The organism is Ruegeria sp. AF1, from assembly GCF_056542125.1.
Genome location: NZ_JBQFZG010000011.1, coordinates 1 through 57671, shown reverse-complemented (window position 1 = coordinate 57671; position 57671 = coordinate 1). Strand labels below are relative to the sequence as shown.

Sequence of the window (57671 nt, the reverse complement as noted above, 5' to 3'; positions counted from 1 at the left end):
TGGCGATCTGTTCACCGGTAACACCAGCCAGTCCAAAATACGCCGGCAGGGGCCGAAAGGTGTCGGGCTGAACACTGAGCTTGGTCGCAAGCATTTTCAAGCCGTCTTTCAGACGTGCAATCGCACCGTCATAATCGCTGGCAACGTTGGCTGGGCCAACCTCGACCACCAGCCGCTGCTCCCCATCGTCATAGGCGATCCGACAGGTCGTTCCGCCGCCATCTGCTGCGATGATTGGATTGTTTTTCGACCTAAGCATGATGATACCTATATAATGCCTATGCTGTAATGTAAATGCCAAAGTAAATCCAATAAGGGCAGAAAGATCAAAAATACATTGATTAATAAGGCCAATAGCGGCTGAAAAAAAATTAGTGGACAAATGGTATTGTATAGGTATGCTTTCTGGCAACGAGGAGAAACACGTGCTGCCACACATTACCGAACAACTCCACCCGGACGCATATGATTTGGGCAACCGACCGCTGGAAGAAGCGGCGCTGGCCTTGTGCAGGGGTCAACAGGAAGCGGCCGGTGCCCCGCAGGGCGCCCTGCGTGCGATTTGCGACGGTGCCGACGCCATGGCCCGCAGTCTGGCATCAGGTGGTTCATTGTATTACGCGGCGGCGGGGTCTTCGGGGCTGATGGCTGCGGCTGATGCAATGGAACTGGGCGGCACTTTCGGTATCGACGAAAACTGTATCCGTATCCTGATGGCCGGAGGGCTGCCGCAATCCGCGCATATGCCCGGTGGAACCGAGGATGACACCGATGGGCTGGTTGAAGGGCTGGCCGGACTTACGTGCAACGACACGGTCATTGCTGTCTCTGCCAGCGGCAGCACTCCTTATACGCTTGAGGCGGCGCGACTTGCGCGTGCTGCGGGTGCCTGCACGATCGGGATAGCCAACAACCCGGGCAGCCCACTTTTGGCGCAATGCGATCACGCGATTCTGCTTGCCACCCCGCCTGAACTGATTTCAGGCTCAACCCGAATGGGCGCCGGTACAGCCCAGAAAATCGCGCTGAACATGCTTTCCAGCCTTATGGCAATCAAGTTGGGTCATGTTCATGACGGGATGATGGTCAACTTGCGAGCAGACAATGCAAAGCTGCGGGCGCGTGCGACCGGCATCGTCGCCCGGATCGCCGGAGTTGATGCAAGCACCGCCCAAAACGCCCTGGCACAAGCGCAAGGAGACGCCAAATCCGCCATCCTTATCGCTGCTCGCGGCGTTTCACTGGCGGCAGCCGATGCGCGCCTGAAAGAAACGGGCGGAGTTCTGAGCGCGGCACTGACACCTGATAAATAAATGCAAACCAAATGGGAGAGTACAATGAAACGTAATAGCCTGAAACTGGCCTTGCTTGGTGGGACGCTGTTAGCCTCTGCCGCCTATGCCGAAGACGTCACGCTGACCATCGAAAGCTGGCGTAACGATGACCTGACCCTGTGGCAGGACCAGATCATCCCGGCCTTTGAAGCAAAGCATCCTGGCATCAAAGTCCAGTTCACGCCGTCTGCTCCGGCAGAATACAACGCGGTTTTGAACTCGAAACTTGATGCGGGGTCTGCCGGTGACCTGATTACCTGCCGCCCCTTCGATGCTTCGTTGGCGCTTTATGAGGCTGGTCACCTGACCGATCTGTCCTCGGTCGAGGCGATGAACAACTTCTCGGACGTTGCAAAGTCTGCCTGGCAGACGGATGACGGTTCGGCCAGCTTCTGCGTGCCGATGGCGTCGGTAATTCACGGCTTCATCTACAACAAGGACGCTTTTGCCGAGTTGGGGCTCGAAGTGCCGACCACGGAAGACGAGTTCTTTGCCGCCTTGGACAAAATCAAGGAAGACGGCACTTACATCCCAATGGCGATGGGTACCAACGACCAATGGGAAGCTGCCACGATGGGTTACAATAACATCGGGCCGAACTACTGGAAGGGTGAAGAAGGTCGTCAGGCGTTGATCGCAGGCGAACAGAAGCTGACCGACGAAGCCTGGACAGCCCCGTACGCAACGCTGGCCCGCTGGGGTGCGTATCTGGGTGATGGCTACGAAGCACAGACCTATCCCGACAGCCAGAACATCTTCACTTTGGGCCGCGCAGCCATCTATCCTGCGGGATCATGGGAGATTTCCGGCTTCAACGCACAAGCCGATTTCGAGATGGGAGCTTTCAAGCCTCCGGTTCAGAACGCGGGCGACACCTGCTATATCTCGGACCATACGGATATCGGCATCGGCATGAACGCGGCTACGAAGAATCCTGAAGCCGCTGAAACATTCCTGACCTGGGTCGCAAGCCCTGAGTTTGCTGAGATCTTCGGCAACGCTTTGCCCGGGTTCTTCCCGCTGTCGAGCACTCCGGTCGAGTTGCAGGACCCGCTGGCCAAGGAGATCGTCGGCTGGCGTGAAGAATGTGAATCGACCATCCGCTCGACCTACCAAATCCTGTCGCGCGGAACACCAAACCTCGAGAATGAGACCTGGGGTGCATCCGTTGCCGCGATCAAAGGTGCCAAGTCGCCCGAAGAGCTGGGTGCAGAACTGCAGACAGGCCTCGCCTCGTGGTACGCACCACATCAGTAAGCTGAACCATACCCGGGCAGCATGAGTTGCCCGGGTACGCCCAGCATTCCATTGAAAGCGCTCCCCATGACCCGCCCCCGCATCCGCTGGCATATCGTCGTGTTTCTGGCACCAGCCGTACTTGTCTACACAGCGGTGATGATCTTTCCCCTGTTCAATACGCTCCGTCTGGCCCTTTACTCTGAGGTCGACCAGAGCCGCGTATTTGTTGGACTGCAGAACTTTCAAACGCTGTTTTTCGATCCGATCTGGTCGGAACAGTTCTGGAATGCGCTGGGCAACAATTTCTGGTTCTTTCTGGTTCACATGCTGGTGCAGAACCCTATCGGCGTCGCGCTGGCCGCACTGCTCAGCCATCCGCGCCTGCGATTTGCGGTGCTCTATCGGTCGGCGATCTTCATTCCGACAATCCTCAGCTTTGTGATTGTCGGGTTTGCATGGAAATTGATCTTGTCGCCCATCTGGGGCATCGCGCCTTCGATGCTGGACGCGGTTGGGCTGAAATCCCTCTTTGCGCCGTGGTTGGGGAAGGAGGAATACGCTCTGACCACTCTGGCGCTGATTTCGGTCTGGCAGTTTGTCGGTATCCCGATGATGCTGATCTACGCGGCCTTGCTGTCGATCCCCGAGGAAATCCTGGAAGCCGGGGAAGTGGATGGCATCACCGGTACAAGCGCCTTCTGGAAGATCAAGCTGCCGCTGATCCTGCCCTCGATCGGGATCATCTCAATCCTGACATTTGTCGGCAATTTCAACGCTTTCGATCTTATCTATGCTGCACAGGGTGCTCTGGCGGGGCCTGATTTCTCGACCGATATTCTTGGCACCTTCATGTATCGCACATTCTTTGGCTTCCAGCTGCAATTAGGTGATCCGCATATGGGTTCGGCCATTGCTGGTGCGATGTTTGCAATTATCCTGCTGGGTGTCTGTGTCTACCTATTCGGCATCCAGACCCGGATGCGCCGGTACCAGCTGTAAGGAGCAGATGACATGAACAAGGCCCGCTCCAACCCGCTAAACACCTTCGCGATGCATGGTGCACTGATCTTTTATACGCTGATCGCACTGTTTCCGGTTTTCGTGATCCTGATCAACAGCTTCAAGACCCGCAAGGCGATCTTTCGCGAACCGCTGGCGCTGCCCGATGCCGACAGTTTTTCGATGATCGGATATCAGACAGTGATGAAGCAGGGGGATTTCTTCCTTTATTTCCAGAACTCTCTGATTGTGACTGTTGCATCCCTGACATTGGTCCTGCTGTTTGGCGCAATGGCGGCTTATGCGCTGAGTGAGTACCGGTTCAAGGGCAACATGCTTATGGGTCTCTACCTGGCGCTTGGAATCATGATCCCGATCCGCATCGGCACCGTGGCCATCTTGGAAATGATGGTGGCGACCGGGCTGGTGAACACGCTGTGGGCACTTATCCTTGTCTATACGGCGCAGGGCCTGCCCTTGGCGGTGTTCATCCTAAGCGAGTTCATGAAACAGGTGAGTGACGACCTCAAGAATGCGGGCCGTATCGACGGGCTAAGCGAATACACAATCTTCTTTCGGCTTGTGTTGCCGCTGGTGCGTCCGGCAATGGCAACGGTTGCCGTGTTCAACATGATCCCGATCTGGAACGATCTATGGTTCCCGCTGATCCTGGCTCCTGCGGAAGAGACCAAGACACTGACACTGGGCAGCCAGGTCTTCATCGGTCAGTTTGTGACAGACTGGAACGCGGTCCTGTCAGCCCTTTCAATGGCGATCCTGCCGGTGCTGATCCTCTATGTGATCTTCTCGCGACAGCTTATCCGCGGCATCACGTCAGGAGCGGTGAAATGACTCGCGTCCTGATCGCAGGCCTTGGGAACATGGGGCTGAGCCATGCGCTGGCACATCACCATCACCCGGACGCGCAGATTGTCGGGCTGGTGAACCGATCCGGCCGCGTGGATCACTCTGATCTGACGCGCTATCCGGTGTATTCAAGTTTTGAAGCCGCTCTGACCGAAACCAAACCGGATCTGGTTGTTATCGCGACTTATTCGGACAGTCACGCGGATTACGCCTGCGCTGCGATGGAGGCGGGTGCCCATGTGTTTGTCGAAAAACCACTCGCCACCAACGTTGTCGATGCGCGGCGTGTGGTCGAAACAGCGGCGCGGCTGAACCGAAAGCTGGTGGTGGGCTATATCCTGCGCCACCACCCATCCTGGATGCGCCTGATCGCCGAGGCTCGCACTCTGGGTGGCCCCTATGTGTTCCGTCTGAACCTGAATCAACAATCCTCAGGGCCTGAGTGGGAGACGCACAAGGCCCTGATGCAGACCACGTCACCCATCGTGGATTGTGGTGTGCATTATGTCGATGTGATGTGCCAGATCACCGATGCAAAGCCTGTTCGCGTCCATGGCATGGGACTGCGCCTGTCGGATGAGATCGCGCCTGACATGTACAATTACGGCCAGTTTCAGGTGGTGTTCGATGACGGTTCGATCGGGTGGTACGAGGCTGGCTGGGGTCCGATGATGTCCGAAACTGCGTTTTTCGTGAAGGACATCGTTTCGCCCAACGGGTCTGTTTCGATCACCGACGGAAACAAGGGCGCGTCAGCAGACATCGATGGTCATACCAAGGTTGGTGGCCTTCTGGTTCACACGCCGCAGGGCGACCGGACTATCGACATGCCTGATGAGCCCGGTCATCAGGAACTCTGCGATGCTGAACAAGCCTATATGCTGCGCGCCATCGCCGAGGATATCGACCTGACCCGCCACATGTCCGACGCCGTACAATCCCTTGCAATCTGCCTGGCCGCTGACCAAAGCATCCGCACCGGCCAACCCGTTTCTCTTGAGGAGACCAGCCAATGACCGCCCTGTCACTGAAAAACATTCACAAATCTTTTGGCAATGTAGAGGTCCTGAAGGACATCAGTCTTGAGGTTGAGGACGGCGAGTTTGTGGTTTTTGTCGGCCCTTCCGGATGCGGAAAGTCCACTCTTCTGCGCGTTATTGCAGGGCTTGAAGACGCCACATCGGGTGAGATCAGAATTGCTGGCGAGCAGGTCAATCTGACCCCGCCCTCGAAACGCGGCATCGCCATGGTGTTCCAGAGTTACGCGCTTTATCCGCACCTGAATGTACGCGGCAACCTGACCCTTGCCCTGAAACAGGAACGCCAGCCGAAAGCCGTGATCGACGAGCGCGTCGCCGAGGCGAGCCGGATGCTGGGGTTGGAGCCCTACCTTGACCGCTACCCATCCGAACTGTCGGGGGGGCAGCGCCAGCGTGTTGCCATCGGTCGCGCCATCGTGCGCCAACCCAAGCTGTTTCTGTTCGACGAGCCGCTGTCCAATCTTGATGCCGCTTTGCGCATGAACACCCGGATTGAGATTGCAAATCTACACAGGCAACTCTCGGCTTCGATGATCTACGTCACGCACGATCAGACAGAAGCGATGACACTGGCCGACAAGATTGTGGTGCTGCGCGACGGACGGGTGGAACAGGTCGGCACCCCGATGGAGCTGTACAACAACCCGGCAAACCGCTTTGTCGCCGGATTTCTTGGTTCACCTTCCATGAATTTTCTGCCCGCAGACAGCCTGACCCCGGGCGATGCGCGTGAACTTGGGCTGCGCCCGGAGGACATCCGCTTGGAAAGCGGCGGACCGATTGCCGGCACCGTTTCACATGTTGAACAGTTGGGTGGTGATACCAATGTCATTCTGCAAACCAGCAACGTGCCAATCACAGTCCGGTTGTTTGGCCAGTACGCGATTGCCCCGGGTGACGATGTACAATTCGGGTTTGATCCTAGCCGCGCATATTACTTCGGGAATGACGGACAGAGATTACAGTAACGGCAGTTTTCGACCCGTTCTGCACCAGTTTGTTCTGGTGTGAGCGTGACCCAAAGAGTGCAACCGCTGGAAAACATGACTGGTTATCCAAGATTGTGGCGTGTGAACATGAATTGCCCGGATGGCAGGTTCGACCGGAAGTCAGCGGCACGACCGGACAGCGCCCTGTAGAACTGACGCAAGCCGGGCTCGATGTCTTCAGCCAGATTTTCGCACTGTTGGCACAAGGTATTGACCAGGCTGTTAGGGTGTCGATTTGTGATCGCCAAAATCAGCTCTGCATGTGCAACCCTGAGTTCCTGGAACGCCGCTGTTTGCAACAGGGCCTGATCGCCCACCAAAACAAAGACGGATTCCGGGTTGGCTTTGCCTTTCAGATCAACATGCCCGGCCTCTAACATGGCCAGATTCCCATGCGTGATTTCATGGACGCCGTTTGAAACGACGATGTCGTAGTCGACCGTTCGACAGCATTGTTCGATCCGCGCTGAGACATTCACGACGTCACCGATGACCGTATAGTTGAACCGTTTCTGCGAGCCGATATTGCCGACGCAGGCCTGTCCGGTCGCAAGCCCCGTTGCCAGCGCGATAGGGGGGCGGTTTCGCATGATGTCGGATGCATTGAACTCTGCCAAAGCGCGCCGCATCTTCAGCGCGGCTAATGCAGCCCGGCACGGGTGGTCAGCGACAGGTAAAGGCGCGTTCCAGAACGCCATAACAGCGTCGCCGATAAACTTGTCGATGGTTCCTCGTTCAGCCAGTATCTGGTCGCCGATACTGGAAAAAAGCGCATTCAGCAGCGAGACCAGCTCGGTGGCAGATGCGGACTCAGACAAAGGTGTAAAACCCCGGATGTCGGAAAACATCACTGTGATATCCTGCGTCTCACCTCCCAATTGCAGCTGATGTCCCGAGGCTTCCATCTCATCAAGGATCTCCGGGGCGACGTAATGAGAAAAGACTTTTCGGATTTTGCGCTTTTCCCGTTCGGTAGACAGGAAAAGATATCCTGCCAGCAGCCCGAAATTAGCCATGCCACCGATAAGCGGAAACGTGGCGTCGAACAAAACCGACTGGTTTTGAAAGACCAGCCAACTCAATATCAGAACGGCGGCAGCGGCGACACCGCCTGCAATGAAAGATGCAACCGCACCAAAACTGGACATGACGGCAATCACGACAAGCCCGAGAAAGGCGAAGGCAAGCATTTCCTGCGCAGCGGTCACATCCGAGCGGCTTAGCATTTCGTTGGTCAGGACCTGTTCCAGCACCTGGGCGTGAATTGAAACGCCGGGAACGCTCTCGCCAAGCGCCGTCTGGTGCATATCGAATAAACCGGCGGCCGACGTTCCGATCAGTATGATCCGCCCCTCAACTTCCGCCCGAACGTCCGCATCATCCGAGCCTTTGAGGATATCGTTGGCCGAAATATACAGCTCGGGCGCATCGCGCCTGTATCTCAGCCAAATCTCGCCGTTTTCTGTTGTTGGTATCCGGTATCCCCCGACCTCAACCGCCAACATGATGCCTGTTTCATCCTGTGCACCTTCGGCCACAATATTGGTCTCGCCCAAGGCAACTCTCAGGGCTTCAATTGACAGACCCGGCAACAACCCATCCGGCCCGCGCCAAAGAACCGGCACGCGGCGCATGATACCTGTTCCCCCGATGGGCGAGACGTTGACCCCACCAATACCTGCCGCGGTCCGGTCCAACGGAGGCGCAATTGGCGTCCAATGAGGAACTGAAATTAGACCCGCGGCGGGATTTTCACCGAATTCAATGATACCTGCTTTTGCAGTGATGGGGTTTCCCTCCGCCGACATTCGTGCGGCAGTCCCAAGAACGACCGGCCAATAGGCGATTTCCATCCCAAGCAAGACATCGTTATCGAGCTTTTGAGCGTGCCGTTCAACTGTAAGAACCCCTTCCAGAGACGGATCGTTCAGAAGCCGTGAGGGGGAAAACCGGTCAGGCTCAGCGAACAACATATCAAATGCGATAGCCGCAGCACCGTATTCACCCAGATTCTGAACCATTTGCGCCACCAGAGTCCGGGGCCAGGGCCATTGCCCCCAATTGGCCAGAGAGGCTTCGTCAATATCTACAACCCGTATGGGAAGGTCGGGATTGAACTCTCGCGGAGATGACCTTTGCAGAACGTCGAAATAGATCAGACGGGCCATTCGCACCGGATAGGGATCCATGACCCGGATGAAACAGCCCACCAGGATCAGACACAATCCGACAAGGCGGAACGCCCATTTCCCTGTCTTGGTTTTGCGCTTCTCGTTGCTCACGTCGTTCTCCGAAAAGGTGAGGCAAAGCCCAATTGGTCAAAAGCGCTATTGGACCAGTTCGTTTCCCGGCTCCTGTTGTTCCGGTTCTTCCGGTTCAGGCTCTTCTGGTTCCGGTTCAGGCTCTTCCGGTTCAGGCTCTTCCGGTTCCGGTTCGGGTTCTACTTCCGGCTCTGGTTGTGACGGGGGCGATGGCGGTGCTGCGACGCTGATTGCGCGCGGCTGCGGCGCAGTTCTGCGAATGTCGGCCCTGTCGACTTTGGCCTGCTGCACGGGTGCACCTTCGCCAGAACACCCCTCAACCCTCACCTGCAATGGAGGCAGCAGGCCTTCCTGCGACTGAACAAATGGGAAACCAGATTTCAGCGCCTGATCATACTGCGCCTGATCAGCAGGCCGCCCGACTTTCCCGCCTCCACTGGTGGCATACATGCTGCATACGCGGCCTGTGGACCTGCAAGGCCCCTGTGCACTGCACATTTGAACCGTTCCGTGCAGGACAAGCATTGCACTCTGGGTTTGTGATACGACCCACATGTCGAAAGTTGTGCCACGAACTGCCATAGTCGCAGTCGGTGTCTTGATCGAATATGCACCTTTTCGGCTTTTGCCGGAAATGAATCGAAAGCTGCCACCCAAGGCCTGCACGGCAAAGCTTTTGGCCTTTCGATTGCCGCGCAGCATAGTCACGTCCAACACCATATGCGCATTGGGGCCAACGGCAATTTTTGTTTCATCCACAAATACGATCTGTACCAAACCGCTGTGATCTGTAGATATCGTATCGCCTGATTCAACGTCCATTCCTGAAATGACAGGCTGAGTGTTTCCGGCGCGAATGATCTGAGCGCCTTGCTTGGCGCTGATAACTGTTCCGATGTTGGCAAGGGCCTGCGCCGGCATGAGCGCGACAACAAATACAACCAACACAATCTTTAACCAAGTCAAACCAGAGCCCCTTCCCCCGACGGGTCTAAGTAAGCGCGAAGCGCGCCAAGCTCGATTTTTGCCCCCAGAAACGTGTTATTCTTATTCAAATGCTCTAAAATGCTAGCAATATTTATGCATTATGGTGTGTATTTGTAGCAAGTTGTTTTTTGATCCGCGTTTACCAGCTTAAACACTTACGGATATGTGGGCGATGGTCTCCGCCATGGTCAGTAGGTATGAACAACATGCTAACACCAATGGAAAAGAGAGCCGTAAGTGGGGCTAACTGGCAGGTGTTTAGCAAAGCAACTGAACAGGCCAAAGCGCAGTATCCGTCAAACTCGCGCATAGGGCACTTGGCTCATCGCTTTTCTCGCGATGAGCCTTGATGCTTTTGCAGCGTGTTGTTGAAGGATCAGAGGAATTGTTCGGGTAACAAAGCGTCTGGCATGTTTTGGTAACACACTGGTCTCAGGAACCGCCGGATTGACAATGTGCCAACCGAGGTAGCACCGAAATTGGTCGAAGCGGGGTAGGGGCCGCCATGCACCATGCTGTCGCAGACCTCGACGCCCGTGGGAAAGCCATTGGCCAGCACACGCCCGGCCTTGCGCTCGAGGATCGGCATCAGGGACCGCGCGGTGTCCATGTCCGCATCATCCATATGCAGTGTACAGGTCAGCTGACCTTGCAGGCTGTGTGCGACGGCCTGCATTTCGTCAGGCGTTTCGGCGGTCACAATAACGCCTAGCGGGCCAAAAACCTCTTCACCAAGGGTTTCGTTTGCCAGCCAGTTCACAGCATTGGTGCGATACAGGTGCGGGGACGCGGTGCGTTGGCCACACATCGAGGTCAGAACCTCCTGCACACCTGTTGTATTGGCGATCCTTGCCTGACCAGCTCGATAAGCGTCGGCGATGCCGTCGGTTAGCATGGTCTGCGCGGGTGTCTTTGACAGGGCGGTTCGCGCGGTCTCAGCGAAGCGGTCCGCTGCTGCACCCGCCAGCATAACGGCGACCCCGGGGTTGGTACAGAACTGACCTGCGCCCATGGTCAGCGACCCCGCCCAGTTCTGAGCAATGTTGTCGCCCCGGTTCGTCAGCGCAGCATCGAGAATGAACATCGGGTTGACCGAGCCAAGTTCACCGAAAAACGGGATTGGCTCAGGACGCGCGGCACACAGATCGAAAAGTGCCCGACCACCAGCCAATGAGCCAGTGAATCCGACAGCCCTGATCAGCGGGTGTTGTACCAAAGCGGAACCCACGGTCCGGTCACCCCCCTGAATCAGACTGAAAACACCGGGATGAATTTTGCAGCGTTCGATGGCAGCATGTATGGCCTCGGCTATGATCTCACCGGTGCCCGGGTGAGCGCTGTGCCCTTTTACGACAACGGGGCACCCAGCAGCCAAAGCGGCTGCGGCGTCGCCGCCTGCAGTTGAAAAGGCCAAAGGGAAATTCGAAGCACCGAATACGGCGACAGGGCCAATAGGGCGCTGAATCATTTTCAGATCCGGGCGCGGCAGCGGCGAGCGGTCTGGCAACGGGCCGTCGTGGCGACGATCCAGATACTCACCGCTCAGAATATGTGTGGCAAACAAGCGAAGTTGGCCCGATGTGCGACCCCGCTCCCCTTGCAGACGGGCCTCGGGCAGGCCGGTTTCCTGCGTGCCTATTGCAGTAATCGCCTCGGCGCGGGCTTCGATCTCATCTGCTATGGTATTCAGAAATGCCGCGCGGTCTTCCCGGGTCGAAAAACCATAGCTCCAGAACGCTTCTTCGGCAGCTTCCGCAGCTGCATCAACATCTTGAAGACGCCCCACCGAAAAACTGTGTGAAGATCCAAAAGCGGGCTGTGACTGAAAAACCGTGTCACCTGAAAGCCAATTTCCAGCGATGAGGTGCTTACCATGAGGGGAGCAGGTCATGAATGTTCCATATCTACGATTCTAAAGTTATGGATAATGTATCCAATTAAGGGGGACAATCAAGCGCCCTGTTAGGTCTCTTCCATGGCGCGTTTTGCCACGATCATTTCCAGCAGCTGTTCCTTTGTTCGCCGGATGTGCCGCATTAGCATGTCACAGGCTTCGTCGACGTTCCCTGCTTGCGCCAGTTTCAACAGCTCTCGATGTTCTTTTTTCGCCGGTTCCCGCTGCTTCATAACGCTCAGATGCATTCGGACATAGCGGTCTGATTGCAGATTGACGCGATCCAGCAATTCATTTGTCAGTTTCCTCTGCGATGCCGCGTAGAGGGCGGAGTGGTATTGATAGTTCAGGATCCCCCACTTCCCGACGTCATTCTCGTCATAAGACGCTTCCATCTGTGTCAATATGTCGTTGCATCGTGCAAAGTCGGCAGATGTCATCTGCGGAATGGCTCTGCGGAAAAGATCGACTTCAATAAGCATTCGAAGGTCGAATATCTCTCCGATTTCATTCAGGGAGTGTTTAGTGACTGATCCGCCCCGATTATTGGCCCATTGAATCAGGCCTTCAGCGTTAAGACGCTTCAGGGCCTCGCGGATGGGCATCCGCGATACGTCGTATTCCTCGGCCAGAGCTTCCTGGCGAATAGCTTCACCTTCGGCAAGTTCACCATTCAGTATCCGCTCACGAAGATCGTTCGCGATGACATCTGGTAGGCTTTGCTTGGTTATTGCGCGCTTTCCTGCCATATTTTTCCTGCCACTTGTTTGGGTACAGCTACCGGTTACCGGCGGTTATTCCAAGCTGAGCCGCGACGCGACCACTTAGAAAGCTGATTAAGGACACTCCGTTTAATAATGCATCCAATATCCATGTTGTTTCAACCCTGCTGAGACAGCGAGGTAAGACCAAGTGCGAATGGAACCTTCTGTGACCGCCTTTCCCTGAGAGCGGGCACGGTCAATGCACTATTTAGTCAGACACCCCAGGTGTCCGACAAGCGATACCCGCCAGGCCAGGGGTCATCTGGGTCAAGCATGTGTTGATGAATGCCGGTGATCCAGCCGCGCCCACTTATTTCGGGGACAATCGCGGCACGGCCCGCCACCTCGGTGGCATCGACGATCCTGCCAGTGAACCGTGATCCGATGATCGAGACCGCCTCGAATGTCTGACCCGGCGACATCAACCCCTTTGCAGCCATCAGCGCCATGCGTGCGGAAACCGCTGTACCCGTGGGCGATCTATCAACTTTGCCCGGTTGGATTGCGACGGCAGATTTGCCAGTTAATCCGGTCTCGGTCTGGCTGATCGGGCCGCAGAAAGCACAGAATGAAATGTGGTCCCAATCCGGGTTTTCAGGATGCGAAAACCCAAGCTGTTCATTGGCTGCATTGGTGATCTTCACCCCCAATCGGGCGATGTCACGGGCCTCGTGTTCGACAATCTCGAATCCCAATGCCTGTGCATCGACCACGACAAAACTGTCACCCCCATAGGCGGTATCAACCATGATCGTATCCAATCCGGGTACCTCAAGCGGGACGGACAGTTTGTCGGCAAAGCTGGGCAGGTTCTGCACGAAAATGCGTTGCGCTTTTCCACCGCTGCATTCCGCCCGTACACGAACCAGCCCGCCTGGGGCCTCAAGCACCATATGAGTTTCGGGTTCCTGCATCGGAATGATTCCGCCATCCAGCAATACGGTTGAAACACAGATCGAGTTCGAACCGGACATGGGTGGCGTGTCTTCGGGTTCCATAATGATAAAGGCCGCGTCGGCCTTGGGGTGTTTCGGGGGCACCAGAAGATTGACATGACGGAAAACACCGCCCCGAGGTTCGTTCAGAACGAAGTTGCGCAGCGTCTGGTCGCCCGCGACAAAGCTGCGCTGTTCCCACAAGGTATCGCCCGGTGGCGGGGCGACACCCCCAACGATAACATCCCCTACTTCGCCTTCTGCATGGGCTGAAATGACATGAACGGTTTTGCTGCTCCGCATCGGATCTCTCAATATTGTGCGACAGGCTCGCCCAGAGCGTCGAAAATCGGTGTAACGCCCAGACCCGGACGGGCGGGTGCGGTCATCCGGCCGTTGACACGCTTTGGCGCACCCTCGGCAATGTCCACCGTGCCGTAGGAATTGAAATCCGTGGCAGAGAATGTGAACTCGGACGGCGTTGAACGGGCCAGATGTGCAATCGCCGCAGTGGTAATGTCGCCACCCCAGGTGTCTTCGATCGTCATGGGGATGCCGTGCGCCACGCAGAGGTCACGCATAAGGCGGGCTTTGGTCAACCCTCCGACTTTCGAGATCTTGAGGTTGATCACATCCATCGCGTCTTCGGCAATGCCGCGGACCAGCGTGTTGGGGGTGTCGATCACCTCGTCCATCACGAAAGGCAATGCGGTGCGGCGGCGGATCGACACGCATTCCTCATAGGTCAGGCAAGGCTGTTCCACATAGACATCCAGACCCGAAATCGCGCCCACCACGCGTGCGGCCTCGTGCCGGGTCCAGCCGGTATTGGCGTCCGCAACCAGCAGGTCCGACTTTTTCAGAACGGCGCGGGTGGCGTGGATACGGTCAATGTCGTCATTGGCCTCGCCACCCACCTTGAGCTGAAACTTGGTGTAGCCTTCGGCGGCATAGCCTTCGATCTTTTTGGCCATGATCTCGGGTGCTTCCTGACTGATCGCGCGATAAAGCACCACATCGTCCTGCGCAGCGCCCCCCAGCAAGGTGTAAAGCGGCTGTTCCGTGGCCTTGCCCAGCAGATCCCAGCAGGCAATATCCACCGGAGCCTTGGCATAGGGATGACCCCGCAATGCCGCATCCATCGTGCGGTTGATCTGACCGATATTCAGTGGGTCCTGCCCGATCAAATGCGGGGCCAGCTCTGCCAGCCCGGCCCGGACGCCGAGCGCAAAAGACGGCAGATAGGCCGAGCCAAGCGGGCAGCATTCTGCATAGCCCTTCAACCCTTCATCCGTGATGATTTCCAGAACGGTGCTGTCAAACACTTCGACAAAATTGCCGTTGGACCAGCTATAGCGGCCTTCTTTCAGCGGCAGATCCACCTGATATACGTTCAGCCCGGTGATTTTCATAAGGTGTTCTCCAGATTAGAAGCGTGTGGATGAGAAAGGTGACATATCGAGCACCGGCTTGGCGTCAGTGACCAGATCGGCCACCAGTTCGGCCGTGCCTGCGGATTGGGTCAGCCCCAGATGACCATGGCCAAAGGCATAAAGCACCTTTGGTGCGCGCGAAGATCGGTCAATCACTGGCAGGCTGTCGGGCAGTGACGGGCGAAAGCCCATCCATTGCGTGCCGCCTTCCAGGTTCAGGTCTGGCATGAAGCGCCCGGCCTTGGCCAGCAACGTGTCAGCGCGCCGGTAATTCGGGGCTAGGTTCAATCCACCCAGTTCGACCGCGCCACCGATGCGCACACCGCCGTTGATCCGGGTCACCACAAACCCATGCCCCCCAAAGGTCAGATGCGTGCGCAGGTCAAAAGCGCCTTCGGGCAGGGTCGTGTTATAACCCCGCTCGGTCTCTAGCGGGATATGATCCCCTAGGGATTTGGCCAGTTGGTGTGACCAGGCTCCGGCGGCGACAATCACCTGACCTGCCGAAATGTCACCGTTGACGGTGATGAGACGCACGCCGTCATCGGTTGGTATCAGTGCCGTGATCCCTGCGATCTTAACCTGCCCACCGCGCGCGATGAACTGTTCCGCCAGATGGTCCGTCCAGCGGGCCGGATCGACGGTATTCATCCATGTCGGGGTAAAACCCGCATGGGTGAAACGCCGGTTCAGTCCGGGTTGAATCTCGGCAATTTCATCCGGACTGTCCAAAAGATCAAACGGGATGCCATGGTCCTTGCGCAGGTCCCAGGTGGGCAGGCTGGCACGGAATTCGCTCTCATTCTCGAACAACTGCAACTGGCCTTCGCGCTGCATCAGCGCCTCGCCGTCTACATATGCGATCTGGCGCTCCAGCGCGGAGCGGCTTTGGTTCATCAGCGCGGCCTGTGCGGACAGTGAGGCAGCATAACGATCCCGCCAACTGGCCCGCCAGAACCGGAGCATCCACGGTGCAATACTCAGCGCATAAGCGGGTGGAATCGACAAAGGCCCCAGCGGATCAAGCAGCCATTTTGGTGCTTTGCGCATGATCCCTGGGGTTGCAAGCGGCACGATATCTGTAAAGGCAAAGGCCCCGGCATTGCCCTTTGACGCTCCGGCTGCAACGCCTTCACGGTCCAGCACCAGCACCTGCCTTCCACGCTTTTGCAATTCCAGCGCAGCGCTGATGCCAATGATGCCAGCACCGATCACAACTATGTCCGTTTTGGTGTCATGCTGCATGGTTACAGGTTCTCAAATCGTGGTGCGGGGTCGGGGACCGGACAGTGTCTGTCCCCGGACTTGATTTCAAAGCGCGATACCATCACGGAACGGATCATTCGGCGCGAAAACCAACCTGCCTTCCGACATGATATGCGCCTGCCCGGTTAGGGTGGGAATGACACCCCCGTTTGGGCCGGGTTGGTAGCTCAGCACATAGGGGCTGCCGATCACGCTTTCCTGCACAATCTCTTCCCCGGCGGCCAGCGCCCCGTTTTCCGCCAGACAGGCGAGGCGCGCCGAACTGCCCGTACCGCAGGGCGACCGGTCATATTGATTGTCCGGGCACAGTACAAAGTTGCGGCTGTGAACATCCTTGTTGGGGGATTGATCCTGTAGGATCACGTGATCGACCAGTTCTCCGTTTTCACCACGCACGCCCTGTGCGATGCAGGCTTCACGTATGGCGATGGTCAGATCTGTCAACGCACGAATATTTCCCGGATTCACCGGGATCGGGCTGGGATCAACAATGAAGAACCAATTTCCGCCATAGGCAAGATCGCCGGTTATCGACCCATGGCTGCCGACCTCAATTTGCACAGCTGCCCGCACGCGGCGGCTCTCGACATTTGTGACGCGCACGGTATTGGCGTCCAGCAACTCCACCGAGATGACCCCGACCGGGGTTTCCACCCGGTGCGTGCCCGGCCGGATCCGACCCATATGGGCCAGAGTGACACCCAAACCGATGGTGCCATGCCCGCACATGCCCAGAACGGCATCCGCATCGAAATAGATCACGCCGGTCTCGCATCTTGAATCTTCGGGCGCGACCAGAAGCGCGCCCACCATTCCGGGCTGTCCGCGCGGTTCCAGTAAGATGGATTTGTAGAACACCTCATGCTCGGTGGCCAAGCGTCGTGCACGCTCGGCCAGTGGGCCGGACCCCAGATCGGGGCCACCGTCGAGGATTACCCGCGTAGGCATTCCCCCGGTGTGACTGTCAATCACATGCATTCAGCAATGACCCCGCCCTGGTCGGACCAATCAGTAAACCAAGTGCGGAACAGGTCGTATTGCTGTTCGCAATAGTTGCGCTGGGCATCCGTCAACTCGTCGGTTTCGTTGAAGTGCAAGCGGTACTCTTCTTCGCCGTTCAGGACCAGCAGGTGTTTGTAATACAGTACCAGATCGGTGCCTTCGTCAAAGCTGGCCAGCACGCCAAAGGCTTCTTCCAGTTCCCGCGCGCGAAGGCGGGCTTCGGCATGACCGGCTGCCGCTTTCTGACACAGGGCCGCCAGCAGAAGTGCCTCTTTTGGCAGGGCAGTGCCAATCCCTGTGATCGAGCCGGTGGCGCCGCAATTGACGAAGCCATGGTAGACTTCGGTGTCTACGCCAACCATCAGTGTGACCTGATCATCTTTCGAGGTAATGTGTTCCGCCGCATAGCGCAGATCGCTTTTGCCACCGAATTCCTTGAACCCAACCAGGTTGGGATGATCTGCGCGCAGTTCCAGGAACAGATCGGCGCGCGTCGCAAAGCCGTAAACCGGGCTGTTATAGATGATTGCCGGAATATCAGATGCAGCCGACAGGATCGCTTTGAAATGGTTGCGCTGCGCCGCGATGGACGATCCACGCGACAATACACGCGGGATCACCATAAGCCCTGCCGCACCAACTTTTTGCGCATGTGCGGCAAGCGCTACGGCGGATTTCGAATTTATCGCACCGGTGCCGACGACAACGGGCAGTCCGGCTGCGATCAGACGTTCGACACCTTCCATCCGTTCGGCATCCGACAAGAGAGGCCAATCGCCCATCGAGCCGCAATAGACCACGGCGGACATGCCTGCTTCGATCATTTCCTTGCCCTTTTTCACCAGCGCGTCGAAATCCGGTGTCCGGTCCGGTTTGCAGGGGGTCATTAGGGCTGGCATGGTGCCGGTGAAGATATTCTGGGACATGAAGGTAACCTTCCTAATTGTATTGGGGCGGGGGCTTTTATCGCACATTTGACAGGAATTTGCGGGTATGTTCGGATTGGGCTTCGCTAAAAATCTGCGCGGGCGGACCGATCTCTTCCATCACGCCCTGATGAAAAAAAGCAACCCGTTCTGATACATCACGAGCGAAACCCATCTCATGCGTGACACAAATCATCGTCATCCCTTCTTCGGCCAATAACCGCATCGTGTCGAGAACCTCGCCCACCAGTTCAGGATCCAGCGCCGAGGTTGCTTCGTCAAACAGCATGTATTCCGGCTCCATCGCCAGCGCGCGGGCAATGGCAAGTCGCTGCTGCTGACCGCCCGATAAGGCCGAGGGAAAGACGTTCAGCTTCTCGCCCAACCCTACATGGGTCAACTGCTTTGCGGCAATGTCACACGCCTCGTCCCTCGACTTGCCTTTGACAATCTTCGGGGCCAACGCAACGTTTTCCAGTGCTGTCAGGTGCGGAAAGCTGTTCCATTGCTGGAACACCATCCCCAGCTTTGTGCGCAGCTTGTTGATGTCGGTGCCTTTAGCATGAACATCAATGCCATCAACCCTGACCGATCCTTGCTGGATCGGTTCCAGCCCGTTGATGCAATAGAGAAGGGTCGATTTACCGGAGCCTGACGCACCGATCACCGACAGAACTTCTCCTTTCTGCACATCCAGATCGATGCCTTTCAGCACATGCAGCGATCCGAAATATTTGTGCAGGTCGCGAATTTCGATCATTGGGCCCACCTTTTTTCTAGTGACGCGGAATACCGCGAAATCGGATAGCTGAGCGCGAAATAGAACGCGCCAGCGATTGTCAGGATCAGGAACGGTTCCTGCGTGCGGGTGATCAGGATCTGGCTGGCCTTGAGCAGCTCGACATAGCCCAGAACTGAGACCAATGCGCTGTCTTTCATCACACCCAACGCGACCCCGACCCATGCCGGGAACACCGCGCGCCCACCGATCGGGAAGACGACATAGCGCAGATCCTGCCAATAGGTCATGCCCAGACTGCGCGCCGCGCGGCGCATCGGATCGCCGACGGCCTCAATCCCGCCGCGCGCGACATTCGCAACCAGTGCTGCCGTGTAGATGGACAGGATCACCACGCCCGAGGCGAACGGGTCCAGATTGAGTCCGACAATTGGTGCAAAGTTGTAAAACAGCACCAGTTGGATGATCAGAGGGACCGAACGGAAAATGTCCAGAACCGGAGCCAACGTCAGGGTCGCTGCCAGTTTGCCCTCGTACAGAAGCCAACCGCACACCACGCCAAAAACCGTTCCAATGGAAATCGAAAGCATTGAGATCCAGAGCGTTCGCAGCGCGGCTTCGCCCAGAAACCACAGATCGTTGATGTTGAAGCCGCTGAAAAAGCTGACAGTGGGTTGCATCTGTGCCTCCTTCAGTAGCGGAAAAGCCGGGACGCCAGCAGGCGCGAGGCAAGAAGGATGATTTTGACGATCACGTAGTAGATGACCGCGGTGACGGCGAAATACTCAAAGATTCGGAAAGTGCGCGAGGCAAAGAACTGCGTCTCGCCCGACAGTTCCCGGAAGCCGACCAGCATACCCAGTGACGACATCAAAACAGCCCAGACCATCTGGTTCGTGATCGGATGATAGACAATGCGAAACACCTGCGGGATCACGACGCGTGTGTAAGCCTGCCACGCAGTCATGCCCAGCGATCGCGACGCACGTAACTGTGTCTCGGGGACGGCCTGAAAGCCGCCACGGAAGTTTTCAGCCAGATAACCGGCGCAATTGAATGTCAGTCCGGCCAGCACGATGAAGTACGGCGACAGATGCAGGCCAAAGGCACCAAGCCCGAAGCCGAAAAAGAACAGCTGGAACAGCGCCGGAGTATTGCGCGCCAGTTCGACCCAGGCTGAGGCGAACCAGTAAAGCGGTCCTTTCAGGTGCAGCCGCGTCAGTGCCAGACAAAGCCCGATGATGATGCCAAGGACCATTGCCAGCACGGCAACCTGTATCGTCAGCAGCGATGCTTCAAGCAGGTCTGGCAGGCTTTTCATCACCGGTCGCCAATGGAAGTTATAGTCGAACACGGGTGTTCCTCGCGCAATTTACCGGTCCTTTCGCCCGAAGAGAACCGGGCGAAAGGTTGGTACGGTAAAGGATCAGTACATTACGCCGGGAATGCGAAGTTCGGGGGCTTCGCCACCGACATAATTTCCCCAATGCTCCTGATAGCGGCCCGAACGCACCTGGTGGGTCACGAACAGGTTCAGGAAGTTCAGCCAGGTGACATCTTCGCGCTTGCCGACAACCGAAGTGTAGTCGGTGGTCCATGGCATGCGAGGACCGGCAACAACGGTTTCATATTGCTGGGTAATCGGCAGCACGGCAGTGTTTGTGGTAATGCCGATATCGGCCTTGCCCTGAGCCACCGCCAGGAACACTTCATTCTCGGATTGATAGCCCTGATAATTGCCTTCTTCACCCCATTCGGCGGCGATCTTCAGCCATTCCTGTTCGGGTACGGTGCCGATCGCGGCAGCCACGCGCTTGCCACGGATATCCTCGAAGGTTTCAATGCCGCTTTCGGCATTCACCACACCCTGCGCATAATAGATGGCGTAAGGAATGGTAAAGCCCACCGTCCGCGCCCGTTCAAGGCTGTCCGAGGTTGCTCCGAACACAACGTCTGCGCGTCCGGTGACGATCACTGGCAGGCGTTCCGCCCAGGTCAGCGGCAGGATTTCGGCCTCAACTTCAAGAGCGGCGGCCAGATCATTGCAGTATTCGACATCAAAGCCTGCCGGTTCGTTATTCGCGTCGCGATACCCAATTGGCGGAAAATCCAACACAACACCGCAGCGCAATGTCCCGCGATCTACGACATCGTCCAGCGTGTCCGCCATCGCATGAACCGTGGTGATGGTGGTGAGGGCCGCCAGTGCGGCGAGTTTCTTGAGCATGTGATCCTCCCTGAATCAATCGATACGCGCAGCTATAGAGGATATTGTATCCAACATCCAGTATTTTGTTGAGCAGGGAAAGCCTGCTTTCAAAGGGTGTCATGGCTCTTGGGTGCGATTGAAATGACTGACTTGGCCCGCGTGGAAGGCCGTCATTCGACGGTGGCCAAATGGAATTGGCACCAGGTATTACTGAGTTGGAGGTTTTGGCCGAAAGTGGTCCGTCGTCAAACGTGAAGGTGCATTGTGCTCAGAAGCCGGGGTGCTTTCAGCTTGAGACGGAAAACGTTTTGTGATGGGAGTGTGTGACGCCTAGGCAACTCCAACCTGCGTCTCTTAAAGAAAACCGGCAATGCTGGCCCGCGCGACCAAATGTGCGTTCGGTCAGACTTTGACGGCTTGGAGTTCTTCGAGCAGGTCGAGGAGTTGATTGAGTTTTTCTTGTCCCATTTGTTTTTCGATACTTTGGTAGATCTGCAGAGAGGTTCCGAGGTTTTCGGCGAGGATGTTTCGTCCTTCGTTTGTGATCTTCACCATTGTGCGTCGTTTGTCATGGCTGTCCTGGCGGCGTGATATTTGGCCTTCGGCTTCCATCGTGCGCAGGATGCGGGTGAGGCTTGGCAACAACAGGCAGGCCTCTTTGGCGATTGAGCTTTGCTCCACTTCACCCAGCTCGTCCAGCACGCGCAGGATGCGCCATTTCTGCTCGGTCAGTTGTATCCCCTGCAGCATGTCCCGGATGGGGGCCATGACGGTTTCGCGTGCGCGCAGCAAGGCAATCGGTAGGGCGCGCGAGGTGTTCTTGGTGTGGCTTTGTTCACTCATGGCAGTCTTGTAATTCGCGGAGTCAAAAGATGCAAAGATTAACAAAGCAAGTTCTTGACAGTGGGGGTTCCAATTTACTAAACATGTTTACCATTTGAGGGGAGCACATGCCACATTTTCACGTCGAATATTCCGGCAATCTGGAAGACAGGATCGATATGAGTGGCTTGTGCGAATGCATCCGGGCCACGGCTGCCGGGATCAAGACATTCCCCCTGCCCGGTATTCGTGTCCGGGCCACGCGGGTCGATCACTATGCCATCGCGGACGGCAATCCGGCGCATGGGTTTATCGATATCTCGATCCGCCTGCGCGCTGGCCGGGCTGCGGATGTCAAACGGGACGCCACGCAGCGCATTTTCGAGGCGGTTGAGGCCTATCTGTCCCCCGCCTTCGCCGGACATTCCATCGCGCTCTCGCTTGAGATGCGTGACATTGACCCAGACCTTTCGCCCAAGACCGGCACGATCCGGGACCATTTGGGCGCGACCAACCAGGAGACCTGATCCATGAGCGCACTGGATACGAACATCGAGAAGCTGGCGGGCTTTCTGGCGCGGTTTAAGGAGACCGGCATCAAGAACCGGATCGCGGGCGAAGATCGCGACGGTTCCGCAGGGGTGTTCCAATCCACATCTCCGGTTGACAGGTCGGTGATCTGCGATGTCGCCCATGGCACTGCCGATGATATCGACGCTGCCGCCAATGCCGCTCATGTCGCATTTGCCGATTGGCGCGACATGCCTGCCACCGAGCGGCGCCGCATCTTGCTGAACGTTGCCGATGCGATCGAGGCCCGTGCCGAGGAAATTGCGCTGTGTGAATGCTGGGACACAGGCCAGACCCTGCGCTTTATGTCCAAGGCCGCGCTGCGGGGGGCCGAGAACTTCCGGTATTTCGCGGATCAGGTGATACAGGCGCGGGACGGTCAGCATCTTAAGTCGCAGACCCTGATGAACATCACCACGCGCGTTCCGATTGGTCCGGTGGGGGTGATCACGCCGTGGAACACGCCGTTCATGCTGTCGACATGGAAGATCGCGCCTGCTTTGGCTGCCGGATGCACCGTGGTTCACAAACCGGCCGAAGATTCTCCGCTGTCCGCTCGCCTGTTGGTGGAGATCGCCGAAGAGGCCGGGCTGCCCAAGGGGGTGCTGAACACCGTGAACGGGTTCGGCCCCGATGCGGGTAAAGCGTTGACGGAACATCCGTTGATCAAGGCGATTGCCTTTGTCGGTGAAAGCCGCACCGGCAGCAGCATCACCAAACAAGGTGCCGATACGCTCAAGCGGATGCATCTGGAGCTGGGCGGCAAGAACCCGGTTGTCGTGTTCGACGACGCCGATCTCGACCGGGCGCTGGATGCGGTGATCTTCATGATCTACTCGATCAATGGCGAGCGCTGCACGTCATCCTCGCGCCTGCTGGTGCAGGACACCATCAAGGAGGCGTTCGAGGCCAGGCTGATCGAACGGGTCAACACCATCAAGGTCGGCCATCCGCTGGATCCTGCGACCGAGATCGGGCCACTGGTGACCGAGGAGCACTATAACAAGGTGACCTCCTATTTTGACATCGCCAAAGAAGACGGTGCGACTGTCGCCGCCGGAGGTGCCAAGGTCGGCGACACAGGGTATTTCATTCGCCCAACCCTGTTTACCGATGCCAATAACCAGATGCGTATCGCGCGCGAAGAGATATTCGGCCCGGTTCTGACCTCGATCCCGTTCTCGACCGAGGACGAGGCGCTGCAGATCGCCAACGACACACCATACGGTCTGACCGGCTATGTCTGGACCAATGACCTGACCCGCGCCTTGCGGTTCACCGACAAGCTTGAAGCCGGGATGATCTGGGTGAACTCGGAAAACGTCCGCCACCTGCCCACCCCGTTCGGCGGCGTCAAGGCATCCGGTATCGGCCGCGACGGCGGCGACTGGAGTTTCGAGTTCTACATGGAACAAAAACACGTCGGCTTCGCAACAGGAAAACACAATATCATGCAGCTGGGGAAGTGAACTCGGGCAATGGCTCTGGTACACAAACGTCGGTAAACACGAGGAGGAACTGTCATGGGAAAGATCGTACAAGCCGCGAAGATTACGCATGTGCCAAGTATCTGGATGTCCCATACGATGCCAAAATACAAAGGCATCCGGCAGTCTGCCATTGATGGTTATGCGCGCCTGCGCCAGGACGCGATAGATCGCGGGGTCGAGACGTTCCTTGTGTTCGACACTCATTGGATCACCAATCAGGGGTTTCACCTGAATACCAAAGAGCACCATAAAGGCCGCTTCATTAGCCACGAACTGCCACATATGCTGGCGGATATGGAGTTTGATTATCGCGGGGATCACGCGTTGGGGGAAACCATCCTTGATGTTCTGCGCGAGCGCGGTGAGCGGGCACTTGGCCATTCGCACCCCGATATGGGCATGGAATATGGCACCCTTCTGCCTATGCATTTCATCAACGAAGGGGTGAATGCCCGCGTTTTGCCTGTTGCAGTCAACCAGTTCTCGTCGATCCAGGAAAACCGCATCTGGGGTGAGGCCATTGCCGAAGGTATCCGACGTTCCGACCGGAAGGTTTCCGTAATGGCATCCGGCTCACTCAGCCATGACTTTACGCCCAATGAACGCTCGGTCGAAGGGTTGAATGCGGTAAACGGCGAGTTCAACCGCCAGATGGATATGCACGTGCTGGAGATGTGGGAACAGGGACGGTTTGAAGAGTTTCTTGAGATGCTTCCAGACTATGCAAAGAAATGTACAGGCGAATGCGCCATGAATGACACTGCTTTGCTGTTCGGAGCTCTGGGCTGGGGCAGCTACAAGGGTGAGATCGACATCTACACCCCCTACTTCGGCAGCTCTGGCACAGGTCAGGCGAATGTCAGTTTTTCGGTCTGAAGGCAGAACCCGGGACCTTTTCAATTGAAAAACGAACTCCTGTTCGGCTTTAGTCCACGAGCCGAACAGGTAAGGTCGGGGACTGGACGAATTGGTGCTCAGTTACAAAAGAAGGCTTGCGCATGGATTGGGACACGTTTTCGCATTGGGGTCAGCACATTTCGAAATGGGCGGCCGACTATCACAGAACTCTTGCCGGGCGCCCTGTTCGCGCACAGACCACACAAGGAGAAATCGCGGCCCAGCTAAAGGTATCGCCCCCCGATAGTGGCGAGCCGATGGAAGCCATCATGGCCGATTTCGAACAGATCGTGATGCCGGGTATTACTCATTGGCAACACCCCCGGTTCTTTGCCTATTTCCCGGCCAATGCAGCGCCCCCGTCGATGCTGGCTGAAATGCTGGTGACCACAATCGCGGCGCAATGCATGTTATGGCAGACCTCGCCAGCTGCGACTGAAGTCGAAGGTGTCATGGTCGATTGGCTGCGGCAAGCGCTTGGATTGCCGGAAGGTATGACCGGAGTTATTCAGGACAGTGCATCATCAGCCACGTTGTCGGCTGTGTTGACAATGCGGGAACGGGCAACAGGGTTTACCGGCAACCGCGAAGGCCTGAACGCCAAGGGCGCGCTGCGCATTTACTGTTCGGATCAGGTGCATTCGTCGATTGATCGGGCTTGCTGGGTTGCGGGGATTGGTCAGGACAATCTGGTGAAACTGCCTACAGGTGGTCCGACCTTTGCGATTGATGCAGGGGCTCTTGACGCCGCAATTCAGGGTGACATCGCGGCTGGGTATGTGCCTGCCGGTATCATTGCAATTACGGGCGGTACCGGGGTTGGGGCCTGCGATGATCTGGTAGCGGTCGCTGAGATTGCGCAAAAATACGACCTCTACACACATCTAGACGCGGCCTGGGCGGGGTCGGCGATGATCTGCCCCGAGTTTCGTGAGGCCCTTTGGCCCGGGGCGGACCGTTACGACAGCATTGTCTTCAACCCCCATAAATGGATGGGTGCGCAGTTCGATTGCGCGATCCAGTTTCTGCGGGACGCCGCGCCACAGCTCAACACGCTTAAGATCGAACCGGAATACCTCAAGACCACTGGGGCAGAGGTGACGAATTATTCGGAATGGACCATCCCCCTGGGTCGACGGTTCCGGGCATTGAAGATCTGGTTCTTGTTGCGATCATACGGTCTCGACGGGTTGCGGGACCGTATTCGCAACCATGTGCTCTGGGCCAATGAACTTGCAGAAAAGATCGGCGCGATGGAGGGGTTTGAGGTCACCACCGGCCCGATCCTGAGCCTGTTTTCCTTTCGCTGTCCTGGGGATGACGCCGCGCAGCAGCGGCTGGTGGATGCGCTGAATGACGATGGCAGAATTTACTTGACGCAAGGCATGTTCGATGGCCGCAAGATCATCCGCTTTCAGGTTGGGCAATTCGACACATCCCGCGATGACGTGCTGATGGCCGCGGATGTCATCCGCGATGTCTGGGAGAGCCTGCCATGAAATTCGCAACGTTAAGTGTTGCAAGGGATACCGTCTTTCGCGCGATTACCTAGGATGGTGCGATCACTCTGAATGGTGATTTCCCCGAGTTTTCCAGCCCGTATGAGGTTATCGCCACAGGTGAGTTTGCCCAAACTGAAGACTAAGAAAACCGAACCCGCACCCTCTCGTTCTGATTGAGGGACCACCGGGGGGAAGGTCAGATGTTCAAACGGCTGGTGCCGCAGAGTACTTTCTTGAATTGAACAGATCAAACATGTCGGACGAAGAGGTCATGGCAGCGAAACGGCTCTTTTTGGACAATCTGAAGGTGCGCAAGAAGTAAAAAGGTGGCCGCGCGCTCGCCGCTGTCGCGGTCTTTACTGGCGCGCCTCAGGATAGCCGACCAGTCTGACCTGAGATTTCAGAATAACACACGTGACCAGCCCCAAGCGTGTTTTCCCCAAGGGGGCACGCCTATAGCTTTTGCACACCATGCATGGTCAGGGTGCTCACCAGATCGGCATAATCCTCGCGGGCTTTGGGGCCTGCGCCGGTGTTCCACATGTAATACCAGTTTAACATGCCAAAGACTGACATCGTCGCTCCCCGAAGCTTGTCCTTGGCTCCGTCAAAAGAACCGGGGGACAACTCCAGAAGTATGTCGCGTACAAAGTTCACCAGATCAAGCTGATAGCCCCGTAGCCTTTTTTGCTGTTCCTCGGTCAGTGCGCTCATGCCACTGATCTGAACCCGGTGCTCGTCATCTGCACCCTGATAGGCAAAAAGGATCTCGCGCACTGCTTTGCGCAGTTTCTGTTCGGGGCTAAGGCCGTCCAGATCAACATTGCAAATCCGGTCCCGCAACTCACGCAAGTACGTTTCAAGGATGTCATACAGGATGGCATCCTTGCTGTCATAGTAGTGGTATATGTTTGCTTTCGAGATCCCACATTCTTTGGCCAAAAGGGTCATCGAAGCACGGTCAAACCCCTGGTCGGCAAACACTTTTGCCGCCATCTTCAGGATCTGCTCTCGCTTTTGGTCGTGGTCTTTAGCAATTGTCCGGGCCACGGCTCAGTCCTTATCGCGATTGTCTACAACGCGCTTCGCCTTGCCCTGAGAGCGTTCGACGTCGCCGGGGTCCCCTACTACAATTTCGGTTGAAACGCCAACGACGTCCTTGATCCGCTTGGTCAGCATCCGAGCAGCGGCCGTTTTTGACAGCTCGTCGGTGGAATCGGGGGAGGATTCAACAAAGACCCGCATGGCGTCCATGCGACCGGATTTATAGAGCTCGATCTGGTAATAGGGGGCAAGACCGCCCGTTGCCATGACCTGTTCCTCGATCTGGCTGGGGAAGACGTTGACGCCGCGCAGGATCATCATGTCGTCGCTGCGACCGGTGATCTTTGCCATCCGGCGCATTGACCTTGCTGTCCCCGGCAGCAGGCACGTCAGATCGCGTGTGCGGTAGCGGATCATCGGCAGCCCTTCTTTGGTCAGAGTCGTGAACACCAATTCTCCGGTTTCGCCATCGGGCAGGACTTCTCCGGTCGCCGGGTCGATGATTTCCGGCAGGAAATGATCCTCCCAGATTACAGGTCCGTCTTTTGTTTCAACGCATTCATTGGCGACTCCGGGGCCCATGATCTCGGACAGGCCATAGATATCGACGGCGTGCATGTCGAAGGCTGCCTCGACCTCGGCCCGCATCGCGTCAGTCCAGGGTTCGGCGCCAAAAACGCCAACCTTCAGCGAGCTCTCACGTGGGTCGAGACCCGCCTTGTGGAACTGTTCTAGGATATTGAGCATGTAGGAGGGTGTAACCATGATACCGTCAGGACGGAAATCGTTGATCAGATTGACCTGCTTTTCGGTTTGCCCGCCCGACATCGGGACGACAGTCGCGCCAAGGCGTTCGATCCCGTAATGGGCACCTAGCCCACCGGTGAACAGCCCATAGCCGTAGGCATTGTGCACCATGTCGCCCTTGCGCAGCCCAGACGCCCGAAGAGAGCGCGCGCCAAGGTCAGCCCAATTGTCGATGTCATTCTTTGTGTAACCGACCACTGTCGGTTTGCCTGTCGTGCCGGAGGACGCGTGCAGGCGAATTATCTCGCTGCGCGGGACCGCAAAAAGACCAAACGGATAGTTGTCGCGCAGGTCGTTTTTATACGTGAACGGAAACTTTGACAAATCCGAAAGCTGCTGAAGATCGTCGGGATGCACGCCAGCCTCGTCAAAGCGCTGCTTGTACATCGGAACGTTTTCATAGGCGTGACGCACGGACCATTTCAGGCGCTCAAGCTGCGTGGCGCGAATTTCGTCGATCGAGGCGATTTCGATCGGGTCCAGGTCCGCTTTGTTGGGGGTAAGGTCTTCCATCGCGTAACTCCTCCAGTCACGAAACTATTCTTGAAAATTCTGGCCGCCAACGGCGCGGGACATGCCGCGAAATTCAGCGATCAGAGTATTGTCTTGATTGATGACGCGGACGTCGTAGATACCGCTGCGACCGGACAGGTTCACTTCTGTCGCGGTAGCCGTCAGGCGGTCACCCTTCCGTCCTGGTGCGAGATAGCTGACCATTGTATGCTGTCCCACCGTTGCAACATTCCGGCTGTTGCAGGCAAAGGCAAAAGCGCTGTCGGCAAGAGCGTGCGTGACGCCGCCATGGCAAATACCGTGTCCGTTACAGTGATGCGGTGCAACAGTCAGTGACAGGACAGCGCGCCCTTCTTCGACCTCCACAAGCTCCATCCCGAACCATTTACTGGCTTCGTCATTGGCCCACATCGCTGCCGCGGATTTTTGGGCACGTTCGTTTGGGGTCATCATCATCTTCCCTGAAAATGCGGTGCGCGTTTTTCGAGGAAACTGGACACGCCTTCTGCGTAATCGGCACTTTCCCCACAAGTTTTCATCGCGTCCGCTTCAATTTCAAGCTGATCGGACAAGGATGTGGTGGCTGCTGTTTGAATGCACTGCTTGGTCAGGCCCAACCCAAGGGTGGCGCCGTTGGCGAGTTGCGTGGCAAGAGCGCGTGCTTCGGTCATCAGCTGATCATCGGGCAACGCCTTCCAGATCAGCCCCCATTCTTCGGCCTGTTTGGCGGTTAGGGGCATTGCTGTCAGGGCCAGCCCCTTAGCGCGCGCTTCGCCCAACAATCGGGGCAGGTGCCAGCTGCCGCCTGTGTCCGGAATCAGCCCGACCTTGGAAAAGCTTTGAATGAACTTTGCGCTTTCCCCGGCCAGAACCATGTCGCAGGCCAGTGCAAGGTTCGCGCCTGCACCCGCGGCCACGCCGTTTACGGCACAAATTACCGGGAAATCCAAAGACCGGATCAGTCGAACCAAAGGGGCATAGAAAGTGCGTACAGTTTTGCCCAGATCAGGCGGGCCATCCATTTTCGAGGGATCGCGGTCTCCAAGGTCCTGACCCGCACAAAAACCGCGCCCTGCGCCGGTCAGCAAAATCGCGCGGGAACCATTTTCGCGCGCGCTCTTCAGCGCGTCCTGAAGGGCAAGATGCATCTCCTCATTGAACGAGTTCAGCTTGTCGGGGCGGTTCAGGGTTATTTCTACCCAGTTTCCGTGATCATGTACAAGGATCGTATCGCTCATGGCAGTCTCATCTGTTCCCGTGACAACTTAATCATTGCATTAACCGAACGGTTGGTCAATATATAAACCCGAACCGAATCTGGACTGATCAAAGGGATTGCCAATGTCGCAGCCGTCGCTGGTGAGTGTTGACTTTAAGGGCGACGTGGCCTGGGTCACGGTCGACAACCTGCCGGTGAACGCAACCTCGACGGGCGTTCGGCAGGGTCTGGCCGCCGCGGTCGATGCAGTTCAGAAAGCTCGGGTTGCCGTCCTGTGCTGCGCCGGTCGGACATTTATCGCGGGCGGTGACATGTCCGAGTTTGATGCGGCTCCGGTTGAGCCGCATTTGCCTGATGTTGTTCAGAAAATCGAAGACAGTAATGTGCCGTTTATCGCCTGTATGCACGGCAACGTGTTAGGTGGCGGGTTTGAAATTGCCATGGCCTGCGCGTGGCGGATCGCAGCGCCGGGCACCAGCTTTGGGTTGCCGGAAGTCAATGTGGGCCTCATCCCGGGGGCAGGGGGCACGCAGCGATTGCCGCGCCTTGTTGGAATGGAAGCAGCGATCGACATCGCCTGTTCGGGAAAAACCCTGAAAGCCGAGGAAATGGCCAATCTCGGCGGAATTGACCTGATTGCCGATAACCCAACGGCAGCTGTTCTGGACTTTGTCGCCAACCTGCCAAAGCGCCCGGCACCTGTCAGTCAAAGGCCCGTCGGCGAATTCGCGTCTGACCTTCTGGAGACGAGCCGTCAGGCTTTGATAAAACGCGCCAGGGGTCAGCAATCACCGCTGGAAAACCTGACCGCGCTCAGCTGGTCGTCCGAACCCTTTGCTGCCGCACAGCCGAAAGAGCGTGCGCGCCATCTGGCTCTGCGTCAAAACTCTGAAAGCCGCGCCTTGCGGTACGCCTTTTTTGCCGAGCGCAAGGTGGCCAGACCTTCCATGATTGCCGGAGTTACTCCGCGCGATATCAGCCGGATCGCAGTTGTCGGTGGCGGGTTGATGGGCGCAGGGATCGCCACCGCTGCCCTGAGTGGCGGGCTGTCTGTTACTTTGATTGAAAGAGATTTGGATGCAGCTGCCGCCGCCCGTAGCCGGGTTGAGGGGCTGCTACAGAGGGCGGTCAAGCGGGGTAAGATGTCCGAAGCACAGCTGCGGGAACGCCTTGCTGCGTTTCGAGCTGTGGACAGCTACTCCGAAGCTGCGAACGCTCAGCTGGCGATCGAGGCTGTGTTTGAAGACTTGTCAGTCAAGCAACAGGTTTTTGCAGAATTGGCCCGCCATATGCAGCGTGACGCGATTCTGGCCACGAACACGTCTTACCTGAGCCCAGTCGATATCTTCGCGGGTATCGAAAATCAATCGCGGTGTATTGGCCTGCATTTCTTCAGCCCTGCCCATGTTATGAAGCTGTTGGAAGTCGTGCATACGCCGCAAACTTCGCCCGAAGTTGTCGCCACCGGGTTTGCGCTTGGAAAAAGGCTTCGCAAGGTTTCTGTGCTGTCGGGCATCTGTGATGGTTTTATTGGCAACCGGATGTTGGCTGCGTATCGGCGCGAGGCCGATTATTTGCTGGCGGATGGGGCGTTGCCTTATCAGGTGGACCAGGCAATGCGAGCTTTCGGGATGCCCATGGGGCCTTACGAGTTGCAAGATCTGACCGGCCTCCAAATCGCCTGGGCCAACCGAAAACGTAATGCAGCAACCCGCGACCCGAACGAACGTTATGTGACGATTGCTGACCAGCTTTGCGAGATGGGTCGTCTTGGCCAGCGCACGGGCAAAGGATGGTATCGCTATGAAGACGGTACTCGCGAACCGATCCGTGATCCCGAAGTGGACGCGTTGATCGAGTCCTACTCGGCTGATCAGGGCATAACGCGGCGGGCATACGCACAGGACGAAATCGTGTCGCGCATTTTGGCGGTGTTGGACAATGAGGGCGCGTTGATCATTCAGCAGGGGATCGCCGAGTCCGCGGAAGCCGTCGATATGGTTCAAATTCACGGCTACGGCTTTCCGCGCTGGCGCGGCGGTCCGATGAACTACTGCAAGGAAATCGGTGCCAGCACGACGCAGGCAATGATGGAAACCGTAGCCAAGGAAAGCCCCGGTTCATGGCGCGTCGCGGGCTGTCTTGGAGACAATTAACAAGTTGATGGTTACAAAAGTGACCATTAACGCATTCTTGACTCATGTTTCACAGGGAGGAGACAGAACTATGAAATTCACAAGGTTGAGCACACTTCTTGCCTCAGCTGCATTGGCCGTTTCAGGTACAGTGGCGCTTGCGGCAGACTATACGCTGACCATCTCCAGCTGGGCCCCACCGACCCATGGCATCAATGCCAAGATGTGGCCGAAATTCGTCGAGATGATCGAAGAGGCCACCGATGGTCAGGTCACCGCCGAGCTGAAGCTGGGCCTTGCCCCGCCCCCCGCGCAGATGGACTTGATCATGGATGGCGCTGCCGATGCCTCGATCATATTCCACGGCTATCAGCCGGGTCGGTTTGTCACCACCAAGATGATCGAACTTCCCGGATACGAAGGCTCGGCCGAGGCTGCGTCGGTTGCGTATTGGCGGGCATATGACGCGCATTTGAAGGCAGCGGATGAACACCGTGGTGTGAAAGTGATCGCTTTGCACACACATGGTCCGGCTCAGCTGCATTCCAGCAACCCGGTAACAACACTGGACGAAGTCTCGGGCCTCAAGGTTCGCATCCCCGGCGGTGTTGGTGGTGACGTGGGCACGGCGCTGGGTGCAACCGGTATCCAGGTTCCTGCACCGAAAGTGTATGAAACCTTGGCTTCCAAAGCCGCAGATGGCGTCGTCATGCCCTTTGAATCCCGCAAAGGTTTCAAGCTGACGGAAGTGGCCCAGAACGTCTATGAGGTCCCTGGCGGCCTGTATCGCGGTTCGTTTGCCTTTATTATGAACGAAGACACCTTTGCTGATCTGCCCGCCGATCTGCAGGCAGCGCTGGAAGAAAACGTTTTCGGGGAACCGCTGAGCCGCGAAATTGGCAAGATCTGGGATGAGATCGATGCGATCGGCCGGGAAGAGACCGAAGGCACCGAAGGTAACGCAATCCATGCCGCATCCGCTGAAGATCTGGAAAAGTTCAATGCGATTGCCGCGGATGTACGCGCCAAGGTTATCGACGAAGTCAGTGGCACAGGCATCGACGCCCAGGCAGCCTACGACATGATCGTAAATGAAATGGCTGCGCAATAACGCAGTCGGGCTGGCGGACGCGATCCGCCAGCCGATTTCACCCGCTGGGGACCCGTTATGCAATCTCTCGTGACCTTTGCGCGTCGCGTCAGTATCGTGCCAACGCTGCTGGCCTGTGCCGCGCTATTCATCCTGATGGTGATGACATTCTTTGATGTCATCCTGCGCTCTGTCTTCAACGCCCCGATCGAGGCGGCGACAGAGCTGACCCGGATCCTGATGGCCATCCTCGTGTTCTCGGTCTTGCCGATGATCTCAGCAGGGAAGGGCCAAATCGCTGTGGACTTGACGGATGGGCTGTTTTCTCGCCTGCGGTTAAGCCGGGTGCGCGATGGGATCGTGTATCTGGTGTCCGGCGTCATGTTGATCTGGCCGATCCAACGTGTCTGGCTACTTGCCGAGCGCGCGCGGGATTACGGGGACGTCACGGAATACCTTTCGATCCCTGTCTTCTATGTAGGCTGGTTCATCTCGGGGTTCATAGCGATCACCGCTGTTGCAATGGTCATCACCGGCTTTTTGCACTTTCTTGCCCCCCATACCTTGTCGGAGCACCACCAATGACCGCTGCCCTGATCGGTTTTGTTCTTGTTCTTGTTCTTGTGCTGGTGCGCTTACCTATCGTGTTTGCAATGGGATTGGTCGGAACGCTTGGGTTTGCCTATGAACGCGGTGGCAGCATCCTGTCCGAGCGTGGGCTGAAAGCCGCGATGTCGATGGTGGGTCGTCAGATCACCGACACGGCGCAGGATTACGGCCTGTCGGTCGTCCCGCTGTTTATCCTTATGGGCTTGTTCGTGAATAAAGGTGGTCTTGCGCGCGAGCTTTACGCAGTTTCAAATGCTTTTCTGGGTCATTTCCGGGGCGGTATCGCCATGGCGACGGTTGCGGCATGCGGAGGTTTTTCGGCCATTTGCGGCTCGTCTCTGGCAACGGCGGCCACCATGTCCAAGGTCGCAATGCCGGAAATGCGCCGCTATGGCTATTCCGACGAGCTGTCGACGGCATCGATTGCAGCGGGCGGTACGCTTGGTATCCTTATTCCGCCTTCGGTGATCCTGGTCATCTACGGGCTGCTGACCGAAACCTCGATTGGAAAACTTTTCGTTGCGGGTATCATTCCCGGTCTGCTTGGCATCCTGTTCTACCTGCTCGCCGTCCGCTGGACCGTCGCACGCAAGCCCGAGTCGGGACCGGCGGGTGAACGTCACGGCTGGGCCGAGCGTCTGTCGGCGGTGCGCTCAGTCTGGGCCGTATTGCTGCTGTTCTTTCTGGTGATTGGCGGATTGTACGGTGCATTCGATTTTCATCCACTGAACCTGACCTTCAGCCCGACCGAGGCGGCAGGCATGGGCGCAATGGGCGCTTTCCTGATCGCGCTGTCACGAGGCGGGCTTACTTTGGGGTCGACTTTTGAGGTGCTGAAGGAAACCACCTATACCGCCGCGGCATTGTTTTCCGTTCTGATCGGGGCACAGATCTTTTCGAATTTCATCAACCTTGCCGGTCTGCCTGAAGCGCTCATCGCGTTGGTTACGGCCTATGACGTTGAACCTTTTGTGGTGATCCTGATGATCCTTGGAATCTACATCATTTTGGGTTGCGTCTTTGAATCCCTGTCGATGCTGCTGCTGACGGTGCCGATCTTCTTCCCGTTGGTCACATCGTTGGGGTATGACCCGATCTGGTTTGGTATTGTTGTGGTTGTGGTGACTGAAATCAGCCTGATCACTCCTCCCGTCGGCTTGAATGTCTTTATTCTGAAAGGTGTGGTCGGGGATGTATCAACCGGAACAATCTTCAAGGGTGTCACTCCGTTCTGGGTGGCGGATATCTTCCGGCTGGCCCTGATCGTTCTGGTGCCGTGGTTGGTGTTGGTTCTGCCTGAACAAATGGGGGCGATGGGGCACTGATGTTCTCTCTGACCGCGCTTCCTGACGGGTATCACACAGATCCCTATCCTGCCTACGCCGCGCTGCGCGAGGATACGCCCGTCTGCTGGCAGCCTGACGGATCGGTTATTCTGTCTCGGTACGAGGATCTGGACCTTATTTACCGGGACATCACGCGGTTCATATCGGACAAGAAAGCGGTATTTGGTCCAAAATACGGGGTCGACAGCCCTTTGTATGAACACCACACCACCAGTTTGGTGTTTAATGACCCGCCGCTGCACACCCGTGTTCGCAAGGTGATGGTCGGGGCGATGAACCCGCGCGCGTTGGCGCAAATGGAACCGGGTCTGATCCAGCTTGTCGATGGGCTGCTCGACGAGATGCAGGTCAAAGGCAATGTCGAACTGATCGAGGATTTTGCCGGAGCAATCCCGATTGAGATCATCGGCAATCTGCTGGGTATACCACGATCCGAACGCGGGCCATTGCGCGATTGGTCTCTGGCCATTCTTGGTGCTTTGGAGCCGCAATTGACGCCAGAGCAGGAAGAGCGGGGTAACCGCTCGGTCTCGGACTTCAAGGACTTCCTGCGGCATATCATCGTGGATCGCCGCGCCAACCCCGGAGATCCGGCAACGGATGTCCTCACCCGGCTGATCCAGGACGATACAGATGGTGGCCTGACCGAGGTAGAGCTGTATCAGAACTGCATATTCATCCTGAATGCGGGGCATGAGACGACAACGAACCTGATCGGCAACGCATTGGAGCTGTTGGACCGGCACCGCGACAAGCGGGCGGAGTTGCTGGCCGACCCGAGCCTGATCGTTCCGGCTGTCGACGAGTTTCTGCGGCTGGAAAGCCCGAACCAGTTCGGCAATCGCCTGACCACTGTTGATGTAACGTTCCACGGTCAAACCATTCCGGCTGGTACCGATGTTCATCTGTGTATCGGTGCGGCCAACCGCGATCCACGGCAGTTTGACCGGCCCGACGAGATGATCTTGGACAGACGCCCCAACAAGCATCACGCCTTTGCCGGAGGGCCCCATACCTGCGTCGGCCTGACCCTCGCGCGTCTGGAGGGCCGGGTGGCCGTCGGCCGGTTTCTGACCCGTTTTCCAGACTATCGCATCACCGACGATGCCGAGCGGGGCGGGCGTATCCGGTTTCGGGGATTTGCACGATTACCCGCGCGGGTCTGAGAAACCCGGCTTGGGAAAATTGCCTGGTAATTTAATGACCGACCGTACGGTTTAAAATATGATTTCGCGAGACCGGCCTATGGCAGCGCGGGGATCGCGACTAAGACGAGGAGACGCTCATGACTATCCAACAGATTTCCAGCTTTGCAGCCGGTGAGTGGGTTTCGCCCGGCGAGGGTGCCCGCGCAATAACAAGCGCTGTGACCGGCGAGGTTATCGCCACAGCGGGTAACAGCGCGTTGGATGTCCAGGGGATGTTGGACTATGCGCGCAATGTCGGAGGGCCGGCACTGCGCAAAATGACGTTCCATGAACGCGCCAAAATGCTCAAGGCGCTGTCCGTCCATTTGGGCCGACACAAGCGGGTCATGTATGATTTGTCTTTCAACACCGGTGCGACGCAATCGGATCATATGATTGATATCGACGGCGGCATCGGAACGATGTTTGTCTTTGCCGCAAAAGGCCGTCGTGAAATGCCGGACGGTCATGTCTATCTGGATGGCGATGTTGAGCAGCTTTCGCGCAACGGTACTTTCCTGGGGCAGCACATCTGCACCCCGCTACAAGGCGTGGCAATTCACATCAACGCGTTCAATTTTCCGGTTTGGGGGATGCTGGAAAAGCTTGCCCCAACCCTTCTGGCGGGCGTTCCGGCGATTGTAAAACCCGCCACGAGCTCGTGTTATGTGACCGAGCTGTGTGTTCGGTTGATGCTTGAGTCCGGCATCTTGCCAGCGGGTGCATTGCAGTTGGTCTCGGGTGGTTTGGGTGACATGCTGGACCGTCTGACTATGCAGGACGTGGTCAGCTTTACCGGATCCGCCGATACGGCCCTGAAACTGCGCTCCAACCCGGTGATCCTAGAGAACTCGGTACGGTTTGTTGCGGAACAGGACAGCCTGAACTGTTCGATCCTTGGCCCCGATGCCGCGCCGGGCACGCCGGAATTTGACCTCTTCGTGAAGGAAGTCCAGCGCGAGATGACCGCGAAGGCAGGGCAGAAATGCACCGCAATCCGCCGGATCATCGCGCCCGAACCGCAGGTACAGGCGGTAATTGACGCGCTGTCGGCGCGACTGGCGAAAACGGTCATCGGTGACCCAAAGCTGGAAACCACCCGTATGGGTGCGTTGGTTTCGAACGGTCAGAAGCGTGATGTTCTGGAGAAGACCGCTATCCTTGGGCAAGAGGCCGAGCGTGTCTTCGGCAACCCCGATGATTTTGTGGTTGAGGGCGCTGATGCCGAAAAGGGTGCGTTCCTACCACCCATGCTCTTCCATTGCGCCAATCCTGACGCGGCGCAACGTGTGCACGATACCGAAGCCTTTGGTCCGGTCAGCACTGTGATGGGGTATCGCGATCTTGACCATGCCATTGAGCTGGCGAACCGGGGGCAGGGCTCTCTTGTGGCGTCAGTAATCACCCATGATCCAGAAGTGGCGCGACAGGTTGCCATGGGGTCAGGGGCATATCACGGGCGTCTGTATTTCAACAACCGTGACTCGATGAAGGAATCCACCGGTCATGGTTCCCCTCTGCCGCACATGGTTCATGGAGGTCCGGGACGCGCCGGTGGCGGCGAAGAAATGGGCGGGGTACGGGGTGTGAAACACTATATGCAGCGCACCGCTATTCAGGGATCGCCCGATCTGCTGACAGCGATTGGACGAAAATGGGTGCCTGGCGCGACCGAAGTCGAAGGCCCTGCTCATCCCTTTACCCGCCGGTTTCACGATTTGTCGATTGGCGAGACCCTTCACACGGCGCCAAGAACTATCACCATGGAGGACATTGAACACTTCGCCGACTTCACCGGTGATACCTTCTATGCGCACATGGATCAGGCAGCGGCGGAACGTAACCCGTTCTTCCCGGGCAGGGTTGCACATGGGTACTTGCTGTTGTCTTTCGCAGCCGGATTGTTCGTCGAACCGAACGAGGGGCCGGTTTTGGCAAATACCGGTCTTGACGGGCTGCGTTTCATGAAACCGGTCGAGGCTGGTGACACCATCAAGGTTCGTTTGACGGTCAAGCACAAGACCAAGCGCAATGACGACTACGGCGAGGTTCGCTGGCACGTTACCCTGACGCAGCAAGACGATGAGCTGGTCGCAGAATACGAGTTACTGACCATGGTTGCCTACTAGGCACAAGTGCAGGTGCGCAGGGGCTGGATGGCAATTCCGTCCGGCCCGATTATACTGTGCTTATGAAAGATACGGCCCCAGAATGGTTCGAAACCTGCGTCAGCCAGTTGACCACAACTGGCACGCAACGTGTGTGGTCTGTTTTGGTCACGATTTTCGGTGATCTGGCCCAGAGCGGGTCTGACCAGGTTAGTGGCGCGCTGATCACAGCGCTGACCAACCTTGCAGGGATCAAGGCCGAAGCCACGCGTGTTGCGCTGCACAGGCTGCGCAAGGAAGGCTGGATCGAAAGTACGCGGGTCGGGCGAAACAGCGTTCACAGACTGACCGAATTTGGCCGTAGTCAAAGCGCCGCCGCCGCCCCGCGCATCTATTCCCGCGAGACGAATACACCAGAAACTTGGCATGTGCTTATCGCCAACAGTTCAGACAGTTCGCGAAAAGAGTTAGCGGATCTGATGCTGACCGGAGATTATATTTCGGTTAACCCCACAACAGCCATGTCTGCAGGCCCCACCCCCGAGAACCTTGAAGAACTGCTGGGTGTTGAAAGCAGCGCCATTTCGGTTCCAGGCTGGCTGCGCGACCTTTGTGGCCCTGAACAGCTCAAGTCTGCCTATGATCAGTTCTTGCACTCCCTTCAGAGCACCGAGCAACTGTTGCCTGTCGATGGCGTCGATGATCCGTTGAAAATAGCGGTGCTGCGCGTATTGATTGTGCATGGGTGGCGTCGTTTGGTTCTACGCCATCCATCCCTGCCTCCGGCCTTTTTGCCTGTTGGTTGGAAAGGCGCGGAATGTCGAGTGGCTGTGTCCCGACTGCTGGGACAATTGCCCAAACCGAATCTTGCCACGCTGGAATCTGCGGTGGGTGGTTAACTCGTTTTTTGCCGAGCCCGGGATGGCGCTTTTGCGGGCTGGAAGGCGGATGTGAAAGAAGCGTCATTTAATGTTACAGAAAACTGATAGAGACGATTACATGGTAACATAAAGCTTGCGCCGAATCGATTGAGCATTTATTAACCGACCAGACGGTTAATGCTCGTGTTCCAACAGGAGACGCAATTGATGGACGCTTTCATCTGCGACGCAACCCGCACCCCGATTGGGCGGTATGGTGGTGCGCTTTCATCGGTTCGCACGGATGATCTGGCGGCCATCCCGCTGGCGGCCCTGATGGCGCGCAACCCGCAAGTCGACTGGACCAGTGTGGATGACGTCATTTTTGGCGATGCCAATCAGGCAGGAGAGAGCAATCGCAACGTTGCCCGGATGGCGTCCCTGCTGGCCGGATTGCCGACGGACGTACCTGGAACAACGATAAACCGCTTGTGTGCCAGTGGCATGGATGCCGTCGGAATGGCGGCGCGTGGCATCAAGGCAGGCGATTATGATCTTGCAGTTGCGGGTGGCGTGGAAAGCATGTCGCGCGCACCGTTTGTAATGCCCAAAGCGACGTCGGCGTTTACGCGCAGCAATGCGGTTTACGACACGACGATTGGCTGGCGTTTTGTGAACCCAAGGCTACAGCAGCAGTATGGTGTCGATTCCATGCCGCAAACGGCTGACAATGTGGCCGAAGATTATGGGATCAGCCGTGAAGACCAGGACGCCTTTGCCGAGCGCAGCCAGGCACGATGGGCTGCGGCGCACGCGGCAGGCGTGTTCCAAGAAGAAATCACGCCGGTTTCAATTCCACAGCGCAAGGGCGATCCGATTGTTGTCGATACGGATGAACATCCGCGCCCGGGAACCACAGCGGAAAAACTCTCGGGCCTCAAGGGTGTGAACGGGCCGGACAAAACTGTGACTGCAGGGAATGCCTCGGGCGTGAATGATGGTGCAGCCGCGATCCTGATGGCGAATGAAGCGACAGCGACAAAGAACGGCCTGACCCCGATTGCCCGTGTGGTTGGCATGTCCGTCGCGGGTGTCGAGCCTCGGGTCATGGGTATTGGTCCGGTTCCTGCCAGCCGAAAGGTTTTGGCGCGCGCCGGGCTGAGCATCGACCAGATGGATGTGATCGAGTTGAACGAAGCTTTCGCGTCGCAAGGTCTGGCAACGCTGCGAGAGTTGGGCCTGCCCGATGACGCCGCCCATGTGAACCCGAATGGCGGCGCAATCGCCCTTGGCCATCCATTGGGGATGAGCGGCGCCCGACTTGTGTTGACCGCAGCGTACCAACTGAAACGCACCAAAGGGCGCTATGCGCTTTGCACAATGTGCGTCGGTGTCGGGCAAGGCGCTGCACTTATTCTTGAACGCGTGTAACGGAGGAGACGGGACATGTATGCCCAGATGGTAGAATCCGAGGCGTCAAACGATGATCCTGAAAAGCTTGCTGAATTTCAGGCGCGGATCGACGCGGATATCAAGATCGAACCCAAGGACTGGATGCCTCAGGGGTATCGCAAAACGCTGATCCGCCAGATCGGACAGCACGCGCATTCCGAGATCGTCGGACAATTGCCCGAAGGGAACTGGATCACGCGTGCACCGACGCTGCAACGCAAGGCAATCCTTCTAGCCAAGGTGCAGGATGAAGCTGGCCATGGGCTTTACCTGTATTGTGCGGCCGAAACACTGGGTGTCAGCCGTGATGAGATCACCGAGATGCTGCTGGACGGTCGCATGAAATACTCGTCGATCTTCAATTACCCGACGCTGAACTGGGCGGATATCGGCGCCGTCGGATGGCTGGTCGATGGGGCTGCCATCATGAATCAGGTGCCGCTGCAAAGAACGTCTTACGGGCCGTACTCACGCGCCATGATCCGCATTTGCAAGGAAGAAAGCTTCCATCAGCGCCAAGGTTATGACGCGATCCGCAAGATGGCCGAAGGTACACCCGAGCAGCGTAAGATGGCGCAGGATGCGATGAATCGCTTCTGGTACCCGTCGTTGATGATGTTTGGACCGTCCGACAAGGATTCCGTCCACTCCGCGCAGTCGATGGCCTGGAAGATCAAGATCAACACCAATGATGAGCTGCGCCAGAAATTCGTCGACCAGACCGTCCCGCAGGCCGAATATCTGGGTCTGACAATCCCCGACCCGAACCTGAAGTGGAACGAGGAGCGCGGGCATTACGATTTCTCAGAGCCGGATTGGTCGGAATTCTTCGATGTGATCAAGGGCAACGGCCCCTGCAACGTCGACCGTCTGGCGGCGCGCAACAAGGCCTGGGATGACGGCAAATGGGTGCGTGACGGGCTGTTGGCCCACGCGCGCAAGAAACAGGCTGGCAATCTGGCCGCCGAATAAGCTTACCCTGAGGAGGAAACCCGATGAATACCGAATGGCCCCTGTGGGAAATCTTCATCCGCGGTCAACATGGGATGAGCCACCGACATGTCGGCTCGCTGCATGCCCCGGACGCGGAAATGGCGATCAAGAATGCACGCGACGTCTATACCCGCCGCAACGAAGGCGTGTCGATTTGGGTGGTAGAAGCCAACAACATCTCGGCCTCGTCGCCCAGCGACAAAGGCCCGTTGTATGAGCCGAGCGAGAGCAAAGTGTACCGCCACCCGACCTTTTTCGACATCCCCGAAGAAGTGGGGGCGATGTGATGACCCGCGACGAAGCGTTTCAGCAATTCCTGCTGCGGATGGGGGACAATACCCTGATCCTGGGCCATCGCGTCAGCGAATGGTGCGGCCACGCGCCAGTGTTGGAGGAGGATATTGCACTGGCCAACACGGCGCTGGACCTGATTGGACAGACCCAGATGTGGCTTGGCCTTGCCGGAGAGATAGGGGGTGGCAAAACCGCCGATGATCTGGCATTTCTGCGCGACGCGTGGGATTTCCGCAATGTGTTGCTGGTCGAGGTTCCGAACGGTGATTTCGGCCGCACCCTGATGCGCCAGTTCCTGTTCGATGCCTGGCATTCGGTCATGCTCGGCCGTCTTCTGACATCCTCTGACGATCGTGTCGCCGCGATTGCTGCCAAAGCCAGCAAGGAAGTCGCCTATCATCTGGAGCGTTCGGCAGAAACGGTCGTAGGTCTGGGTGATGGAACAGAAGAAAGCCACACCCGGATGCAGGCGGCGCTGGATTACCTCTGGCCATATGTAGGCGAGATGTTTGTCAGCGATGACATCGACGCGCAGATGGTTGCGACCGGGATCGCGCCGAACCCGGCCGATCTGCGCGAAGAATATGATGCGCTGGTCAAACGGGTTCTGGCCAAGGCGACATTGACCCTTCCGGAAAGCCGATTTGCCCATAAAGGCGGGCGTGACGGGCGCATGCATACGGAACATCTGGGGCACCTTTTGACGCAGATGCAGTGGTTGCAGCGCGCATATCCCGGTGCAAGCTGGTAACATGTGATGCAACGCCACTCGACCGACCAGATCTGGGACTGGCTGGATGCCGTACCGGATCCCGAGATTCCGGTAATCTCGGTTGTCGATCTCGGGATCGTACGCGATGTGCGTTGGGATGCCGAAACGCTGCTCGTGACGGTGACGCCAACCTATTCGGGCTGTCCGGCAACATCCGTCATCAGCATGGATATCGAAACCGCGTTGCACGATCACGGTATCAAAGACGTGCGGATCGAAACCTGCATCTCACCAGCCTGGACAACCGATTGGCTGAGCGAAAAAGGCCGCGCCAAGCTGGAAGAGTTTGGCATCGCCCCGCCACAACCGGCGGGCGGGCCAGAGCGCTGCCCGCATTGCGGCAGTAAAGCGGTTGAAAAGGTCAGCCAGTTCGGCTCGACCCCGTGCAAGGCCCATTGGCGCTGTACCGACTGCCTGGAACCCTTTGACTATTTCAAGTGCATCTGAGGAGGAGCACCGGATGGCACGTTTTCATGACCTGAAAGTCACCGACATCCACAAAACCATCCGCGATGCGGTAGTCGTCACGCTTGAGCCTGTCAACGGCGCGGCGGATCAGTTCGATTTCACCGCAGGCCAATACCTGACGTTTCGCCGCGACTTTGACGGAGAAGAACTGCGTCGGTCCTACTCCATTTGTGCGGGCAAGGATGACGGGGTACTGCAAGTCGGGATCAAACGTGTCGAGGGCGGCGCATTCTCCAGTTGGGCCAATTCCGAGCTTAACGTCGGGGACGTTGTGCAGGCGATGCCACCGATGGGCAGCTTTCACACTCCGATCGATGCTGATGCGGAAAAGCAGTATCTCGGTTTCGCTGGCGGCTCTGGCATCACGCCGGTTCTGTCGATCCTGAAGACAACCCTGACCCGCGAACCCAAGTCCCGCTTTACGCTGATCTACGCCAACAAGGGCATCAACACGATCATGTTCCGCGAAGAGCTGGAAGATCTGAAAAACCTCTATATGGGCCGCCTGAACGTAATCCATATTCTTGAGGCGGATGCACAGGAGATCGACCTGTTCACCGGTCTGGTGACGCGGGAAAAATGCGCCGACTTGTTCAAACACTGGGTCGATATTCAGAACGTGGACACAGCCTTTATCTGCGGTCCCGAGCCAATGATGCTGGGGATTGCTGCAGCGCTGCGCGCGCATGGTCTTGACGACAGGCAGATCAAGTTTGAACTCTTTGCCAGCGCTCAGCCGGGCCGGGCCAAACGCAAGGAAGGTGCGGCAGATGCGGGCACGCAGGCGAACCAAACCAGCGCATCGATCACTCTTGATGGGTCCACTCAGACGATAACTCTGCCCAAGGACAAATCCATTCTGGACGCTGCCTTGGAAAACGCCATGGACGCCCCTTACGCCTGCAAGGCCGGTGTCTGTTCAACCTGCCGCTGCCGCGTTCTGGAAGGCGAAGTTGAGATGCTCGCCAATCACGCGCTTGAGGATTACGAGGTTGAAAAAGGCTATGTACTGAGCTGTCAGGCCTATCCGGTCACCGACCGCGTGGTCGTGGACTACGACCAGTAAAGGGAGAAGACCGATGACTGACACCATGACACTCGACAGCTATCTGGCCGCCGGCGGTGTGCTGACCAACCCGACCAATGTTCCGCCGCGCTACCGCGCCGAACTCATGAAGCTGATGGCCACGTTCGTGGACAGCGAACTTGCCGGTGCCGCCGGATTCGCAGACATCATCAATCAGGGTCCGGGCATCAAGGAACGTATCGCAGCCGCGAGGATTGTTCTTGAGAAAACGGATCACGCCGATCAGGTTCTCAGGATAATGGGTGAGTTTGGGGCCGATACCGAGAGATATGCCACACATCATCCGTGGACGGCCCGCCTGGATCGTGACGCAGATATCGGTGCGACCCGCAGCGCGCATGACATGCGCCTTGCGGTATTCAATTATCCGATCTCGGGCTGGACTGACGCCGTCATCATGAACCTGCTGATGAGCCGTGCGGTCATGGAACAACTGGCCGAATTTTCAATGGTTTCCTATCAACCGTTGGCCGAAGCGTTCCGCAGCATCGCCCCGGTCGAAGCCCATCATGGCGCGTTGGCGCTGGAAGGTGCTGTGAAGCTTGCCGGGAACGGAGAGACCGAGCAGATGCAGGATGCGGTTAACTATTGGTGGCCCCGTGTTGCTGTGTCCTTTGGTGGCGATGATCTGAAACGGTTTGAGCTTCTGAAATCGCTGGGCTTGCGCCACAATGGCAACAACGCCCTAAAAGAGCGATGGGTTCAGACAGCAGGCGCCGCCGTGAAACAGTTGGGCCTGAAACCACCGGCCTAGTTCTGTGTAAACGCCAAAGGCGCGTTGAGAGGCACTTCCGGGCGCGGGCGATTTGAAACTCGCCCGGCGGTGCAAATCTCCGAGTGGGATCTGGTCATCGCCTTAGGTATTGTTGGTCCACCAGGTTCTGAGAGCAATGACCTGACGTTTCACGCCGGCAGATTGCGGTATTGGTATTTTCCTCTTTTCATATCGGAGTGATTGCGCAAACTGAGCGTAATCAAGCGCCAGATAAAACTCACCAGAAGACAGTGCCTTGGCGGCCGTGCTGGCGCGAACAGGGTTTGAGGACATCACTGCCACAACGCACCGGAAGGAACCGCCATGGATTTTGCCCCATCGCCGCGCGCCACGGAAATGTATGACCGCCTGAAAGCGTTTATGGAGGCGCATATCTATCCGCGCATACGCGATCACAAAGAAGAAATGGCGGCAGGCAGTTTCCCGGTTTCGTTTATGGAAGATCTCAAGGCGTTAGCCCAGGCCGAAGGGTTGTGGAACTTGTTCCTGCCCAGCCTGCGCGACGATGAACCCGGCACCCGGCTGAGCAATCTGGAATACGCGCCGCTGGCCGAACTTATGGGGCAGGTGGCCTGGTCTTCGGAAGTGTTCAATTGCAGCGCGCCCGATACCGGCAACATGGAACTGTTGCACATGTTTGCTACTCCGGAACAGCGCGAGACGTGGCTGGTGCCGCTGTTGAACGGTGAAATCCGATCCTCTTTTGCGATGACTGAACCGGATGTGGCCAGTTCGGACGCGACCAATATTACCACTTCGATACGGCGTGAGGGGGATGAATACGTCATCAATGGCCGCAAGTGGTTCATCACGAACGCCTGCCACCCGAACACCAGATTGTTTATCGTCATGGGTAAAACGGATCCCAATGCGGATCGACACAAACAGCAGAGCATGGTCATTGTCCCAAAGGACACGCCCGGTTTTGAGATTGTTCGCAACCCCACCATTCTGAACATGCACGACCCCGAGGGCCATGCCGAGCTGGTCTTCAGAGATGTGCGTGTCCCGGTCAGCAATCTATTGGGCGAGGAAGGCAGCGGGTTCGCTCTGGCGCAGGCCCGGCTTGGTCCCGGTCGCATCCACCATTGCATGCGATCGATCGGTGCGGCGGAAATGGCACTTAACCTGATGGTCGAACGCGCGCAGGAACGGAAGGCGTTTGGCAAGCAGCTTGCAGAACAGGGCGTGATCCGCGAATGGATCGCCAAGTCCCGGTTAGAGATCGAACAGGCGCGATTGCTGACCCTGAAAGCGGCCTGGAAGATTGATCAGGTGGGCGCAAAAGAAGCATTCCGAGAGATTTCATTGATTAAGGTCGTGGCGCCCAATGTACATGCTGCTGTCACGGATCGCGCGATGCAGGTCTTTGGGGCGATGGGCATGACCCCGGATACACCGCTGGCCGACAGCTATACCTGGGCACGCGCGCTGCGATATGCAGATGGGCCGGATGAGGTGCATTTGCAGGCGATTGCCAAGCAAGAGTTGAAGAACTCGAATTTTGGCATGTCGGCCCAATGGCTGACCCCTCCATCGCGCTAGGCCGGGGGCGGCATCAGGTCTTGTGCGCCCTGCTTTGTTTGAGCGGCAGAAACAAGGTACTTGTCCCGCGGCAGGGGGTAGGAAGTGAAGGGTAGGATGTAGCCCTGCGAAAATCCTACTGCCCTCTGACCTCGCGCACCCATGCGATGATGGTTTGTCGCGCTTCCACGTCCATTTGAACCGCTGAGGGCGGCGGCATGGCATGGCTGATTCCGGCCTGCAGGTAAATCTGGTCGGCGTGCCGGGCAACATCGCCGGGTGTTTCAAGATAAACCTTCTTGGGGGCCCATTTCATGGTGCCATAAACCGGCTCGCGGGCATGGCACATCGAGCAGTTGCTCAGCACAGTGTCATAGGCTTCTTCAAACCCCGCAGCCGACGCAAATTTTTCTTCGTAAGATGTCAGCGCCCTTGCTTCGGCGTCTTCCCATGTTTCGCCGGTTCTGACAGAAGACAGCCATGCGATCACGATCATGAGGATGACAGTGACACCCCAGGTCCAGTGCGGCCCTTTCCCGGTCGCGTGCATCGTGTTGAAGTAGTGGCGGATGGTCACGCCGGTCAGGAAGATCAGGCTGGCGATGATCCATGAAAACTGGGTGCCAAAGGCCAGAGGATAATGGTTCGACAGCATCAGGAACACGACGGGCAACGTCAGGTAGTTGTTGTGCGTCGACCGCACCTTGGCGATCTTTCCATATTTGGCATCCGGCGTCCGACCCGCCTTGAGGTCTTCCACCACGATCCGCTGGTTGGGCATGATCTGGAAGAACACATTGGCCGTCATGATGGTTGCAGTGAACGCACCCAGGTGCAAAAGCGCGGCACGACCGGTAAAAATCTGATTGTAACCCCAGGACATAGCCACCAGAATCACGAACAGCAACAGCATCAGCGCGGTGGGTTGCTCACTCAGGCGCGACTTGCACATCTGGTCGTAAAGCAGCCAGCCGATGGTCAGTGACCCGCCAGAGATCAATATCCCCTGCCACAAAGCCAGATCCGCTTTGGTCGGATCAAGCAGGAACAACTCGCCCCCGACCCAATATATGATCATGAGCAAGGCCGCACCCGAAAGCCATGTCGTATAGCTCTGCCATTTGTGCCAGGTCAGGTGCTCGGGCATACGCGCGGGTGCGACCAGATATTTGACGGTGTGATAGAACCCGCCCCCGTGCACCTCCCACTCCTCGCCATAGGCCCCTTCTGGCAAGGCAGGGTTCGGCTTAAGCATAAGGTCTAGCGCGATAAAATAGAATGACGCGCCGATCCACGCCATCGCCGTGATCACATGCAGCCAGCGGACGGAAAAGGCCATCCACTCCCACAAAACAGCCAGGTCATACATGGCGTTGCTCCTACATATCCAAGTTCTTCGGCACTCTAGGTGATAGAGTTTTCATCGGGTATTGCTACGAAAGATCAAGCAGTATCAAAAATAACAATACAATGTCAGTCTACAGGATCACGCGGCGCAACGCTCAGCTTCCGCGATAGGTCGCGTAGCTGAAAGGCGAAAGTAGTAGCGGAACATGATAATGGGCGTGTTCGGACATTCCGAACCGGATCGGAATCAAGTCCAGAAAACGCGGGCTTTCAGGCGGCACGCCACTGGCGTCGAGGTATTCGCCCGCATGAAACACCAATTCGTATTCGCCTGTCGAAAACTCGGCTTCGGGAAGGATTTGTTCATCGGTGCGACCGTCTTCGTTGGTGAGCAGAGTTTTCAGCAACGCGCGGTCTGTTCCGTTGATCCGGAACAACTCGATCTTCATCCCATTGGCAGGGCAGCCCCGTGCCGTATCCAGGACATGTGTTGTAAGGTAACCGGCCATTTGCACCTCTCGCTAAGCATCGCTGTTACTATTGCAATACCCTTGCGGCAGGCAAAGGCAGTCTGTCAAAAGACTGCTTACAGTATTTTTTGAAAAACATAGGTGATTGTTTGGGTTATTCGTCTTTTCACCAAGAGGGAAATTGATGTGACGCGGTATCCACGAGACATGACCGGCTATGGCCGGCAAGTGCCAAACGCAAACTGGCCAAACGGGGCCAAAATCGCAGTTCAGATTGTGCTGAACTATGAAGAAGGCGGCGAAAACAACGTTTTGCACGGGGATGCCGCATCCGAGGCGTTTCTTTCCGAAATCACTGGTGCGGCCCCTTGGCCGGGGCAAAGGCACTGGAACATGGAATCCATTTACGAATACGGCAGCCGCGCTGGATTCTGGCGGGTGCATCGGCTTTTACAGGACCTTCCTGTTACGGTTTATGGCGTTGCCACAGCATTGGCCCGTGCACCGGCGCAGGTTGCGGCGATGAAGGCCGCAGGCTGGGAGATTGCCAGCCATGGCCTGAAATGGGTTGAGCACAAGGACATGGATGCGGAAGAAGAACGCGTCCAGATCCGTGAGGCGATCCGGCTTCATGCCGAGGTTGTGGGCAAACCACCGCGTGGCTGGTACACGGGCCGCTGTTCGATGAACACGGTCGATCTGGCCGCCGCCGAAGGCGAGCTGGCCTATATTGCCGACAGCTATGCCGACGATTTGCCTTATTGGGTCAAGGCTGGTGGCAAGGATCAGTTGATCGTGCCTTACACAATGGATTGCAACGATATGCGGTTTGCAATTCAGGCGGGCTATACCAACGGCGAACAGTTTGAAAGCTATCTCAAAGACAGCTTCGACATGCTCTACGCCGAAGGCCAAGCGGGCGAGCCGAAGATGCTTTCGATCGGACTGCATTGCCGTCTCATCGGCCGCCCTGGTCGCGCCATGGCCCTGAAACGCGCACTCAACCACTTCAAGAAACATGACGGGGTCTGGTTTGCCACCCGCGAACAAATCGCTGATCACTGGGCGCAAACGCATCCGCCAAGTCAACGGCTGACCCCGTCGGAAATGGACCGGCCAAATTTTGTTGCTGAATTTGGCGGTGTGTTCGAACACAGCCCGTGGATTGCCCAAGCGGCCTTTGATCTGGAGCTGGGCCCCACACATGACAATGCCGCAGGTGTTCACAACGCGCTGGCGCGCGTATTCCGTTCCGCCACAACCGAGCAGCGGCTTGGCGTCCTGACAGCCCACCCTGATTTGGCAGGCAAACTTGCTGCTGCGGGACGTCTGACCAAGGAAAGCACGGCAGAACAGGCTGGGGCAGGTCTGGACATGCTGACGGATGAAGAACGTGTGACCTTCACGACCCTGAACGACGCCTACACAACCAAGTTCGGCTTTCCTTTTATCATTGCGGTCAAGGACAACACCAAAGCAAGCATTCTGGAGGCTTTTCACCGTCGGATAGATAGTGACCGAGACACCGAATTCGCTGAGGCCTGCCGTCAGGTCGAACGGATTGCCGAGTTGCGGTTGATCGAGAAATTCGCGCAATGACATCCACGCTGAAACTCCGGCCACTGACCGCCGAGGCCTTTGCGCCGTTCGGCGATGTCATCGAGGTGTCTGGGGCGGTGGACAAATACATCAATCAGGGAAAATGCGCACGATACCATGATCGCGCCCAGCTGGATTTCCATGAGGGGCGCGCAGGGATCAGCGTTTTCCAATCCCGGGCCTTCAACCTGCCTATCAAACTTGAAATGGTCGAGCGCCACCCCGACGGCAGCCAGGCCTTTCTGCCGCTTTCAGATAAACCCTTTGTCGTTGTTGTGGCGCCCGACAACGCGGGTGTGCCGGGTGAGCCTGTTGCATTCATCACCGCGCCCGGACAGGGCGTGAATTATCACCGGAACACCTGGCACGGGGTTCTGACACCGCTTCATCCCCCTGGGTTGTTCGCCGTGGTCGACCGAATAGGAAACGGGCCAAACCTTGAGGAGTATTGGTTCCAGAACGCCTACACGATCACTGAATAGGGGACATTGCCGGAAGAGGGGCCGGCCCACGTAGTTTTTTGGGAGGAAAAACGCGATGTCAGATGCAACTTTAGGGACGCCGGAGCAGCTCCGTGACCCGAACTACACCCCGCCAATTCTGAAGGCGGTTCCTTTGGGAATTCAGCACGTGCTGGCGATGTTCGTTTCCAACGTCACGCCAGCGATCATCGTTTGCGGTGCGGCGGGTTTCGGGTTTGGTTCGAACAGCCCCGATTTCCCGCAGATGATTTACATGATCCAGATGTCGATGTTCTTTGCGGGTGTTGCGACACTGTTCCAGACCATTGGGCTGGGGCCTGTTGGTGCCCGCCTGCCAATCGTGCAGGGGACGTCATTTGCCTTTATTCCGATCATGATCCCGTTGGTGGTTGGAAAGGGCGTTGATGCGATTGCCGTATTGATGGGTGGTATAGTCGTTGGCGGCCTGTTTCATGCCAGCCTTGGGTTGTTCATTGGCCGTATTCGCTTTGCGCTTCCGCCCTTGGTTACCGGTCTTGTTGTCACCATGATCGGGCTTGCGCTTGTCAAAGTCGGCATCCAGTACGCGGCAGGCGGTGTACCCGCCATCGGTACCGAAGAGTACGGCTCTGGTCTGAACTGGCTCATGGCCGGAACTGTGATTGTTGTTACTTTGGGCCTGAAGTTTTTTGCCCGTGGTATGCTGTCGGTGTCGGCGGTTCTGATTGGCCTGTTGGTCGGCTACGTGGTGGCATTCGCACTGGGTCAGGTGAATTTGGGCAATGTCGGGCGCGCGTCTCCGTTTGCCATGCCGAACCCGTTTCACTTCGGTATCGAGTTTTCATTCGCGGCGATCATTGGGTTCTGTGCGATGTCTTTCGTGTCGGCTGTTGAAACGGTCGGGGATGTGTCCGGTATCACCAAAGGGGGCGCGGGACGCGAGGCAACCGACAAGGAAATTCAGGGCGCGACTTTTGCCGATGGTCTTGGAACTGCTGTATCAGGCATCTTTGGGGCCCTGCCGAACACGTCGTTCAGTCAGAATGTCGGCCTGATCGCGATGACCGGCGTCATGAGCCGCACGGTCGTAACCATAGGTGCCCTGTTCCTGATCATATGCGGGCTTATCCCCAAGATCGGCGCGGTGATCTCGTCCGTTCCGATCGAGGTTCTGGGCGGCGGTGTGATCGTGATGTTCGGTATGGTGGTTGCAGCTGGTGTCTCGATGCTGTCGGACGTGACGTGGAACCGCCGCAACATGGTGATCTTTGCGATTTCACTCAGCCTGGGTCTGGGCTTGCAATTAGAGCCCGGCGCTTTACAGCATCTGCCCGGAACTCTCAAAGTTCTGGCGACATCCGGGATATTGCCTGCTGCTATCATTGCCATTGTCTTGAATCTGGTTCTGCCCGAAGAGCTTTCGGATGAAGCGACGGAAGAGGTGTCCGGTGGAATGGCAGGCCACGGGTTGGGCTTTATCAAACAGGACGATCACGTCTGACCGGTTCAGCCCGGAATTGTAGATGAAAAAGCGGCGCACGTAGTGCGCCGCTTTTTGGTTTCAGGCCTGGCAGGCTTGGCCCATCGCTCACATAAGAAACGCGTATTTCGACGCGACGCTTAGGCGACCACACGGGGATGCCATCAGAAATCGACCTCAATCGCGATGCCTTTCTGTACGGCCAGCTCGACAACAGACGCAGCAACCGCCAGATCCTGAAGACCTACGCCAGTGCCATCGAACAACGTGATCTGATCGTCTGATGTCCGGCCCGGGTTCGTTCCGTTGATGACCGCACCCAACTGGACCAGGTCACTTTCCCTGATCAGGCCCTGTGCCACGGCGTGTTGAGCCTCGCCAATCGAAATCGACTGTGCGATTTCATCTGTGAATACAGATGCTTTGGCCAGCAACGCCGCCTCGACTTCCTGCTTGCCCTTGGTGTCCGTTCCCATGCACGCGATATGCGTTCCGGGGCTGACATGGTTTGCCATCAGCGATGGCGCAAAAGCCGAGGTGATCGAGATTATGACATCCGCTTCGGTCATGCCATCAAGTTCGACCGCTTCAAACGGAACACCGGCTTCACTGGCGACCTTTTCAATGTTGGGCAGCATCTCGGGGTGGTAGTTCCAGCCAAGGACCTTTTCAAAGGTGTGGGTCTCCAGGGCCGAGCGTAGCTGAAAGGTTGCCTGATGCCCGGCCCCGATCATACCGATCACCCGCGCGCCCGCACGGGCAAGGTGCTTGATAGATACAGAAGAGGCCGCCGCAGTGCGTAAGGCCGTCAAAAGGTTGCCGCCAACCATCGCCGACGGTTTCCCGGTGTCAGGGTCAAAAAGAAAAACAGTGGATTGGTGATTGATCAACCCGCGCTTTTCCAGGTTGTTCGGCCAATACCCCCCGGCCTTCAGGCCCAGTGTCAGCCCGGCGCGATCAAACCCGCCTTTAAAGCCGTACAGAGCGTCCTCATGCCCGATGGCTTCGCGCACGACAGGAAAGTTATAGGCGTCCCCTGCGGCCATAGAGGCAAAGACCTGTTCGACGGCTTCAAAGGCCGCGTCGCGGGTCATGAGGTTGGCGATTTCGCGCTCGGGTACGATCAGCATGTCATTCTCCATTCGAAATTCGTGCGCCCGTGCGTTTCACCGACAAAAGCGGGCGCGCACGGGCGACTGTCCGGCCATGTTTGGCCGAAAGCTCATTCTTTGAGCAATCAGGCTCAGTACGCGCGGCCGCGGGCTGACACTGGCCACACGCATTCGACCTTGCCATTCCGGACGCCCACATACCAATCATGCACGTTTGCGGTTGGGTCACAGTGCCCCGGCACCAACTTCAGCTTGTCATTGACCTTGAGCGCCCCGCTCGGATCCATCACGACGCCATGTTCATCCGAGCATTTGATGTATTCGACATCGTCACGCCCGAAAACAACAGGCAGACCGCTATCCACCGACTGAGCCTTGAGACCCGCATCGACGATTGCCTTGTCAGCCTTGGCGTGGCTCATGACGCTGGTCAGGATGAAGAATGCGTTTTCCCATTCGCCCTGGTCGATCCGGTTGCCGTTCTTGTCCAGGATGCGACCGTAATCGGCATCCATGAACGCATAAGACCCGCATTGCAGCTCATTATACACGCCCGAGTTGGATTCGAAGTAGTATGACCCAGTACCGCCGCCCGAGACCAACTCGCACTCGATACCCTCGGCTTTAAGGCCGTCTACTGCGTCTTTGACCATCGCGATGGCGGTATCCAGTTTCTCCTTGCGTGCCTCATAGCTGTCGAGGTGTTGCATTGCGCCCTGATAGGCCTGAATTCCGCTGAATTTCAGGTTGTCAGCAGCCTCAACCGCCTTGGCGATTTCAATCACTTCGGGTGTCGTTGTGACCCCGCACCGACCTGCGCCGCAATCGATTTCCACGAAGACTTCCAGCTGTGTTCCATGCCGGACTGCCGCCGCCGAAAGGTCAGCGACGTTTTCCAGATCGTCGACACATACAATAATGCGGCTGCCCAGTTTTGGCAGGCGTGCGAGGCGGTCAATTTTGGCCGGGTCACGCACCTGGTTCGAAACCAGAACGTCCTTGATCCCACCGCGAACGAATACTTCGGCCTCGGAAACTTTCTGGCAGCAGACACCGACGGCACCACCGATTTTCTCTTGCAGCTTGGCCACGTCGACCGACTTGTGCATTTTACCATGCACGCGGTGACGCATCCCGTGCGCCTTGGCATAATCGCCCATCTTCCTGATATTGCGCTCAAGCGCGTCGAGATCCAAAATCAGGCTGGGTGTCTGGATATCTGCTTCGTCCATGCCAGGTTTGGCCGGAATGTCGTAACCTACTTCGAACTGGTCGAGAGTGCTCATATCTTTCATCTCCGTAATCCTATACCGGGATTGTTTTTTGTTGGGGTATATTCAGGCGTTCATCCAGGGCAGCCGGTCCAGATCGACATTGCCACCTGTAACAATCAGTCCGACACGCTTGCCCTTGAATGCGTCCGGGTTCTTGAGAACCGTGGCCAGCGGAACGGCCGAAGATGGCTCCATCACAATCCGCAGGTGCTTCCATGTCAGTTTCATCGCATCGATGATCTCCTGCTCGGAGGCAGTGTAAATTTCTGAAACGTGGTTCGATACGAAATGCCAGGTGAGATCCTTCAGCGGAACCAGCAACCCGTCAGCAATAGTCTTTGGAGCATCATCCGCGATGATATGACCGGCCTTGAAGCTGCGATAGGCGTCGTCTGCCTGTTCGGGTTCTGCCGCGATGACCGCTGTTTCTGGGGCCAGATTGGACAGGGTCAAACAGGTTCCAGACACCATGCCACCACCGCCGATTGGCGCAACGACCGCGTCCAGACCGTCGGTCTGCTCGATAAACTCTCGCGAACAGGTGCCTTGCCCGGCGATGACCCGAGGATCGTTGTAGGGATGAACAAAGTCACCGCCCGTAGCCGCCTGAACCTCGGCAAATGTCGCTTCGCGCGACGAGGTGGAGGGTTCGCATTCTGTAATCTTCCCTCCATAACGGCGGACCGTATCCTTCTTTGCCTGCGGCGCTGTCCGAGGCATGACCACGTTGCAGGGAATGCCCCGTTTCATCGCCGCATAAGACAGGCACGAGGCGTGATTGCCCGAAGAATGGGTGGCGACACCTTTTTCAGCCTGTTTCTCATCCAGCCCAAAAACCGCATTCGCAGCACCTCGTACTTTGAAAGCGCCCGGTTCCTGAAAGTTTTCGCATTTGAAGAACAGCTGCGCGCCTGACAGTTCATTGAGAAAGTCCGAAGTTCGCACCGGGGTGCGGCGGATATAGGGTTTGATCCGGTCATGCGCCGCAAGCATGTCTTCATAGGTTGGGATATACATTGTGCAATCCTTCATCATGCCGCGTTCTTCTGAACGGAACCGGGATGGCCGCGATAGTATTCCTGTGCGGCGGCAACTCCGGACCCCAGGTCGATGTTCAGTCCCAGGTCAACCATGCACATCTCGGCAGTGGCGATCCCGGACAGAGCCATGACATCCGTCAGGCTGCCCAGATGCCCGATCCGGAACACCTTGCCCGCGACCTCACCAAGGCCCACGCCAAAGGCAACGCCGTATTTTTCAGCTGCGTGCGTGACAATATCCGTCGCGTTGAAGCCGTTCGGCGTACGGATTGCGCTTACGGTATCGGAATAGACCGCCGGGCTGCTGGCACAAAGCTCCAGCCCCCACGCCCCCACAGCGGCACGGACCCCTTCCGCAATCCGGTGGTGCCGGGCAAAAACGTTCTCCAGACCTTCATTCAGCAGCATAGAGCAGGCTTGATTGAGGCCATTCATCAACCCGACAGCGGGTGTATAGGGGTAAGCATTGTTGGCGTATCCCTTGGTCATGTCCCGGACATCAAAGAATGTGCGGGGCAGAGTGCCGGTTTTGGTTGCTTCCATCGCTTTCCGGCTGAAACCGACGATGGCAAGGCCAGCGGGCAACATGAAACCCTTCTGCGACCCCGTAACGGCAACATCCACGCCCCATTCATCAAACCGGAAATCCATCGACGCGATTGATGAGACACCATCAACAAACAGCAGGGCCGGGTGTTGCGCGGCAGTCAGCGCCTTGCGCACAGCAGCGATATCCGACTTCACACCAGTTGCCGTCTCGTTATGCGTCGCTAGAACAACCTTGATCTCGTGGCTTTTGTCGGCGGCAAGGATTTCTTCGTACCGGTCAGCCGGCAGCCCATCGCCCCACGGGGTTTCGACGATCTCAACATTCAGCCCATGGCGCTGGCACATATCGATCCATCGATGGCTGAACATGCCGTTGCGGGCCGCCAGAACCTTGTCACCGGCGGACAGCGTATTGGTTAGGGCGGTTTCCCAGCCCCCGGTTCCGGTCGACGGGAAAATGAAGACTTCGGCGCTGTCGCTTTTCAGAATGTCCCGCACGCCCGCGCGCGCAGGATGCAGGATTTGCCCGAACAATGGCGAACGATGGTCGATCGTGGGCATATCGCAGGCTTTGCGCAGGCTTTCCGGGATGTTCGTCGGGCCCGGGATGAAAACGGGGTTTTGAAAGCTCATGGATGGTCTCCTTCCGTCCTTGCCAGCACAATAAGTTTCATCAACCCGATTGGAAATTTTTTTGAAAACGCATTTCAGAATTCGTGATAAGAGATTTAACTTATAGTTGTCAGTGAGTTATATTTTTCATATCCTGAAATAGTCTTTCATAAATGTTCAGAGGGTTTTTATGGAATTGCAAGACAATGACCCGAAACTCCGTCGCAAAGCCCGGGGAAGACCGCGGGGGTGGGACGACAAAACCGCGCAGAATACGATCAAATCACTGGATCGGGCGATGGAGGTTTTCGAATATCTGAGCCAAGCGCAAGGCAAAGCTCTTACTGAACTTTCAGATGAAATGCGTCAGGCACCGGCCACCGTTTATCGCATCCTCGTGACGTTACAGGGCAGGGGTCTGGTCGAGTTCGACCATGAAGAACAGGTTTGGCACATTGGCCCGCAGGCGTTTGTGATCGGCTCGCGGTTTTTGCGTCGTACCAGTCTGGTGGAACGGGCAAGGCCGATCATGCGCAAATTGATGGAAACCACGGGTGAAACCGCCAATCTGGGAGTTGAGAAAGAAGGTCTGGTGCTGTTCCTGAGCCAGGTTGAAACACATGAAAGTATCCGGGCGTTTTTTCCGCCCGGTACATTGTCACCCATGCACGCGTCGGGCATCGGAAAAGCGTTATTGGCCCACATGGACGAAGACAGATTGAACCGAAGGTTGGCCTCAGCGAATTTACAGGCTTTTACGGATCAGTCGATTACCGGCGCTGAGGCGTTGAAGAAAGATCTTGCAGCAATCAGATTGCGGGGTTTTTCCGTGGATAACGAAGAAAAGACTACGGGTATGCGATGCATTGCAGCACCCGTTTTCGATATCAACAGAGAGGCGGTCGCGGGGCTTTCAGTGTCCGGGCCAACCAGTCGCGTCGGAGCGGCCGAAATCGAACGGCTGAGCCGCCCGGTGATGGAAGCAGCGCGCCAGTTGACGCTGGCTATTGGTGGGACAGTTTTGCCACCGCAACCCTAAGGCTTTGCCGCCAGATTGCGGCGAACGCTGACCCCGGATCCGCTTGCCGCGCCACAACACCAACGCGCTGAGACGCGCATTGTGCACAGACAAACTCAACAGCAGAACAGGCGTGACTCTTACCGGTTATCTGATTTTCAGCTCCCCCTATTACTGTGCGACTTTTTGTTTGTGTTTGTTGAACTGTTGGTCGAAGAGGTTTTTGAAGGGGCCGTTTTTCTGCATGAGTTGGTCGAGGTT

Annotated in this window: 55 protein-coding genes (1 of these 55 running past the window's edge); 30 read left to right on the top strand and 25 right to left on the bottom strand. The window is 57.0% G+C overall.

Annotation, left to right across the window (positions count from 1 at the left end; translation table 11 throughout):
• Positions 1 to 259 carry the beginning of a glucosamine kinase nucleotide-binding domain-containing protein gene (locus tag ACR0BK_RS14680; RefSeq protein ID WP_480555195.1) on the bottom strand. It extends 620 nt beyond the left edge of the window, so the window shows 259 of its 879 coding nt (coding positions 1-259); it begins with the start codon at positions 257 to 259; its stop codon lies off the left edge, out of view.
• A gap of 166 nt (positions 260 to 425) precedes the next feature.
• Between ACR0BK_RS14680 and ACR0BK_RS14675 the strand changes: the two genes are divergently transcribed.
• The 6 genes from ACR0BK_RS14675 to ACR0BK_RS14650 all read left to right on the top strand — a co-directional run bounded on the left by ACR0BK_RS14675 (position 426) and on the right by ACR0BK_RS14650 (position 6447).
• Positions 426 to 1313: an N-acetylmuramic acid 6-phosphate etherase gene (locus ACR0BK_RS14675; protein WP_480555194.1), complete on the top strand. Its 888-nt coding sequence runs from the start codon at positions 426 to 428 to the stop codon at positions 1311 to 1313.
• 24 nt (positions 1314 to 1337) lie between these two features.
• On the top strand, positions 1338 to 2591 hold the full coding sequence (locus ACR0BK_RS14670) for an ABC transporter substrate-binding protein (RefSeq protein WP_480520597.1): 1254 nt from the start codon (positions 1338 to 1340) through the stop codon (positions 2589 to 2591).
• A gap of 66 nt (positions 2592 to 2657) precedes the next feature.
• The gene (locus tag ACR0BK_RS14665; protein ID WP_480520595.1) at positions 2658 to 3572 is read left to right on the top strand and encodes a carbohydrate ABC transporter permease; all 915 of its coding nucleotides are present in this window, start codon (positions 2658 to 2660) and stop codon (positions 3570 to 3572) included.
• A 12-nt stretch (positions 3573 to 3584) separates the two neighbouring features.
• A complete protein-coding gene (locus tag ACR0BK_RS14660) occupies positions 3585 to 4424 on the top strand; it encodes a carbohydrate ABC transporter permease (protein ID WP_267366204.1) in 840 nt (279 codons plus the stop codon).
• Positions 4421 to 5455, top strand: coding sequence for a Gfo/Idh/MocA family protein (locus ACR0BK_RS14655; RefSeq protein ID WP_480520593.1), 1035 nt, complete (start codon positions 4421 to 4423; stop codon positions 5453 to 5455). Before ACR0BK_RS14660 ends, ACR0BK_RS14655 begins: the two co-directional genes overlap by 4 nt.
• Entirely contained in the window at positions 5452 to 6447 is a 996-nt protein-coding gene (locus tag ACR0BK_RS14650; RefSeq protein ID WP_480555193.1) for an ABC transporter ATP-binding protein, read from the top strand. Before ACR0BK_RS14655 ends, ACR0BK_RS14650 begins: the two co-directional genes overlap by 4 nt.
• Before the next feature lie 83 nt (positions 6448 to 6530).
• Here ACR0BK_RS14650 and ACR0BK_RS14645 read toward each other — a convergent pair whose 3' ends face one another.
• The 14 genes from ACR0BK_RS14645 to hpaR all read right to left on the bottom strand — a co-directional run bounded on the left by ACR0BK_RS14645 (position 6531) and on the right by hpaR (position 21727).
• Positions 6531 to 8750, bottom strand: a complete 2220-nt coding sequence (locus ACR0BK_RS14645) for a CHASE2 domain-containing protein (protein ID WP_480555192.1) — start codon at positions 8748 to 8750, stop codon at positions 6531 to 6533.
• Between the two features lie 45 nt (positions 8751 to 8795).
• Positions 8796 to 9695, bottom strand: coding sequence for a FecR family protein (locus ACR0BK_RS14640; RefSeq protein WP_480555191.1), 900 nt, complete (start codon positions 9693 to 9695; stop codon positions 8796 to 8798).
• A 397-nt stretch (positions 9696 to 10092) separates the two neighbouring features.
• Complete coding sequence (locus ACR0BK_RS14635; RefSeq protein WP_480555190.1) at positions 10093 to 11607, bottom strand: aldehyde dehydrogenase (NADP(+)); 1515 nt, start codon at positions 11605 to 11607, stop codon at positions 10093 to 10095.
• A 71-nt stretch (positions 11608 to 11678) separates the two neighbouring features.
• A complete protein-coding gene (locus ACR0BK_RS14630; protein ID WP_480478132.1) occupies positions 11679 to 12359 on the bottom strand; it encodes a GntR family transcriptional regulator in 681 nt (226 codons plus the stop codon).
• A 227-nt stretch (positions 12360 to 12586) separates the two neighbouring features.
• Positions 12587 to 13612, bottom strand: coding sequence for a trans-3-hydroxy-L-proline dehydratase (locus ACR0BK_RS14625; protein WP_480555189.1), 1026 nt, complete (start codon positions 13610 to 13612; stop codon positions 12587 to 12589).
• Positions 13613 to 13620: 8 nt separating this feature from the next.
• The gene (locus tag ACR0BK_RS14620; RefSeq protein ID WP_209597474.1) at positions 13621 to 14721 is read right to left on the bottom strand and encodes a cis-3-hydroxy-L-proline dehydratase; all 1101 of its coding nucleotides are present in this window, start codon (positions 14719 to 14721) and stop codon (positions 13621 to 13623) included.
• A 15-nt stretch (positions 14722 to 14736) separates the two neighbouring features.
• Entirely contained in the window at positions 14737 to 15987 is a 1251-nt protein-coding gene (locus ACR0BK_RS14615) for an NAD(P)/FAD-dependent oxidoreductase (RefSeq protein ID WP_480555187.1), read from the bottom strand.
• A 66-nt stretch (positions 15988 to 16053) separates the two neighbouring features.
• Positions 16054 to 16986, bottom strand: a complete 933-nt coding sequence (locus ACR0BK_RS14610) for a 4-hydroxyproline epimerase (RefSeq protein WP_480555185.1) — start codon at positions 16984 to 16986, stop codon at positions 16054 to 16056.
• Positions 16977 to 17936 carry a dihydrodipicolinate synthase family protein gene (locus tag ACR0BK_RS14605; protein ID WP_480555183.1) on the bottom strand — a complete coding sequence of 320 codons (960 nt, stop codon included), beginning with the start codon at positions 17934 to 17936 and terminating at the stop codon, positions 16977 to 16979. Before ACR0BK_RS14605 ends, ACR0BK_RS14610 begins: the two co-directional genes overlap by 10 nt.
• A 37-nt stretch (positions 17937 to 17973) precedes the next feature.
• A complete protein-coding gene (locus tag ACR0BK_RS14600) occupies positions 17974 to 18696 on the bottom strand; it encodes an amino acid ABC transporter ATP-binding protein (protein ID WP_480555181.1) in 723 nt (240 codons plus the stop codon).
• Positions 18693 to 19355, bottom strand: coding sequence for an amino acid ABC transporter permease (locus ACR0BK_RS14595; protein WP_480520577.1), 663 nt, complete (start codon positions 19353 to 19355; stop codon positions 18693 to 18695). Before ACR0BK_RS14595 ends, ACR0BK_RS14600 begins: the two co-directional genes overlap by 4 nt.
• Before the next feature lie 11 nt (positions 19356 to 19366).
• Positions 19367 to 20029 carry an amino acid ABC transporter permease gene (locus ACR0BK_RS14590; protein WP_209507537.1) on the bottom strand — a complete coding sequence of 221 codons (663 nt, stop codon included), beginning with the start codon at positions 20027 to 20029 and terminating at the stop codon, positions 19367 to 19369.
• Positions 20030 to 20101: 72 nt separating this feature from the next.
• A complete protein-coding gene (locus tag ACR0BK_RS14585; RefSeq protein ID WP_480555180.1) occupies positions 20102 to 20902 on the bottom strand; it encodes a transporter substrate-binding domain-containing protein in 801 nt (266 codons plus the stop codon).
• Positions 20903 to 21286: 384 nt separating this feature from the next.
• Complete coding sequence (hpaR, locus tag ACR0BK_RS14580) at positions 21287 to 21727, bottom strand: homoprotocatechuate degradation operon regulator HpaR (RefSeq protein WP_480521553.1); 441 nt, start codon at positions 21725 to 21727, stop codon at positions 21287 to 21289.
• Between the two features lie 107 nt (positions 21728 to 21834).
• On the opposite strand from hpaR, the gene ACR0BK_RS14575 reads away from it, so the two are divergent.
• The 4 genes from ACR0BK_RS14575 to ACR0BK_RS14560 all read left to right on the top strand — a co-directional run bounded on the left by ACR0BK_RS14575 (position 21835) and on the right by ACR0BK_RS14560 (position 26162).
• Positions 21835 to 22233 (top strand): 5-carboxymethyl-2-hydroxymuconate Delta-isomerase, encoded by a 399-nt coding sequence (locus tag ACR0BK_RS14575; RefSeq protein ID WP_267365252.1) that lies wholly within the window; start codon positions 21835 to 21837, stop codon positions 22231 to 22233.
• Positions 22234 to 22236: 3 nt separating this feature from the next.
• Positions 22237 to 23745 (top strand): 5-carboxymethyl-2-hydroxymuconate semialdehyde dehydrogenase, encoded by a 1509-nt coding sequence (gene hpaE / locus ACR0BK_RS14570; protein WP_480555179.1) that lies wholly within the window; start codon positions 22237 to 22239, stop codon positions 23743 to 23745.
• A gap of 54 nt (positions 23746 to 23799) precedes the next feature.
• A complete protein-coding gene (gene hpaD / locus ACR0BK_RS14565) occupies positions 23800 to 24642 on the top strand; it encodes a 3,4-dihydroxyphenylacetate 2,3-dioxygenase (protein ID WP_480555178.1) in 843 nt (280 codons plus the stop codon).
• A 122-nt stretch (positions 24643 to 24764) separates the two neighbouring features.
• Entirely contained in the window at positions 24765 to 26162 is a 1398-nt protein-coding gene (locus ACR0BK_RS14560) for a pyridoxal phosphate-dependent decarboxylase family protein (RefSeq protein ID WP_480555176.1), read from the top strand.
• Positions 26163 to 26618: 456 nt separating this feature from the next.
• Here the strand turns inward: ACR0BK_RS14560 and ACR0BK_RS14555 are convergent, their stop codons facing one another.
• The 4 genes from ACR0BK_RS14555 to paaG are packed head-to-tail and all read right to left on the bottom strand — an operon-like array spanning position 26619 to position 29767.
• Entirely contained in the window at positions 26619 to 27215 is a 597-nt protein-coding gene (locus ACR0BK_RS14555) for a TetR/AcrR family transcriptional regulator (protein ID WP_480478162.1), read from the bottom strand.
• Between the two features lie 3 nt (positions 27216 to 27218).
• Positions 27219 to 28529 carry a phenylacetate--CoA ligase PaaK gene (paaK, locus tag ACR0BK_RS14550; protein WP_480478164.1) on the bottom strand — a complete coding sequence of 437 codons (1311 nt, stop codon included), beginning with the start codon at positions 28527 to 28529 and terminating at the stop codon, positions 27219 to 27221.
• Positions 28530 to 28553: 24 nt separating this feature from the next.
• Complete coding sequence (paaI, locus tag ACR0BK_RS14545; RefSeq protein ID WP_480547562.1) at positions 28554 to 28979, bottom strand: hydroxyphenylacetyl-CoA thioesterase PaaI; 426 nt, start codon at positions 28977 to 28979, stop codon at positions 28554 to 28556.
• A 2-nt stretch (positions 28980 to 28981) separates the two neighbouring features.
• Positions 28982 to 29767: a 2-(1,2-epoxy-1,2-dihydrophenyl)acetyl-CoA isomerase PaaG gene (paaG, locus tag ACR0BK_RS14540; RefSeq protein ID WP_480496128.1), complete on the bottom strand. Its 786-nt coding sequence runs from the start codon at positions 29765 to 29767 to the stop codon at positions 28982 to 28984.
• Between the two features lie 103 nt (positions 29768 to 29870).
• Here paaG and ACR0BK_RS14535 point away from each other — a divergent pair, with 103 nt between their 5' ends.
• The 15 genes from ACR0BK_RS14535 (at position 29871) to ACR0BK_RS14465 (ending at position 46469) form a co-directional block, all read left to right on the top strand.
• Positions 29871 to 31904 (top strand): FAD-dependent oxidoreductase, encoded by a 2034-nt coding sequence (locus tag ACR0BK_RS14535; protein ID WP_480555174.1) that lies wholly within the window; start codon positions 29871 to 29873, stop codon positions 31902 to 31904.
• A 70-nt stretch (positions 31905 to 31974) separates the two neighbouring features.
• Positions 31975 to 32994, top strand: a complete 1020-nt coding sequence (locus tag ACR0BK_RS14530) for a TRAP transporter substrate-binding protein (RefSeq protein ID WP_480476975.1) — start codon at positions 31975 to 31977, stop codon at positions 32992 to 32994.
• Positions 32995 to 33051: 57 nt separating this feature from the next.
• On the top strand, positions 33052 to 33558 hold the full coding sequence (locus ACR0BK_RS14525) for a TRAP transporter small permease (protein ID WP_480521232.1): 507 nt from the start codon (positions 33052 to 33054) through the stop codon (positions 33556 to 33558).
• Positions 33555 to 34907, top strand: coding sequence for a TRAP transporter large permease (locus tag ACR0BK_RS14520; RefSeq protein ID WP_480478172.1), 1353 nt, complete (start codon positions 33555 to 33557; stop codon positions 34905 to 34907). Before ACR0BK_RS14525 ends, ACR0BK_RS14520 begins: the two co-directional genes overlap by 4 nt.
• Positions 34907 to 36094, top strand: a complete 1188-nt coding sequence (locus tag ACR0BK_RS14515; protein ID WP_480555172.1) for a cytochrome P450 — start codon at positions 34907 to 34909, stop codon at positions 36092 to 36094. Before ACR0BK_RS14520 ends, ACR0BK_RS14515 begins: the two co-directional genes overlap by 1 nt.
• Before the next feature lie 119 nt (positions 36095 to 36213).
• A complete protein-coding gene (gene paaZ, locus ACR0BK_RS14510; RefSeq protein WP_480555171.1) occupies positions 36214 to 38244 on the top strand; it encodes a phenylacetic acid degradation bifunctional protein PaaZ in 2031 nt (676 codons plus the stop codon).
• A 62-nt stretch (positions 38245 to 38306) separates the two neighbouring features.
• Entirely contained in the window at positions 38307 to 39122 is an 816-nt protein-coding gene (locus ACR0BK_RS14505; protein ID WP_480521238.1) for a PaaX family transcriptional regulator C-terminal domain-containing protein, read from the top strand.
• A 189-nt stretch (positions 39123 to 39311) separates the two neighbouring features.
• Positions 39312 to 40514 (top strand): 3-oxoadipyl-CoA thiolase, encoded by a 1203-nt coding sequence (gene pcaF, locus ACR0BK_RS14500; RefSeq protein WP_480555169.1) that lies wholly within the window; start codon positions 39312 to 39314, stop codon positions 40512 to 40514.
• 15 nt (positions 40515 to 40529) lie between these two features.
• A complete protein-coding gene (gene paaA / locus ACR0BK_RS14495) occupies positions 40530 to 41507 on the top strand; it encodes a 1,2-phenylacetyl-CoA epoxidase subunit PaaA (protein WP_480476985.1) in 978 nt (325 codons plus the stop codon).
• Between the two features lie 23 nt (positions 41508 to 41530).
• Entirely contained in the window at positions 41531 to 41815 is a 285-nt protein-coding gene (paaB, locus tag ACR0BK_RS14490) for a 1,2-phenylacetyl-CoA epoxidase subunit PaaB (protein ID WP_209507558.1), read from the top strand.
• On the top strand, positions 41815 to 42573 hold the full coding sequence (gene paaC, locus ACR0BK_RS14485; protein ID WP_480555168.1) for a 1,2-phenylacetyl-CoA epoxidase subunit PaaC: 759 nt from the start codon (positions 41815 to 41817) through the stop codon (positions 42571 to 42573). Before paaB ends, paaC begins: the two co-directional genes overlap by 1 nt.
• A 6-nt stretch (positions 42574 to 42579) precedes the next feature.
• On the top strand, positions 42580 to 43041 hold the full coding sequence (paaD, locus tag ACR0BK_RS14480; protein ID WP_480521244.1) for a 1,2-phenylacetyl-CoA epoxidase subunit PaaD: 462 nt from the start codon (positions 42580 to 42582) through the stop codon (positions 43039 to 43041).
• A gap of 13 nt (positions 43042 to 43054) precedes the next feature.
• Positions 43055 to 44128, top strand: coding sequence for a 2Fe-2S iron-sulfur cluster-binding protein (locus ACR0BK_RS14475; protein ID WP_480555167.1), 1074 nt, complete (start codon positions 43055 to 43057; stop codon positions 44126 to 44128).
• 13 nt (positions 44129 to 44141) lie between these two features.
• Positions 44142 to 44903, top strand: a complete 762-nt coding sequence (locus tag ACR0BK_RS14470; RefSeq protein ID WP_480521248.1) for a Phenylacetic acid catabolic protein — start codon at positions 44142 to 44144, stop codon at positions 44901 to 44903.
• Positions 44904 to 45227: 324 nt separating this feature from the next.
• Positions 45228 to 46469, top strand: a complete 1242-nt coding sequence (locus ACR0BK_RS14465) for an acyl-CoA dehydrogenase family protein (RefSeq protein ID WP_480496114.1) — start codon at positions 45228 to 45230, stop codon at positions 46467 to 46469.
• A gap of 115 nt (positions 46470 to 46584) precedes the next feature.
• Here the strand turns inward: ACR0BK_RS14465 and ACR0BK_RS14460 are convergent, their stop codons facing one another.
• The gene (locus ACR0BK_RS14460; protein WP_480555165.1) at positions 46585 to 47817 is read right to left on the bottom strand and encodes a urate hydroxylase PuuD; all 1233 of its coding nucleotides are present in this window, start codon (positions 47815 to 47817) and stop codon (positions 46585 to 46587) included.
• Positions 47818 to 47950: 133 nt separating this feature from the next.
• Complete coding sequence (gene uraH / locus ACR0BK_RS14455; protein ID WP_480496112.1) at positions 47951 to 48304, bottom strand: hydroxyisourate hydrolase; 354 nt, start codon at positions 48302 to 48304, stop codon at positions 47951 to 47953.
• A gap of 147 nt (positions 48305 to 48451) precedes the next feature.
• On the opposite strand from uraH, the gene puuE reads away from it, so the two are divergent.
• From puuE to ACR0BK_RS14440, 3 genes are read left to right on the top strand one after another with little or no spacing between them, the layout of a single operon-like run.
• Positions 48452 to 49864: an allantoinase PuuE gene (gene puuE / locus ACR0BK_RS14450; RefSeq protein ID WP_480555164.1), complete on the top strand. Its 1413-nt coding sequence runs from the start codon at positions 48452 to 48454 to the stop codon at positions 49862 to 49864.
• Entirely contained in the window at positions 49861 to 50346 is a 486-nt protein-coding gene (locus ACR0BK_RS14445) for an ureidoglycolate lyase (RefSeq protein ID WP_480478180.1), read from the top strand. The genes puuE and ACR0BK_RS14445 overlap by 4 nt, the downstream gene beginning before the upstream one ends.
• Positions 50347 to 50401: 55 nt before the next feature.
• Positions 50402 to 51826 (top strand): uracil-xanthine permease family protein, encoded by a 1425-nt coding sequence (locus ACR0BK_RS14440; RefSeq protein WP_480477003.1) that lies wholly within the window; start codon positions 50402 to 50404, stop codon positions 51824 to 51826.
• Between the two features lie 143 nt (positions 51827 to 51969).
• Here ACR0BK_RS14440 and bhcD read toward each other — a convergent pair whose 3' ends face one another.
• The 4 genes from bhcD to bhcA form a co-directional block, all read right to left on the bottom strand.
• The gene (bhcD, locus tag ACR0BK_RS14435) at positions 51970 to 52935 is read right to left on the bottom strand and encodes an iminosuccinate reductase BhcD (protein ID WP_480496106.1); all 966 of its coding nucleotides are present in this window, start codon (positions 52933 to 52935) and stop codon (positions 51970 to 51972) included.
• 113 nt (positions 52936 to 53048) lie between these two features.
• Entirely contained in the window at positions 53049 to 54212 is a 1164-nt protein-coding gene (gene bhcC, locus ACR0BK_RS14430; protein ID WP_480555163.1) for a 3-hydroxy-D-aspartate aldolase BhcC, read from the bottom strand.
• A gap of 42 nt (positions 54213 to 54254) precedes the next feature.
• The gene (gene bhcB, locus ACR0BK_RS14425; protein ID WP_480496144.1) at positions 54255 to 55223 is read right to left on the bottom strand and encodes a beta-hydroxyaspartate dehydratase BhcB; all 969 of its coding nucleotides are present in this window, start codon (positions 55221 to 55223) and stop codon (positions 54255 to 54257) included.
• The gene (gene bhcA / locus ACR0BK_RS14420) at positions 55223 to 56413 is read right to left on the bottom strand and encodes an L-aspartate--glyoxylate aminotransferase BhcA (protein WP_480521256.1); all 1191 of its coding nucleotides are present in this window, start codon (positions 56411 to 56413) and stop codon (positions 55223 to 55225) included. The genes bhcB and bhcA overlap by 1 nt, the downstream gene beginning before the upstream one ends.
• A gap of 169 nt (positions 56414 to 56582) precedes the next feature.
• Here bhcA and bhcR point away from each other — a divergent pair, with 169 nt between their 5' ends.
• The gene (bhcR, locus tag ACR0BK_RS14415; RefSeq protein WP_480521258.1) at positions 56583 to 57431 is read left to right on the top strand and encodes an HTH-type transcriptional regulator BhcR; all 849 of its coding nucleotides are present in this window, start codon (positions 56583 to 56585) and stop codon (positions 57429 to 57431) included.
• Positions 57432 to 57446: 15 nt separating this feature from the next.
• On the top strand, positions 57447 to 57671 hold a 225-nt coding region (locus ACR0BK_RS14410; protein WP_480555162.1), incomplete at its 3' end, for a hypothetical protein.

Coding starts and splice junctions, on each gene's coding strand:
- hpaE (WP_480555179.1), top strand. CDS start 22,237: ATGAGCGCACTGGATACGAACATCGAGAAGCTGGCGGGCTTTCTGGCG.
- ACR0BK_RS14440 (WP_480477003.1), top strand. CDS start 50,402: ATGTCAGATGCAACTTTAGGGACGCCGGAGCAGCTCCGTGACCCGAAC.
- ACR0BK_RS14585 (WP_480555180.1), bottom strand. CDS start 20,902: ATGCTCAAGAAACTCGCCGCACTGGCGGCCCTCACCACCATCACCACG.
- bhcD (WP_480496106.1), bottom strand. CDS start 52,935: ATGCTGATCGTACCCGAGCGCGAAATCGCCAACCTCATGACCCGCGAC.
- ACR0BK_RS14475 (WP_480555167.1), top strand. CDS start 43,055: ATGGCACGTTTTCATGACCTGAAAGTCACCGACATCCACAAAACCATC.
- ACR0BK_RS14625 (WP_480555189.1), bottom strand. CDS start 13,612: ATGCGGAGCAGCAAAACCGTTCATGTCATTTCAGCCCATGCAGAAGGC.
- paaC (WP_480555168.1), top strand. CDS start 41,815: ATGACCCGCGACGAAGCGTTTCAGCAATTCCTGCTGCGGATGGGGGAC.
- ACR0BK_RS14530 (WP_480476975.1), top strand. CDS start 31,975: ATGAAATTCACAAGGTTGAGCACACTTCTTGCCTCAGCTGCATTGGCC.
- ACR0BK_RS14600 (WP_480555181.1), bottom strand. CDS start 18,696: ATGATCGAAATTCGCGACCTGCACAAATATTTCGGATCGCTGCATGTG.
- ACR0BK_RS14610 (WP_480555185.1), bottom strand. CDS start 16,986: ATGCATGTGATTGACAGTCACACCGGGGGAATGCCTACGCGGGTAATC.
- pcaF (WP_480555169.1), top strand. CDS start 39,312: ATGGACGCTTTCATCTGCGACGCAACCCGCACCCCGATTGGGCGGTAT.
- paaB (WP_209507558.1), top strand. CDS start 41,531: ATGAATACCGAATGGCCCCTGTGGGAAATCTTCATCCGCGGTCAACAT.
- ACR0BK_RS14655 (WP_480520593.1), top strand. CDS start 4,421: ATGACTCGCGTCCTGATCGCAGGCCTTGGGAACATGGGGCTGAGCCAT.
- ACR0BK_RS14470 (WP_480521248.1), top strand. CDS start 44,142: ATGACTGACACCATGACACTCGACAGCTATCTGGCCGCCGGCGGTGTG.
- ACR0BK_RS14445 (WP_480478180.1), top strand. CDS start 49,861: ATGACATCCACGCTGAAACTCCGGCCACTGACCGCCGAGGCCTTTGCG.
- paaA (WP_480476985.1), top strand. CDS start 40,530: ATGTATGCCCAGATGGTAGAATCCGAGGCGTCAAACGATGATCCTGAA.
- paaD (WP_480521244.1), top strand. CDS start 42,580: ATGCAACGCCACTCGACCGACCAGATCTGGGACTGGCTGGATGCCGTA.
- ACR0BK_RS14630 (WP_480478132.1), bottom strand. CDS start 12,359: ATGGCAGGAAAGCGCGCAATAACCAAGCAAAGCCTACCAGATGTCATC.
- ACR0BK_RS14665 (WP_480520595.1), top strand. CDS start 2,658: ATGACCCGCCCCCGCATCCGCTGGCATATCGTCGTGTTTCTGGCACCA.
- ACR0BK_RS14660 (WP_267366204.1), top strand. CDS start 3,585: ATGAACAAGGCCCGCTCCAACCCGCTAAACACCTTCGCGATGCATGGT.
- ACR0BK_RS14535 (WP_480555174.1), top strand. CDS start 29,871: ATGTCGCAGCCGTCGCTGGTGAGTGTTGACTTTAAGGGCGACGTGGCC.
- ACR0BK_RS14465 (WP_480496114.1), top strand. CDS start 45,228: ATGGATTTTGCCCCATCGCCGCGCGCCACGGAAATGTATGACCGCCTG.
- ACR0BK_RS14460 (WP_480555165.1), bottom strand. CDS start 47,817: ATGTATGACCTGGCTGTTTTGTGGGAGTGGATGGCCTTTTCCGTCCGC.
- bhcC (WP_480555163.1), bottom strand. CDS start 54,212: ATGAAAGATATGAGCACTCTCGACCAGTTCGAAGTAGGTTACGACATT.
- paaI (WP_480547562.1), bottom strand. CDS start 28,979: ATGACCCCAAACGAACGTGCCCAAAAATCCGCGGCAGCGATGTGGGCC.
- ACR0BK_RS14575 (WP_267365252.1), top strand. CDS start 21,835: ATGCCACATTTTCACGTCGAATATTCCGGCAATCTGGAAGACAGGATC.
- bhcA (WP_480521256.1), bottom strand. CDS start 56,413: ATGAGCTTTCAAAACCCCGTTTTCATCCCGGGCCCGACGAACATCCCG.
- paaZ (WP_480555171.1), top strand. CDS start 36,214: ATGACTATCCAACAGATTTCCAGCTTTGCAGCCGGTGAGTGGGTTTCG.
- paaK (WP_480478164.1), bottom strand. CDS start 28,529: ATGGAAGACCTTACCCCCAACAAAGCGGACCTGGACCCGATCGAAATC.
- ACR0BK_RS14560 (WP_480555176.1), top strand. CDS start 24,765: ATGGATTGGGACACGTTTTCGCATTGGGGTCAGCACATTTCGAAATGG.
- ACR0BK_RS14605 (WP_480555183.1), bottom strand. CDS start 17,936: ATGTCCCAGAATATCTTCACCGGCACCATGCCAGCCCTAATGACCCCC.
- ACR0BK_RS14620 (WP_209597474.1), bottom strand. CDS start 14,721: ATGAAAATCACCGGGCTGAACGTATATCAGGTGGATCTGCCGCTGAAA.
- ACR0BK_RS14515 (WP_480555172.1), top strand. CDS start 34,907: ATGTTCTCTCTGACCGCGCTTCCTGACGGGTATCACACAGATCCCTAT.
- uraH (WP_480496112.1), bottom strand. CDS start 48,304: ATGGCCGGTTACCTTACAACACATGTCCTGGATACGGCACGGGGCTGC.
- ACR0BK_RS14520 (WP_480478172.1), top strand. CDS start 33,555: ATGACCGCTGCCCTGATCGGTTTTGTTCTTGTTCTTGTTCTTGTGCTG.
- ACR0BK_RS14505 (WP_480521238.1), top strand. CDS start 38,307: ATGAAAGATACGGCCCCAGAATGGTTCGAAACCTGCGTCAGCCAGTTG.
- ACR0BK_RS14525 (WP_480521232.1), top strand. CDS start 33,052: ATGCAATCTCTCGTGACCTTTGCGCGTCGCGTCAGTATCGTGCCAACG.
- hpaR (WP_480521553.1), bottom strand. CDS start 21,727: ATGAGTGAACAAAGCCACACCAAGAACACCTCGCGCGCCCTACCGATT.
- paaG (WP_480496128.1), bottom strand. CDS start 29,767: ATGAGCGATACGATCCTTGTACATGATCACGGAAACTGGGTAGAAATA.
- ACR0BK_RS14615 (WP_480555187.1), bottom strand. CDS start 15,987: ATGCAGCATGACACCAAAACGGACATAGTTGTGATCGGTGCTGGCATC.
- bhcB (WP_480496144.1), bottom strand. CDS start 55,223: ATGAAGGATTGCACAATGTATATCCCAACCTATGAAGACATGCTTGCG.
- bhcR (WP_480521258.1), top strand. CDS start 56,583: ATGGAATTGCAAGACAATGACCCGAAACTCCGTCGCAAAGCCCGGGGA.
- ACR0BK_RS14635 (WP_480555190.1), bottom strand. CDS start 11,607: ATGACCTGCTCCCCTCATGGTAAGCACCTCATCGCTGGAAATTGGCTT.
- hpaD (WP_480555178.1), top strand. CDS start 23,800: ATGGGAAAGATCGTACAAGCCGCGAAGATTACGCATGTGCCAAGTATC.
- ACR0BK_RS14595 (WP_480520577.1), bottom strand. CDS start 19,355: ATGCAACCCACTGTCAGCTTTTTCAGCGGCTTCAACATCAACGATCTG.
- ACR0BK_RS14650 (WP_480555193.1), top strand. CDS start 5,452: ATGACCGCCCTGTCACTGAAAAACATTCACAAATCTTTTGGCAATGTA.
- ACR0BK_RS14670 (WP_480520597.1), top strand. CDS start 1,338: ATGAAACGTAATAGCCTGAAACTGGCCTTGCTTGGTGGGACGCTGTTA.